This is a genomic window from Pseudomonas sp. MS19, from assembly GCF_013277615.1.
Lineage (GTDB): Bacteria > Pseudomonadota > Gammaproteobacteria > Pseudomonadales > Pseudomonadaceae > Aquipseudomonas > Aquipseudomonas marincola.
The window spans coordinates 401608-458746 of sequence record NZ_VBTO01000013.1 but is presented as its reverse complement, the minus strand read 5'-3'; the positions used below and the strand labels follow the sequence as shown (position 1 = coordinate 458746).

The 57139-nt window shown below is 56.1% G+C and carries 54 protein-coding genes, 1 tRNA gene and 1 pseudogene (2 of these 56 running past the window's edge); 23 read left to right on the top strand and 33 right to left on the bottom strand.

Going from position 1 to position 57139, the window contains the following annotated elements; genetic code table 11:
- The 6 genes from lepA to rpoE form a co-directional block, all read right to left on the bottom strand.
- On the bottom strand, window positions 1–1491 hold the 5' portion of the coding sequence (gene lepA / locus FEZ62_RS15390; RefSeq protein WP_069899402.1) for a translation elongation factor 4. The gene continues 309 nt to the left of window position 1, outside the view; 1491 of the gene's 1800 nt are visible here — the first part of the coding sequence; it begins with the start codon at window positions 1489–1491; its stop codon lies beyond the left edge, outside the window.
- A 271-nt stretch (window positions 1492–1762) separates the two neighbouring features.
- On the bottom strand, window positions 1763–3190 hold the full coding sequence (locus FEZ62_RS15385; protein WP_172928809.1) for a DegQ family serine endoprotease: 1428 nt from the start codon (window positions 3188–3190) through the stop codon (window positions 1763–1765).
- Window positions 3191–3231: 41 nt separating this feature from the next.
- Window positions 3232–3684, bottom strand: a complete 453-nt coding sequence (locus tag FEZ62_RS15380; RefSeq protein WP_069899403.1) for a SoxR reducing system RseC family protein — start codon at window positions 3682–3684, stop codon at window positions 3232–3234.
- Window positions 3681–4634 (bottom strand): MucB/RseB C-terminal domain-containing protein, encoded by a 954-nt coding sequence (locus FEZ62_RS15375; protein ID WP_069899404.1) that lies wholly within the window; start codon window positions 4632–4634, stop codon window positions 3681–3683. Before FEZ62_RS15375 ends, FEZ62_RS15380 begins: the two co-directional genes overlap by 4 nt.
- An 8-nt stretch (window positions 4635–4642) precedes the next feature.
- Entirely contained in the window at window positions 4643–5248 is a 606-nt protein-coding gene (locus tag FEZ62_RS15370; protein WP_172928692.1) for an RseA family anti-sigma factor, read from the bottom strand.
- Between the two features lie 170 nt (window positions 5249–5418).
- Window positions 5419–6000 (bottom strand): RNA polymerase sigma factor RpoE, encoded by a 582-nt coding sequence (gene rpoE / locus FEZ62_RS15365; protein ID WP_069899406.1) that lies wholly within the window; start codon window positions 5998–6000, stop codon window positions 5419–5421.
- Window positions 6001–6377: 377 nt separating this feature from the next.
- On the opposite strand from rpoE, the gene nadB reads away from it, so the two are divergent.
- The gene (gene nadB, locus FEZ62_RS15360) at window positions 6378–7994 is read left to right on the top strand and encodes an L-aspartate oxidase (protein WP_172928690.1); all 1617 of its coding nucleotides are present in this window, start codon (window positions 6378–6380) and stop codon (window positions 7992–7994) included.
- Here nadB and FEZ62_RS15355 read toward each other — a convergent pair.
- On the bottom strand, window positions 7963–8415 hold the full coding sequence (locus FEZ62_RS15355) for a protein YgfX (protein ID WP_172928688.1): 453 nt from the start codon (window positions 8413–8415) through the stop codon (window positions 7963–7965). The genes nadB and FEZ62_RS15355 overlap by 32 nt on opposite strands.
- The gene (locus FEZ62_RS15350) at window positions 8399–8653 is read right to left on the bottom strand and encodes a succinate dehydrogenase assembly factor 2 (RefSeq protein WP_069899409.1); all 255 of its coding nucleotides are present in this window, start codon (window positions 8651–8653) and stop codon (window positions 8399–8401) included. The genes FEZ62_RS15355 and FEZ62_RS15350 overlap by 17 nt, the downstream gene beginning before the upstream one ends.
- Before the next feature lie 188 nt (window positions 8654–8841).
- Between FEZ62_RS15350 and FEZ62_RS15345 the strand changes: the two genes are divergently transcribed.
- Both FEZ62_RS15345 and FEZ62_RS15340 read left to right on the top strand, forming a co-directional pair.
- Window positions 8842–9783: a folate-binding protein YgfZ gene (locus tag FEZ62_RS15345; protein ID WP_172928686.1), complete on the top strand. Its 942-nt coding sequence runs from the start codon at window positions 8842–8844 to the stop codon at window positions 9781–9783.
- Between the two features lie 105 nt (window positions 9784–9888).
- Window positions 9889–10728, top strand: coding sequence for an HDOD domain-containing protein (locus FEZ62_RS15340; protein ID WP_069899411.1), 840 nt, complete (start codon window positions 9889–9891; stop codon window positions 10726–10728).
- A gap of 33 nt (window positions 10729–10761) precedes the next feature.
- On the opposite strand, the gene FEZ62_RS15335 is transcribed toward FEZ62_RS15340, so the two are convergent.
- Both FEZ62_RS15335 and FEZ62_RS15330 read right to left on the bottom strand, forming a co-directional pair.
- The gene (locus tag FEZ62_RS15335) at window positions 10762–12165 is read right to left on the bottom strand and encodes a sensor histidine kinase (protein ID WP_090508788.1); all 1404 of its coding nucleotides are present in this window, start codon (window positions 12163–12165) and stop codon (window positions 10762–10764) included.
- On the bottom strand, window positions 12158–12829 hold the full coding sequence (locus tag FEZ62_RS15330) for a response regulator (protein WP_069899413.1): 672 nt from the start codon (window positions 12827–12829) through the stop codon (window positions 12158–12160). Before FEZ62_RS15330 ends, FEZ62_RS15335 begins: the two co-directional genes overlap by 8 nt.
- 236 nt (window positions 12830–13065) lie before the next feature.
- On the opposite strand from FEZ62_RS15330, the gene FEZ62_RS15325 reads away from it, so the two are divergent.
- From FEZ62_RS15325 to FEZ62_RS15305, 5 genes are all read left to right on the top strand, one after another.
- Window positions 13066–14331, top strand: a complete 1266-nt coding sequence (locus FEZ62_RS15325) for an OprD family porin (RefSeq protein WP_172928684.1) — start codon at window positions 13066–13068, stop codon at window positions 14329–14331.
- Window positions 14332–14361: 30 nt separating this feature from the next.
- A complete protein-coding gene (locus FEZ62_RS15320) occupies window positions 14362–15339 on the top strand; it encodes a tripartite tricarboxylate transporter substrate binding protein (protein WP_069899415.1) in 978 nt (325 codons plus the stop codon).
- Between the two features lie 79 nt (window positions 15340–15418).
- Window positions 15419–15862 (top strand): tripartite tricarboxylate transporter TctB family protein, encoded by a 444-nt coding sequence (locus FEZ62_RS15315; protein WP_069899416.1) that lies wholly within the window; start codon window positions 15419–15421, stop codon window positions 15860–15862.
- A gap of 1 nt (window position 15863) precedes the next feature.
- Entirely contained in the window at window positions 15864–17372 is a 1509-nt protein-coding gene (locus FEZ62_RS15310; RefSeq protein WP_172928682.1) for a tripartite tricarboxylate transporter permease, read from the top strand.
- Window positions 17365–18399 carry an AbrB family transcriptional regulator gene (locus FEZ62_RS15305; protein WP_172928680.1) on the top strand — a complete coding sequence of 345 codons (1035 nt, stop codon included), beginning with the start codon at window positions 17365–17367 and terminating at the stop codon, window positions 18397–18399. The genes FEZ62_RS15310 and FEZ62_RS15305 overlap by 8 nt, the downstream gene beginning before the upstream one ends.
- A gap of 94 nt (window positions 18400–18493) precedes the next feature.
- Here the strand turns inward: FEZ62_RS15305 and FEZ62_RS15300 are convergent, their stop codons facing one another.
- The 7 genes and pseudogenes from FEZ62_RS15300 to tssI all read right to left on the bottom strand — a co-directional run bounded on the left by FEZ62_RS15300 (window position 18494) and on the right by tssI (window position 26746).
- On the bottom strand, window positions 18494–20683 hold the full coding sequence (locus FEZ62_RS15300; protein ID WP_172928678.1) for a lipase family protein: 2190 nt from the start codon (window positions 20681–20683) through the stop codon (window positions 18494–18496).
- 12 nt (window positions 20684–20695) lie between these two features.
- Complete coding sequence (locus tag FEZ62_RS15295) at window positions 20696–21469, bottom strand: hypothetical protein (protein ID WP_172928676.1); 774 nt, start codon at window positions 21467–21469, stop codon at window positions 20696–20698.
- Window positions 21470–21481: 12 nt separating this feature from the next.
- The gene (locus FEZ62_RS15290) at window positions 21482–22255 is read right to left on the bottom strand and encodes a hypothetical protein (protein WP_172928675.1); all 774 of its coding nucleotides are present in this window, start codon (window positions 22253–22255) and stop codon (window positions 21482–21484) included.
- Between the two features lie 12 nt (window positions 22256–22267).
- Complete coding sequence (locus FEZ62_RS15285) at window positions 22268–23041, bottom strand: hypothetical protein (RefSeq protein WP_172928673.1); 774 nt, start codon at window positions 23039–23041, stop codon at window positions 22268–22270.
- A gap of 12 nt (window positions 23042–23053) precedes the next feature.
- On the bottom strand, window positions 23054–23827 hold the full coding sequence (locus FEZ62_RS15280) for a hypothetical protein (RefSeq protein WP_172928671.1): 774 nt from the start codon (window positions 23825–23827) through the stop codon (window positions 23054–23056).
- On the bottom strand, window positions 23824–24687 hold the full coding sequence (locus FEZ62_RS15275) for a DUF4123 domain-containing protein (protein ID WP_242454960.1): 864 nt from the start codon (window positions 24685–24687) through the stop codon (window positions 23824–23826). The genes FEZ62_RS15280 and FEZ62_RS15275 overlap by 4 nt, the downstream gene beginning before the upstream one ends.
- A pseudogene (gene tssI, locus FEZ62_RS15270) lies at window positions 24684–26746 on the bottom strand (type VI secretion system tip protein TssI/VgrG). Before tssI ends, FEZ62_RS15275 begins: the two are co-directional and overlap by 4 nt.
- Window positions 26747–26999: 253 nt before the next feature.
- Here tssI and FEZ62_RS15265 point away from each other — a divergent pair.
- Entirely contained in the window at window positions 27000–27875 is an 876-nt protein-coding gene (locus FEZ62_RS15265; protein ID WP_172928669.1) for a DUF6279 family lipoprotein, read from the top strand.
- Here the strand turns inward: FEZ62_RS15265 and ung are convergent.
- Window positions 27872–28567, bottom strand: coding sequence for a uracil-DNA glycosylase (gene ung / locus FEZ62_RS15260; protein ID WP_069899425.1), 696 nt, complete (start codon window positions 28565–28567; stop codon window positions 27872–27874). The genes FEZ62_RS15265 and ung overlap by 4 nt on opposite strands.
- 158 nt (window positions 28568–28725) lie before the next feature.
- Here ung and FEZ62_RS15255 point away from each other — a divergent pair, with 158 nt between their 5' ends.
- The 4 genes from FEZ62_RS15255 (at window position 28726) to FEZ62_RS15240 (ending at window position 32139) form a co-directional block, all read left to right on the top strand.
- Complete coding sequence (locus FEZ62_RS15255; protein ID WP_172928666.1) at window positions 28726–29139, top strand: PaaI family thioesterase; 414 nt, start codon at window positions 28726–28728, stop codon at window positions 29137–29139.
- A gap of 215 nt (window positions 29140–29354) precedes the next feature.
- Window positions 29355–30173 carry an enoyl-CoA hydratase gene (locus FEZ62_RS15250; protein ID WP_172928664.1) on the top strand — a complete coding sequence of 273 codons (819 nt, stop codon included), beginning with the start codon at window positions 29355–29357 and terminating at the stop codon, window positions 30171–30173.
- 114 nt (window positions 30174–30287) lie between these two features.
- Window positions 30288–31391: an enoyl-CoA hydratase/isomerase family protein gene (locus FEZ62_RS15245; RefSeq protein ID WP_172928662.1), complete on the top strand. Its 1104-nt coding sequence runs from the start codon at window positions 30288–30290 to the stop codon at window positions 31389–31391.
- Between the two features lie 109 nt (window positions 31392–31500).
- Complete coding sequence (locus FEZ62_RS15240; RefSeq protein WP_172928660.1) at window positions 31501–32139, top strand: ion channel; 639 nt, start codon at window positions 31501–31503, stop codon at window positions 32137–32139.
- Here the strand turns inward: FEZ62_RS15240 and FEZ62_RS15235 are convergent.
- Window positions 32136–32396, bottom strand: a complete 261-nt coding sequence (locus FEZ62_RS15235) for a DUF1145 domain-containing protein (protein ID WP_090508796.1) — start codon at window positions 32394–32396, stop codon at window positions 32136–32138. The genes FEZ62_RS15240 and FEZ62_RS15235 overlap by 4 nt on opposite strands.
- Before the next feature lie 75 nt (window positions 32397–32471).
- Window positions 32472–32948 carry a hypothetical protein gene (locus FEZ62_RS15230; protein ID WP_172928659.1) on the bottom strand — a complete coding sequence of 159 codons (477 nt, stop codon included), beginning with the start codon at window positions 32946–32948 and terminating at the stop codon, window positions 32472–32474.
- 243 nt (window positions 32949–33191) lie between these two features.
- On the opposite strand from FEZ62_RS15230, the gene FEZ62_RS15225 reads away from it, so the two are divergent.
- From FEZ62_RS15225 to FEZ62_RS15210, 4 genes are all read left to right on the top strand, one after another.
- Entirely contained in the window at window positions 33192–33416 is a 225-nt protein-coding gene (locus tag FEZ62_RS15225; protein ID WP_172928657.1) for a cysteine-rich CWC family protein, read from the top strand.
- A gap of 2 nt (window positions 33417–33418) precedes the next feature.
- Entirely contained in the window at window positions 33419–34132 is a 714-nt protein-coding gene (locus tag FEZ62_RS15220) for a pseudouridine synthase (RefSeq protein ID WP_172928655.1), read from the top strand.
- Window positions 34133–34503: 371 nt separating this feature from the next.
- The gene (locus tag FEZ62_RS15215) at window positions 34504–35391 is read left to right on the top strand and encodes an alpha/beta hydrolase (RefSeq protein WP_069899434.1); all 888 of its coding nucleotides are present in this window, start codon (window positions 34504–34506) and stop codon (window positions 35389–35391) included.
- Window positions 35392–35491: 100 nt separating this feature from the next.
- Window positions 35492–35565, top strand: a tRNA-Gly gene (locus FEZ62_RS15210).
- 103 nt (window positions 35566–35668) lie between these two features.
- Here the strand turns inward: FEZ62_RS15210 and FEZ62_RS15205 are convergent.
- From FEZ62_RS15205 to FEZ62_RS15165, 9 genes are all read right to left on the bottom strand, one after another.
- Entirely contained in the window at window positions 35669–36487 is an 819-nt protein-coding gene (locus FEZ62_RS15205; protein WP_172928652.1) for an amidohydrolase family protein, read from the bottom strand.
- Window positions 36480–37508 carry an NAD(P)-dependent oxidoreductase gene (locus FEZ62_RS15200; RefSeq protein ID WP_172928650.1) on the bottom strand — a complete coding sequence of 343 codons (1029 nt, stop codon included), beginning with the start codon at window positions 37506–37508 and terminating at the stop codon, window positions 36480–36482. Before FEZ62_RS15200 ends, FEZ62_RS15205 begins: the two co-directional genes overlap by 8 nt.
- 17 nt (window positions 37509–37525) lie before the next feature.
- A complete protein-coding gene (locus FEZ62_RS15195; protein WP_172928648.1) occupies window positions 37526–38569 on the bottom strand; it encodes a substrate-binding domain-containing protein in 1044 nt (347 codons plus the stop codon).
- Between the two features lie 2 nt (window positions 38570–38571).
- A complete protein-coding gene (locus FEZ62_RS15190) occupies window positions 38572–40515 on the bottom strand; it encodes a TRAP transporter large permease subunit (protein WP_201970348.1) in 1944 nt (647 codons plus the stop codon).
- Window positions 40516–40580: 65 nt separating this feature from the next.
- Window positions 40581–41597, bottom strand: a complete 1017-nt coding sequence (locus tag FEZ62_RS15185; protein WP_172928646.1) for a TRAP transporter substrate-binding protein — start codon at window positions 41595–41597, stop codon at window positions 40581–40583.
- A gap of 314 nt (window positions 41598–41911) precedes the next feature.
- Window positions 41912–42613, bottom strand: a complete 702-nt coding sequence (locus FEZ62_RS15180; RefSeq protein ID WP_172928644.1) for a FadR/GntR family transcriptional regulator — start codon at window positions 42611–42613, stop codon at window positions 41912–41914.
- Between the two features lie 221 nt (window positions 42614–42834).
- Window positions 42835–44289 carry a tripartite tricarboxylate transporter permease gene (locus FEZ62_RS15175; RefSeq protein WP_274600694.1) on the bottom strand — a complete coding sequence of 485 codons (1455 nt, stop codon included), beginning with the start codon at window positions 44287–44289 and terminating at the stop codon, window positions 42835–42837.
- A 47-nt stretch (window positions 44290–44336) separates the two neighbouring features.
- A complete protein-coding gene (locus FEZ62_RS20760) occupies window positions 44337–44807 on the bottom strand; it encodes a tripartite tricarboxylate transporter TctB family protein (protein ID WP_172928642.1) in 471 nt (156 codons plus the stop codon).
- A 26-nt stretch (window positions 44808–44833) separates the two neighbouring features.
- A complete protein-coding gene (locus tag FEZ62_RS15165) occupies window positions 44834–45802 on the bottom strand; it encodes a tripartite tricarboxylate transporter substrate binding protein (RefSeq protein ID WP_172928640.1) in 969 nt (322 codons plus the stop codon).
- A 549-nt stretch (window positions 45803–46351) separates the two neighbouring features.
- Here FEZ62_RS15165 and FEZ62_RS15160 point away from each other — a divergent pair.
- From FEZ62_RS15160 to FEZ62_RS15135, 6 genes are all read left to right on the top strand, one after another.
- Window positions 46352–47128 carry an SDR family NAD(P)-dependent oxidoreductase gene (locus FEZ62_RS15160; protein ID WP_090508849.1) on the top strand — a complete coding sequence of 259 codons (777 nt, stop codon included), beginning with the start codon at window positions 46352–46354 and terminating at the stop codon, window positions 47126–47128.
- Between the two features lie 84 nt (window positions 47129–47212).
- Window positions 47213–48793, top strand: a complete 1581-nt coding sequence (locus FEZ62_RS15155) for an aldehyde dehydrogenase (NADP(+)) (RefSeq protein WP_172928638.1) — start codon at window positions 47213–47215, stop codon at window positions 48791–48793.
- Window positions 48794–48923: 130 nt separating this feature from the next.
- Window positions 48924–49853, top strand: a complete 930-nt coding sequence (locus FEZ62_RS15150; protein ID WP_172928636.1) for a sugar phosphate isomerase/epimerase — start codon at window positions 48924–48926, stop codon at window positions 49851–49853.
- A 42-nt stretch (window positions 49854–49895) separates the two neighbouring features.
- Window positions 49896–50921: a sugar kinase gene (locus FEZ62_RS15145; RefSeq protein WP_172928634.1), complete on the top strand. Its 1026-nt coding sequence runs from the start codon at window positions 49896–49898 to the stop codon at window positions 50919–50921.
- Between the two features lie 281 nt (window positions 50922–51202).
- Complete coding sequence (locus tag FEZ62_RS15140) at window positions 51203–51937, top strand: ribonuclease activity regulator RraA (RefSeq protein WP_090508853.1); 735 nt, start codon at window positions 51203–51205, stop codon at window positions 51935–51937.
- A gap of 460 nt (window positions 51938–52397) precedes the next feature.
- Entirely contained in the window at window positions 52398–53642 is a 1245-nt protein-coding gene (locus FEZ62_RS15135) for an OprD family porin (protein ID WP_172928632.1), read from the top strand.
- A gap of 166 nt (window positions 53643–53808) precedes the next feature.
- Here the strand turns inward: FEZ62_RS15135 and FEZ62_RS15130 are convergent, their stop codons facing one another.
- The 4 genes from FEZ62_RS15130 to FEZ62_RS15115 all read right to left on the bottom strand — a co-directional run.
- Window positions 53809–54711: a LysR family transcriptional regulator gene (locus FEZ62_RS15130; protein ID WP_172928630.1), complete on the bottom strand. Its 903-nt coding sequence runs from the start codon at window positions 54709–54711 to the stop codon at window positions 53809–53811.
- 85 nt (window positions 54712–54796) lie between these two features.
- The gene (gene ycaC / locus FEZ62_RS15125) at window positions 54797–55423 is read right to left on the bottom strand and encodes an isochorismate family cysteine hydrolase YcaC (RefSeq protein ID WP_090508856.1); all 627 of its coding nucleotides are present in this window, start codon (window positions 55421–55423) and stop codon (window positions 54797–54799) included.
- Window positions 55424–55512: 89 nt separating this feature from the next.
- Window positions 55513–57093 (bottom strand): MFS transporter, encoded by a 1581-nt coding sequence (locus FEZ62_RS15120; protein ID WP_172928628.1) that lies wholly within the window; start codon window positions 57091–57093, stop codon window positions 55513–55515.
- Between the two features lie 10 nt (window positions 57094–57103).
- Window positions 57104–57139, bottom strand: partial view of an amidohydrolase gene (locus FEZ62_RS15115; protein WP_172928626.1) — the final stretch only. 1803 nt of this gene lie beyond the right edge of the window; the window shows 36 of its 1839 coding nt (coding positions 1804–1839); the start codon falls outside the window, past its right edge; the stop codon is at window positions 57104–57106.

Sequence of the window (57139 nt, the reverse complement as noted above, 5' to 3'; positions counted from 1 at the left end):
AGCATCAACCTTCTCACCGTTGATCAGCACATCCAGCTTGACCAGATTGGCCGACTGGAAGCGATCGAAACTGTAATCCAGCGAGGCATAACCACGGCTTACGGACTTCAAGCGGTCGAAGAAGTCGAGTACCACTTCGTTCATCGGCAAGTCATAAGAGACCTGCACCTGACTGCTCAGGTATTGCATGTCACGCTGCACTCCGCGCTTCTCGATACACAGGGTAATGACGTTACCCAGGTGTTCTTGCGGCACCAGAATGTTGGCACGCACGATGGGTTCGCGCATGTCTTCGATGGTCGAGATGTCCGGCAATTTGGATGGGTTATCGACGTAAATCGTCTCACCGGTCTTCAACACAACCTCAAACACTACAGTTGGCGCTGTGGTGATCAGGTCGAGATCGTATTCACGCTCCAGACGCTCCTGAATGATCTCCATGTGGAGCATGCCGAGGAAGCCGATGCGGAAGCCAAAACCCAGTGCATCCGAGCTTTCCGGCTCGTATTGCAGGGCGGCATCGTTCAATGTCAGCTTTTGCAGGGCTTCACGGAAGTCTTCGAAGTCGTCCGAACTCACCGGGAACAGGCCAGCATAAACCTGAGGTTTAACGCGCTGGAAACCTGGCAGCATGTCTACGTCCGGCGTGGTCGACAGGGTCAGGGTGTCGCCCACTGGCGCGCCGTGAATGTCTTTGATGCCGGCGATGATAAAGCCCACTTCACCGGCTTTAAGATCAGCGGTGGCTGTGTGCTTTGGATTGAACACGCCCACGCTATCGACCTGGTGCATCTTGCCGGTCGATTTAACCAGGACCTTGTCGCCCTTCTTGATGCGGCCGTGACGTACGCGCACCAGGGACACTACGCCCAAGTAGTTATCAAACCAGGAGTCGATAATCAGCGCCTGCAACGGCGCGTCGATATCACCGGTCGGCGCCGGAATGGTCGCCACCAGGCGCTCAAGCACCTCGTCAACGCCCATGCCGCTCTTGGCACTACAGGCCACAGCGTCGGTGGCATCGATACCAATGATGTGTTCGATCTCTTCTTTAACCCGCTCAGGCTCAGCCTGCGGCAGGTCCATCTTGTTCAGCACCGGCATGACCTCAAGGCCCTGCTCGATCGCCGTGTAGCAGTTGGCTACCGACTGCGCTTCCACGCCCTGACCGGCGTCAACCACCAGCAATGCACCTTCACAGGCCGCCAGCGAACGGCTGACTTCGTAGGTGAAGTCAACGTGGCCTGGCGTATCAATGAAGTTCAATTGATAGGTTTTGCCATCGCGCGCGGTGTAATACAAGGTAACGCTGTGCGCCTTGATGGTGATCCCACGCTCACGCTCCAGATCCATGGAGTCCAGTACCTGGGCCTCCATTTCACGCTCAGTCAACCCGCCGCACATTTGAATGAAGCGGTCGGCGAGCGTGGACTTGCCGTGGTCAATATGGGCAATAATGCTGAAATTACGTATGTGGCTCAGGTCACTCACAAGACAACACTCAAAAAAGTTCGCAGGCGACTGCCCGCCGAAAATAGCCGCGGAGTGTACTCGATTTTGCCCCGCCAAGTCATCAATAGCGCCACAAGCTGTGATCTAAGGTCCCTCAATCGTAGCTCGGGCGCAGGCAGCGGGCCGATACTCAGGCCAATAAAGCGCTCTGCGGTCATCTAAGCGCATTGCAGCCACCTTCAGTTATAGCGATGCAGACAGCAGGCACAAAAAAGGGGCGATCAAATCGCCCCTTTTCTTGCTGCCGAAATTACTCGGAAAGCTTGAAGGTAATGAAGCTTGCGCGGCCTTTACGCAGCACTCGCATCGATATCGAACGATCTTTTGGCAGCGCCTTGGCGACCTTCTCGAAAGTCGAGGCTGTCAGAATCGGCTCATTGTTCAGGTGTGTAATCACATCACCCGGACGCAGACCAATCAAAGCTGCCGGACCGTCAAGGACTTCGCTGATGACAACGCCACCTTTGAGATCCAGGCCTTTCTTCTGCTCTGCGCTAAGCTCGACCACTTTCACCCCAAGGCGATTGCTGTGGCTTTCAGCAGACTGGCCAGTGGCACTCGCCAGCGCTTCAGAATCTTCCGGGAGCGATCCAATAGTCAGCGTCAGCTTCTTGTGATCGCCTTCGCGCACCACATCCATCTCAGCTTTTTCGCCGGGCTTCAGCGCGCCAACCAGATGCGGCAGGTCTGCCGACATATCAATCGGCTTGCCATTGAGCGAGAGAATCACATCGCCGACTTGCAGACCGCCTTTGGCAGCCGGGCCGTCGTCAAGAATCTGCGCGACCAGAGCGCCCGCTGGCTTCTCCAGACCAAACGATTCAGCCAGATCCTTATTGACCTCCTGAATCACCACGCCAAGCCAGCCGCGACTGACTTTGCCGCTGTTCTTCAACTGGTCAGCCACATCCATCGCAACACTCATCGGAATGGCGAAAGACAGCCCCATGAAACCGCCGGAACGGGTGAAAATCTGTGAGTTGATACCCACAACCTCGCCCTGCAGGTTGAACAACGGGCCGCCGGAGTTACCCGGGTTGATCGCCACGTCGGTCTGAATGAACGGCACATAGCTCTCATTTGGCAGGCTACGACCCTTGGCGCTGACGATACCGGCAGTTACCGAGTGATCGAAGCCAAATGGCGAACCGATGGCCAACACCCACTCACCCACCTGCAAGTCTTCCGACTTGCCCAGACGCACTGTCGGCAGGTCTTTGGCATCGACCTTGAGCAGCGCTACGTCGCTACGCGGATCGGCGCCCACCACCTTGGCTTCCAACTCACTGCGATCAGACAGGCGCACGACAACTTCGTCGGCATCCGCGATCACGTGATTGTTGGTCATGATGTAGCCATCGGAGGAAATGATGAAACCGGAGCCAAGCGACTGAGCCTCACGCTGATGACCTTTAGGCGCACTCGGTTGACGCGGAATGCTGCGCTCAAAGAACTCGCGGAACATGGGCGGCAGCCCTTCCAGATCCGGCACAGACATGCCACCCGAGTTGGCGGCGACATTGTCCGGTATTTTTTGTCGGGTACTGATATTGACCACAGCGGGCGAAGCTTCCTTGACCAGCTCGGTGAAGTCAGGCAGTTCCGCATGCGCGGTAACCGCTTGCCCCAGGAGCAGCACTGACAACAGTGCAGACCAACATAGCTTCAGGCTAGGCATCGACATACAACTCTCCCATCCAGAAATACTAAAGACACGGCTTAAACCCCCGCAGCACCTACCAACAAGGCACGCAATACTACGGGCTGCAACGCAGGATCATCAGACACACGCCTACTGCGCCAGCGCACCCCGAACCAGGATGCCACCAACCCGAATAGACCCGAAAGAATGACCAGCGATTCACTCAAGGACATTGCATCAGCCAACAGCGCGGCCGCAAACAATCCTAATAATGGGATCAGGTAAACCAGTAGCGAGCCGCGAACAAGTAAGTCTTCGCGCACCCCGATTACTACCGAGTCTCCAACATTCAACTGCAGATCGCTTAGCGCGCGCACCAAACCGCGGCGGCTGTCGACACCAAGCTTGTCCATCAAACCCTGGCCACAACCGGCTTGGGCAGAGCAACTGGAGCAGGTACTTTTTCGCAGTGTTTCAACCCAGACAGCGCCGGATTCAACTGCAATCACCCGCCCCGTCTCTTCAATCATTGAACAGCTTTCTCCGCGCCGGGACGCACCGACAAGGCGACCCGCTCTGCTGTACCGAGGGGTATTTCACCGACCACGGTGACCATCATGCCGCCATCGCTGGTGACCAGCTTGCGCGACACCGCAACGGTTGGCCCAAGCTGGCTGCGGGCATCTTCGACCGTCGCACCATGCAAGGCCTCAAGAAAGACCGAGAAGCGCGCCAGTCCGTCGTCATACACCAGACATTCGACCGTATCATCGGATACAGGACTGCGCCGGCGCGTAACGCTGGTGAGGTTAAAACCTGTAGGAAGCCAATCCGAATGCCAGGACTGCGTGACAACTTTATCGCTTTCAAGCGCGTCGACAGGCTTGCAGTTGTCACTCGGCGCAAGGCCTGCAGTGACAGCAGCGGCATCGGTGGTGAAATCAGTGAACTGGAAGCGTTCGAGCATTTGCCCGCGGTCATTGACCAAGAGGGACTTCAACGGGATCGCCGTTTCGCTATCAAGATGCAACTCAACCCCGAAACGGTGCTGATCGCGCGGTGCAAGGCCAAGAATGACTGCACTGCGCCCCGCCACGCGGGATTCACCCATCAGCCGCAGCTCGTAGGATTTAGCCAGTTGCTCGGGATTCAGCCCACGCTCGGACCACGCCTGACCTGCAACCACCGGGTCTGCCAACTCGCCACTGGCGCAGCGAGTGACGCCATTACTGCGGACGACTTCCTGAGCGTCGCCGTCGAGCTGCAACAAGCGCTCTTGAACAGCACCCTCCGCCGCTACCTGATGCCAGATGCTATGCGTAGAAAAGCTACCGTTACGCTCGTAAACGAAGCGACCACGGTAGCTTTGCGTGTGTTCAGCACTTGCCAAACGATCCAGCCAAGCCTTTGCATCTGCAGCAAAGGCAGGCAGAACAGTAAAGCTGCCCAGCAATAGGACAGCAACAGGAATAAAGCGCATGCGCCTCCTTAACGGCTTTCCAGACTTGCTGCGCGTGCATAAGGCAACGCACTTTCGGTCACGCTCATAGCGGCTTGCTGAGCATGCTGACGCAAGTAGGAAGGCAGACGCTGTTCATGCCAGCCATGCTGAACTTTGCTCGGGTCAATCTCGACACTGGCCGGATCATCACTCGACAGGTTGAAGCCTGCCAGCATTGCCGGGCCGTGCGACTGTGGCATCACCAGCGAAGGCTGGTTGCTCTGCTGCGCCAACTGAGTGCTCAGCGCATCATTCTGGTTGTACATGCGCACACCTACCAGAACGGCTGCGGTTACCGATGCTGCCACGGCGATTCGACCGACCGTGCGCCAAGGGCCTTTGACCACTTTGTCGGAAACGACAACCGGCTGCGGTTCATCCGCCAGAGCAGCAGAAACTGCTGAGGCAATATCCAGATTCAGACGCGGTTCAATGAACTCCTTGTGCATGGCTGCACGCGCAATCTGATAACGCGACCAGGTAGCTCGCAAATCAGCATCGCCGCTTGCACCCAGTACGCGTCTAAGCTCCATTTCATCCGCTTCGTTATCCATCACCGCGGACAGCGATTCCTGCAGGGCTTCACGACTCATGACGGTTCCTCTCTTGGCTGTCGCCGCTGTCTTGTGGGGTCTTTGAAAAGTACTGCGCGGGTATGGCAAGACTTGAAAGCAGCTCAATCTGCACACTTACGACCTGTAAGCTGTACGGCTCGAACTTTTGCGCTTTGTAGCTTGATACTCGCACCCTTCTCTAAGACTCCTTAGCTATCCTGCAGCAACGGCTGCAGGATCTTGTCAATTGCTTCACGCGCCCGGAATATCCGCGAGCGCACCGTTCCCACCGGACACTGCATGACGCTGGCAATGTCTTCATAACTGAGACCATCAAATTCACGCAATGTTAGGGCGGTGCGTAAATCTTCTGGTAATTGCTGAATGCACTTGTGCACGGTGTTTTCAATTTCGTCGCGCAGTAATGAGCGTTCTGGCGACTCGATATCCTTGAGGGCGTGATCGCCATCGTAGAACTCGGCATCTTCAGCACTTACATCACTGTCCGGCGGCCTTCTACCGCGTGACACCAGGTGATTTTTTGCGGTGTTGATCGCGATTCGATACAACCATGTGTAGAACGCGCTCTCACCCCTGAAATTACCTAAAGCCCGGTAGGCCTTAACAAAAGCTTCCTGGGCCACATCCTGTGCTTCATGGGTGTCGTGCACAAAACGCACGATCAACCCGAGAATCTTGTGCTGATACTTCAGCACCAACAGATCAAAAGCTCGCTTATCGCCACGCTGCACGCGCTCGACCAGCTGCTGATCCTCTTCCTGGGTTAGCATGAACACTCCTCGTTAACTTTTGAGGAGCCTTGCGCTAGCCAAATAACCGACCTGCAAAAATAGACTCGAACATTGCGCAAAAGTTCTCCCCTCCAACCAAGCTTCCTGCAAAACAATTTTGAATTTTGCACGGAACAACACAGCAACCCGTAGCCCTTGCTGTGCAATTAAGTCTTTAATCATCTGTAGAACCGCATCAAACCAGCAGCATGTTTGATAGACGATCACGTTTCACAGACATTGTCCCTCTTCGGGTGACTAGTTATGGAACACAATCTGCTAAGAAAGTTCCCAAACACCATAGCCAGTCATAAGCCTGCTATTGTGCCGCCCCACCCCTCTATATACTAGGGGCAGGATTCACGCGGATTCAGCTAATGAGCCAGCATTATCAACACGATGTACTAGTAATAGGCAGCGGTGCTGCGGGCCTGACCCTTGCACTGACGCTGCCAGAGCACCTGAGAATAGGCGTATTGAGCAAGGGCAACCTCGCAAACGGCTCAACTTTTTGGGCGCAAGGCGGTGTAGCAGCAGTGCTCGATGACACCGACACGGTGGAATCTCACGTCGAAGACACGCTCAACTCAGGCGCCGGACTGTGCCGCGAAGATGCCGTGCGCTTCACGGTCGAGCACAGCCGCGAGGCCATTCAGTGGCTGATCGAACAAGGCGTGCCGTTTACCCGGGACGATGAAACCGCTCGCGAAGACGGCGGCTTCGAGTTTCATCTGACGCGTGAAGGTGGCCACAGTCATCGGCGCATTATTCATGCTGCTGATGCAACCGGCGCGGCTATATTCAAGGCGCTGCTGGATCAAGCCAGAGCGCGGCACAATATTGAATTACTCGAACAGCGCGTTGCGGTTGATCTGATTACCGAACGCAAGCTTGGGCAGTCCGGTCAGCGCTGCCTCGGCGCTTACGTACTGAACCGCAACACCGGTGAAGTCGACACCTACGCCGCCCGCTTCGTGATTTTGGCGACCGGCGGTGCGGCCAAAGTTTATCTGTACACCAGCAATCCGGACGGCGCCTGCGGCGATGGCATTGCCATGGCCTGGCGCGCGGGTTGTCGGGTCGGCAATCTGGAATTCAACCAGTTCCACCCAACCTGCCTTTATCACCCGAAGGCGAAAAGCTTTCTGGTCACTGAAGCGCTGCGTGGCGAAGGCGCGTTACTGCGCCTGCCCAATGGCGATCGTTTCATGCAACGCTTCGACGCCCGCGCAGAACTGGCACCGCGCGATATCGTCGCCCGCGCCATCGACCACGAAATGAAGCGCCTTGGGGTTGATTGCGTTTATCTCGACATCAGCCATAAAGACGCCAACTTCATCAAAACCCACTTCCCGACCGTTTATGAGCGTTGCCTTGAGTTCGGCATCGACATAACCCGCGAGCCGATTCCAGTGGTACCGGCTGCGCACTACACCTGCGGCGGAGTCGTGGTTGATCAACACGGTCATACCGATGTGCCGGGCCTGTACGCCATTGGCGAAACCAGCTTTACCGGCCTGCATGGCGCCAACCGCATGGCCAGTAACTCGCTGCTTGAGTGCTTCGTCTATGCACGCTCGGCGGCAGCAGACATCACCGCGCAACTCGAACAGATCAGCATGCCCGGCCGCTTGCCAACATGGGATGCCAGCCAGGTAACTGACTCGGATGAAGACGTCATCATCGCCCACAACTGGGACGAGCTGCGCCGATTCATGTGGGACTACGTGGGCATCGTGCGCACCAACAAACGTCTGCAGCGCGCGCAACACCGCGTACGCCTGCTACTCGACGAAATCGACGAGTTCTACAGTAATTATCGGGTCAGCCGGGATTTGATTGAGTTACGTAACCTGGCGCAAGTGGCTGAGCTGATGATTATCTCGGCCATGCAGCGCAAGGAATCTCGCGGCCTGCACTACACACTGGACTATCCGGAGCAACTCGCCGAGGCAAAGGACACTATCCTGCAGCCGCGCTTGGGTGCCAACTGAACTTCAGGCGCACGCGCAAACGCCGATGATCGGTAAACGACAGGGAGTCGTGAACAATGCACAGGCCGCTGACCCACCAGCGGCCCGGCAACCGATAACGCAAAATCACGCAATAAGGCAGCGCCAGGCAATCACGACGCAACTCGATTGGCTGCCAGCCAGTTGCCCGCGAGTGCAGATACCAGCCATCGGAGTCAGCGCGCAAACGGCTGACGGCATGTTCCGAGCTAAGCAGTATCGAGCGCGGCAGCGTCCACAGCGCATGCGCCAGGCACAACCCGCAGCCCGCGAGTCGCAACCAGAGCGCAAGGTCGAGCCTTAACAGGACCACGACCGTCACCAGCAGCAAAGTCAGGTACGCCACCAGCAAACGCCGCGAAGGCTGCCAGTGGCATTCGAAGCGATTACTTCGGTTGGACACGGTCCAGAATCATCCGCACCATGCGCTGAATATCCGGATCATCGGATTCGCCGCGCTGCATGAACCAGCCGAACATATCCTGATCTTCGCACTCAAGCAGCCTGCGATAACGCGCCTGATCGTCCGCATCGAGCGAGGAGTAAACCTCTTTGACGAAAGGCACCAGCAGTACATCCAGTTCCAGCATGCCGCGACGGCTGTGCCAAAACAGGCGATTGAGTTCAGTCGAGTCGACCATCTGATGAATCCTTGATAAAGCAGACATTGATTAAGCCGGCCAGTATAACGGCGAAATGGCCCGCTGTTGACCCGCGCAGACGACGAGCAGAATTTAGCAGCGCCGCGATCGACATCCGCACTGACAATTACCCTGTCGGCGCACTATCATTACGCCCTCTCTTTTCATTCAGTGATAAGCAGTTTCCCATGGCCGATACCGCGTTTTTTTGCACCCTCAGCCACGAAGGCGTCATGTCCGTTCGCGGCGCCGATGCCAATAAATTCCTGCAGGGCCAGATCACCTGCAACCTCAATTACTTGAACCCGTCGGTTTCCAGCGTTGGCGCGCGATGCAACCCCAAAGGGCGCATGCTCTCAAGCTTTCGCGTGCTGGCGGTAGACGATGGCTATCTGCTGGCAATGGCCAGTGAATTGCTCGAAAAGCAACTGGCGGATCTCAAGAAATACGCCGTCTTCTCCAAGTCGAAGCTGCTCGACGAAAGCGCCGAATGGACCCGTTTTGGTCTGTACAAAGGTGACGGCGCCCTGCTCGCGCTGGGCTTTGAGCTAAACCCGACGCCGGGCAGCGTGAGCAGCGCACACAACTTAATGGCCGTGCACCTGGGCAATGAACGTGTCGAGCTCTGGGTTCCGGCAAGCGAAGCCGAAGAAATAAAGCTGCGCCTAAGCGCTCAATTGCCAGAAGCCCCCATTAATGACTGGTTACTGGGGCAGATTCGCGCCGGTATCGGCCAGGTCTTTGGACCCGCGTTCGAGCTGTTTATCCCGCAGATGATCAACTTGCAGGCCGTCGGCGGCGTCAGTTTCAAAAAGGGCTGCTACACCGGTCAGGAAATCGTGGCGCGCATGCAGTATCTGGGCAAACTCAAACGCCGCATGTATCGCCTGAGCGTTGCGGCGAGTGAACTACCAGAACCAGCAACGGCACTGTTCTCTCCTGAGCGAACTTCGGCCGTGGGCGAAGTGGTCATGGCAGCACGCAGCGAGACAGCCATCGAATTGCTCGCCGTGGTACAGGAAGACGCCATCAGCGATGGCCGCATTCTGCTTGGCGCACCGGACGGCGAGGCGCTGACACTGCTTGACCTGCCTTACACGCTGAATTCGGACCTGGAAATCCAGCGCTAGAAAAAGCCATTGCTGATCACTGGCTCACAAAACCAGCCATCTAAATGTTTGAATTTGGCAGAATTAATTACACTGCGGCTGGCTGAAGCCCTATAGAGAATCGTCATGAGCAGTACCCTCGCAGAAAAAGTCCAAGCGCAATTGATTCAAGCCATCGACAATGATGCGCTGACCCTGCCGACACTGCCAGAAGTCGCATTGCGCGTGCGCGAAGCGGCTGAAGATCCGGATGTTGGTGCGGCTGACATCGCCAAGGTGCTGGCAAACGACGCGGCCATCAGCGCACGTTTGATCAAGGTGGTGAATAGCCCGCTGCTGCGCGCCGCCGGGGTCATCACCGACCTGCAAATGGCCGTCTCGCGTTTAGGCATTAACTACACCTGCAATCTGGCGACAGGCTTGGCAATGGAGCAGATGTTTCAGGCCACCACCGACATCATCGACCAGAAAATGCGCGAAGTCTGGAACAAGAGCACTGAAATTGCCGGTATCAGCCACGTTCTGTGCCGTCATTACACGCGCCTGATGCCAGATCAGGCGACTCTGGCGGGCTTGGTCCATCAAATTGGTATTCTGCCTATTCTGACCTTCGCAGAAGAACACGAAGAATTACTGGCCGACCCGCAAACGCTTGACGCCGTAATCAATGCGATTCACCCGGTGTTGGGCGAGAAGATTTTGCGCGCCTGGCAATTCCCCGAACAAATCGCCACTGTGCCAGGTCAGTTACTCAACTTCTCACGCAACAGCGCGAAGACCGACTACACCGACATCGTCCAGGTCGCCATGCTACAAAGCTACATCGGCACCGATCATCCATTTGCCCAAATGGACTGGTCAGACATCAGCTCATTCCACAAGCTCGGGCTGGACCCGCAAGTGGACATGCAAGATGACGAAGACCTCAGCGCATCGATGGAAGCTGCCATGAGCATGCTTCAGTAATATCGGATAAACGGGCCATGACGCGAACCTGCATCATGGCCCGTGTTCTGGCGCCAACTGACTAAACTCAACGCGCACCAACAAGCCGTGCGGCACGACCTGCTGCAGGCTGATTCGCGCCTGATGCGCCGAACATATCTCGCCGACGATGGCCAAGCCCAAACCGGCGCCCAAGCCTTCGTTACGGCTGCGATAAAAGCGCTTGAACACCTGCTCGCGCTCGGCTTCGGGAATCCCCGGGCCATCATCCTCGACCTCAAGCACGCCATCAGATTTGACCCGCAAGATAACCGTGCTGCCAGGCGGCGAGTGGGCAATGGCGTTATCCACCAGATTGCTCAGCAACTCGTTAAGCAGAGTCGGCTCACCGCGCAGCCACACCGGAGCATCGGCCTCCAGCGCCAACGCCACGCCACGGGCATGGGCAAGCGGCGCCAGTGCCATGCCCAGTTCACGCGCTAACTGACTGAGGTCCAGGCGCAAAGCACCGCCTTCGGTCAGCGCTCGCGCGCCACTTTCGATCCGCGCCAGCGACAGTAACTGATTGGCCAGATGGGTGAGTTTTTCGGCGCTCTGCGCAGCCTGCGCCAATGTCGAGCGCCAGGTTTCAGGGTCTTGCGCACGCAGGCCCAACTCGACCCGAGCTTTAAGCGCCGCCAGCGGCGTGCGCAACTCATGCGAGGCATCGGCAATAAACTGCGACTGACGCTCGAACAAACCGCGCAGGCGATCATTGAACTGATTGATCGCTCCCACCAAAGGTTTCAACTCCAGCGGCAGCTCGGTATCGGGCAACGGTTTCAGATCATCACTGGCCCGCGCAGCAACCGCCTGGCGCAGGCTGTTAAGCGGACGCAAGGTTGCACTCACGGCCAGCCAGACCAGCCCGAGCGCAATCAACGACATCAGCCCGATGCGTAACAGAGTGCCGAGCAACAAATCACGCGCCATGCGTTCACGCGCGCCCTGAGTCTCAGCCACGCGAATTTCCGCAATACCATTAACCTGCGGCTCACTCACCGGCTGCCACAAGCTCACCACGCGCACGCCCTGCCCGCGATATTGCGCATCGTAAAAATGCGCCAACGCCGGATAGTCATCGGTCCGTTTGGTGCCTTTGGGGGCGGCGGGTAAATCTTCGTAACCCGAGACCAGGCTGCCATCGAGGTCGATCACCTGATAATAAATGCGCCCCGCGCTGTCATAGGCAAAGGTGTCGAGCGCCACATACGGCACATTTGAAAGCAGGCGGCCTTCTTTAGTGTAAAGACCTGCGGCAATCGCCCGCGCCGAGGCCAGCAAAGTGCGGTCGTAAGCCGTATCGGCAGCGCGCCGCGCACTGAAATAGGCGCTGAAACTGCTTACCAGTACGACAATCGCCAGCAACAAGGCCAGCCGGGTCAATAACCGCCCGCGCAGGCTGCCGCGACTATTCACTCACCTCCTCCAGCAAGTAGCCCAAGCCGCGGAAGGTGACGATTCGCACCCCGCGATTTTCCAGTTTCTTGCGCAGCCGATGCACATAAATCTCGATGGCGTCGGCGCTGGCCTCCTCGTCCAGCCCAAACACGTGCGAAGCCAACTGCTCCTTGCTCATCACCCGTCCCGGCCGCGCAATCATGGCTTCGAGCACGGCCTGCTCGCGTGAAGTCAATGTGAGCGCGTTGCCTTGCAAGATGAAGCGCCGGGTTGCCAGTTCATAAACCAACTCGCCGCAACGCTGCTGCTTCTCGCCGCCCAGCACGGAGCGGCGCAGCAGGGCTTTAACCCGCGCTTCAAGTTCGGTCAGTTCAAAGGGTTTGGCCAGATAGTCGTCGGCGCCCAGATTCAAGCCATGCACGCGATCCTTGACCTCGCTGCGGGCAGTCAGCATCAGCACCGGTGTGGTGTTGGCGCGATCCCGCAGGCGCGCCAATACCTCGAAACCATCGAGGCGCGGCAGGCCCACATCAAGAATCGCCAAAGCGTATTCCTCGGTGCTCAGCGCCAGATCAGCGGCAACTCCATCGTGCAAAACATCCACGCTCCAGCCCGCGCCTTTAAGCGCTTGGGCGATGCTTTCAGCGAGTTGCAGATGGTCTTCCACCAACAGAATTCGCACTCGAACCTCCGACTCTGGCCAAGGCTTATGCCCTGAATATTAGCCGCGCAGTTTAGCGCGCAGCGCCTTGCAGTAAATCGCAGATTGCACCGAAACGTATCCGCATAAATATTTCTGCAATGAAAGGTTGGTGAAAGCTTGGGCTTTTAGCATCGCTGTAAGTGGCTCGATCCACTGACTAAAACGACCGCACAGTGGCGTGCGGCCGTTACAAAAACAACAATGGAGACCACACGATGCCTTCAGCATCTCGTCAGGCGATTTTGCCTGCACACCTGCTTAGCCTAGCTGTTAGCGCAGCAGTTCTGTCACCTGCCGCTCATGCCGAGTTCATCAAAGACAGCTCGGGAACCCTGACAGCCAACAACATCTACCTCAACCGCGATTTCCGTGAAGGCACTGGCCAGAACAAGCGTGAGGAATGGGCACAAGGCTTCATCTTCGATATTCAATCCGGCTACACCGAAGGCACCGTAGGCTTTGGTGTTGATGCCTTGGGCTTGCTGGGTATCAAACTCGACTCCAGCCCGGATCGTACCGGTACCGGCTTGCTGCCAACCCACGATGACGGCCGCGCCGCCGATGAATATTCGCATCTGGGCATCACCGGCAAAATGAAAATCTCCGCCAGCGAGCTGAAAATCGGCACGCTGATGCCGGAACTGCCAACGCTTAAAAGCAACGACAGCCGCATCCTGCCGCAAACCTTTGAAGGCGGTTTGCTGACCTCGAAGGAAATCAGCAACCTGACCCTGCTCGGTGGCCGCATTGAGGAAACCAAGCAGCGCGACTCCAGCGACAACGAAGACCTGGCGATCAATAACAAGAATCGCCGCTTCGCCAGCGCCGCCACAGCCGATCACATCGATCTTGCCGGTGCCGACTATAAATTTACCGATCGCATCACTGGCCGCTATCACTACGCCAAACTGCAGGACATCTACAGCCAGCACTTTTTTGGCCTTGCCGCCAGCCAGCCGCTGGGCGCCGGTGTGTTTGCCGCCGACATGCGCCTTTCTGTGAGCAACGACGAAGGCTCAGCCAACGCCGGCAATGTCGATAACCAGGCGCTGAACGGCCTGTTCAGCTACGCCCTGAGCGGCCACAAGGTCAGCCTCGCTTATCAGCGTATGTATGGCGACACCGGCTTTGCCTATGTCGACGGCACCGACCCGTTTTTGGTCAACTTCGTGCAGATCAATGATTTCGCCAACGCCGAAGAGCGCTCATGGCAAGCACGCTACGATTATGACTTCAGCAAGGTTGGTGTACCCGGCTTGAGCTTCCTGACCCGCTACATCAGCGGCAGCGATGCGCAGATCACCGGATCAACCGAAACTGGCGATGAGTGGGAGCGCGATATCGAACTGAAATATGTGGTCCAGAGTGGTCCGATGAAAGACCTTTACGTACGCCTGCGTAATGCCTCGTTCCGTTCTGACTTTGCCCGCAATGCCGACGAAAACCGCATCGTGATCGGCTATTCATTAGCCATCTGGTAAGCACAATAAAAAACCTGTGAGGATTCAATTATGAAATCTGCTTTCACTCGTATCGCCCTGGCAACAGCTTGCCTGGCATTCGCGGGTCAACTGCTCGCGGCTGATCCCAAGCGCCCTGAATGTATCGCTCCGGCCAAGCCAGGCGGCGGTTTCGACCTGACCTGCAAACTGGCGCAAAGCGGCCTGAAAGATGGCGGCCTGCTGAAAAAACCAATGCGCGTGACCTACATGCCAGGCGGCGTGGGCGCCGTGGCGTATAACGCTGTCGTGGCGCAGCGCGCAGATGATCCGGGCACCATCGTCGCGTTCTCCAGCGGCTCTTTGCTGAACCTGGCCCAAGGTAAATTCGGCCGCTACGACGAACACGCCGTGCGCTGGCTGGCAGCGGTAGGCACCGACTACGGCGCCATCACCGTGCGCGAAGACTCGCCTTACCACACGCTCAACGACCTGATCGACGCACTGAAAAAAGACCCGTCGAGCATTGTCTTCGGTGCGGGCGCCACCATCGGCGGTCAGGACTGGATGCAAACTGCACTGATCGCCCGTGCAGCCGGCATCGACCCGAAAAACCTGCGCTACGTAGCATTTGAAGGCGGCGGCGAAACCGTAACCGCCATGCTCGGTGGCCACGTGCAAGTGACCAGCAGCGGTTTGGGTGAAGTTACGCCGCAAATTGCAGCGAAGAAAATCCGCATCCTCGCGGTACTCTCGGACGAGCGTCTGCCAGGCAAACTGGCTGATATTCCGACGGCCAAAGAGCAAGGCTTCGACATCACCTGGCCGGTTATCCGTGGCTTCTACGTGGGCCCGAAAGTCTCGGATGAGCAGTACAACTGGTGGAAGCAACAGTTCGACACCATGCTCGCGAGCGAAGACTTCGCCAAGCTGCGTGAACAGCGCGACTTGCTGCCACTGTCGATGACCGGCGACGAGTTGAATGCCTTCGTCATGAAACAGGTCAACGAGTACAAGACTCTGGCGGGTGAATTTGGCCTGATCCAGTAAGTCACTCCGTCCGGTGCCGCCCTCTAGCGGCGGCACCGAACGCATTCACGTCCACCTTTGTTTTCAAGAGAAATCTGCCATGTATGTTCGCCTGTTCTCCGCGATCTGGCTGTTGCTGTGTGTCTGGCTCGCATTCGTTGCGTGGGGCTTTGAAGCTCCCTTCGCCTATGACCCGGTCGGCCCGCGCGCCTATCCCCTGTTACTGCTTGCGTTGATGGGAGCCGGCTCGCTCTGGTTGATATTCAAACCGGGATTGATGGAGCAGCAGCTGCACATACCGACCGTTAAACGCTCGGTGCTGTGTGTCGTAGCGTTGCTGGCCTACGCCGTAACGTTCGAACCACTGGGCTTCATTTTGAGCACGGCACTCGCGGTATTTGCGCTGGGCCTGCTGTTCACTGGCCGACTCGTGCCTTGCATCATCAGCGCCGTGCTGATGGGCGTGCTGTTATTCGTGCTGTTTGATTATCTGCTGGACGTGCCTTTGCCGCTCGGCGTCTTAGAAGCGTTCGTGGAGAGCTGATATGGATACGCTGAATTATTTGATGCAGGGCTTCGACGTTGCCACGCGTCCCGTCAACCTGCTGGTTGCCCTGTTTGGTGCGTTTGTCGGCACCGTCGTCGGCTTGCTGCCGGGCCTGGGCCCGATCAATGGCGTGGCGCTGTTGCTGCCACTGGCTTTCGCCCTGGGTCTGCCGCCAGAAACGGCGCTGATCTTGCTGGCGGCGGTGTATCTGGGCTGTGAATACGGCGGCCGTATTTCCGCCATTCTGCTCAACGTGCCAGGCGACGCTGCTGCGGTGATGACCACTCTGGACGGCTATCCTCTGGCGCGTCAGGGCAAGGCCGGTATCGCCCTGTCGCTGTCGGCTGTCAGCTCGTTCGTCGGCAGCATTATCGCCACCTGCGGTGTGGTGCTGTTCGCGCCGATCCTGGCCAAGTGGGCTGTAGCCTTTGGCCCGGCCGAATACTTTGTGCTGATGATTTTTGCCATCGCCTGCCTCGGCGGAATGGTCGGCGACAAGCCGGTTAAAACCCTGATGGCCGCACTGATTGGCTTGGCACTTGCCACCGTCGGTGTCGACTCGACCACCGGGGTTTATCGCTTCACCTTTGGCAGCGTCAGCCTGTCTGACGGCATTCAATTCGTCATCGTGGTTATCGGTTTCTTCAGCGTCAGTGAAGTACTGCTGATGCTGGAAAAAACCCACAGCGGCCAAAAAGCGGTGAAGGCCAGCGGCCGTTTGCTGTTCAACTTCAAAGAGTTCTGCGAAACCTTCTGGACCATGATTCGCAGCTCGGTTGCAGGCTTTGTCATCGGTACATTGCCAGGTGCCGGCGCGACCATTGCCAGCGCCATGACCTACATGACCGAAAAGCGCATGGCCGGCCCGAAGGGCAAATTCGGTGAAGGTGACCTGCGTGGTTTGGCAGCTCCAGAAGCCGCTAACAACGCTTCGGCGTGCGGCTCGCTGATTCCGATGCTGACACTCGGCGTACCGGGTTCGGGCACCACGGCGGTAATGATCGGCGCCCTCACCCTCTACAACATCACGCCCGGCCCGTTGCTGTTCGAACAGCAGCCGGATGTGGTCTGGGGTCTGATCGCTTCGCTGTTCATCGGTAACGTGATTTTGCTGGTGATGAACATTCCGCTGGTTGGCCTGTTCTCGCGCATGCTCAGCGTACCCAACTGGGTTCTGGTTCCGGCCATTACCGTAATCAGCATGGTCGGCGTGTACGCGGTTCACAGCACCACATTCGATCTGGTACTGATGATCGTGCTCGGCGTGTTCGGCTACATCCTGCGCAAGCTCGACTTCCCCCTCTCGGCGGTGATTCTCGGCTTCGTGTTGGGCGAGTTGATGGAAGACAACCTGCGCCGCGCACTGTCGATCTCGGCGGGCGACCTCAACATTCTGTGGTCGAGCCCGATCACACTGGCGTTGTGGGCACTGGTGGTACTGATGCTGGCGCTGCCGGGCATCCGCTGGTGGCGCGCGCGCAACAAGACCCAAGTGGCCAATGCCTGACAACCACTGGCGTTTCTGGTGGGCAACCCCGCTGATCGGACTGATCGGCGGGTATCTGGCCAGCCTCATCGGCTGGCCTTTACCGTGGATTATTGGCCCGCTGCTGGCGGTGATTCTGGTGCGCTGCAGCGGCTGGCACATTCGCGAAGTGCCGGGCGGCCGTAAAACCGGCCAATGGATTGTCGCCAGCGCCATCGGCCTGCACTTCACCAGTGAAGTCATGAGCCAACTGCTGGCTCACTTCCCTATCATCCTCGCCGGTGCAATCGGCACCCTGCTCCTCAGCCTGATCGGCATCGCGGTACTGATGCGCAGCGGCGTAGATCGCGCCACTGCCTTCTTCGCCAGCATGCCGGGCGGCGCCAGCGAAATGGTTAATCTGGCGCAGCGTCACAACGCCGAAATCGCCCGTGTGGCGGCGGCACATAGCCTGCGCCTGCTAATGGTCGTGCTGATCGTTCCCGCCCTGTTTACCTGGAGCTTGCCGGATACACCGCGCCCGCCACCTGCACCGGCAGACGCTTTCTGGCTGGCCATCCTGCTACCCGCAGGAGCGGCACTGGCTTGGGTGTGGGGCAAGCTGAAGCAGCCCAATCCGTGGATGCTCGGCCCGCTAACCGTGTGCGCTGTCGCCAGCGTCAGCTTCGACTTGCACATCGGCTTGCCACATGGTCTTGGTCAGGTTGGCCAATGGCTGATCGGCTGCGCATTGGGTTGTCACTTCGACCGCGCGTTCTTTCGCAGCGCCCCGGCGTTTCTCGCCCGCATTATCCTCTTCACCGTGCTGGCGATGCTCACCGCCGCCGGGCTTGCCACAGGCTTGGGCTGGATTGCCGGACAGGACTCTGTCTCGCTGATGCTGGGCATGATGCCGGGCGGCATTACCGAACTCTGCCTCACCGCCGAAGCGCTGCAACTGTCGGTCGCACTGGTCACCGCCCTGCAAGTGTTGCGCTTGTTTCTGGTGATGTTCCTGGCCGAACCGCTGTTTCGGGTTTGGCAAAAGCGCTCAGCGTCCAGTAGTTGATTACCAAGCGCCACTGAACAAAAAACGCAGGCACTTATCTGGCACGCTCAAGCCGTCCGATAAGTGCCTGCATTATTACCCGGTCTTCACGCGGTTAAATAATCGAGTCGATATCCAGTATATAGGGATCGCCGATGCGACGGTCTGAAAGAAGTGATACGTACTCACGACTATCAGCAGGCGCCGGGGCCATGGCCAATTGTTCGGCCACCAGGTTCTCTGCATGGCTGTTCCATCGTGCAAGGCTGTTTGCCAGCGGCTCCGGCTGAGTAGACATCGCGCCATAAACATCCGCCGGACTCACACGCTTTGCGTGCAAGGTTGTCAGCCGTTCGCGGCTGACTTTGATCAGGTCAATCTCGTGGCTCAGCGCCTGCTGACGGGGATCATTGGGCTGCATCGACATATCGGGCCGCATGATCATTTCCTTGCGAGCCTCACGCAATTGCAGGGTGATATTGACCAGCGCGTTATCAACCCACTCAAGCTCGCGATCTGTAACCAGAGAGCGCCCAAAGGTTTGCGCCTCTTGCCAGCGGCGTAGTGAAGCCCAGCAGTTGGGAATATAACTGCCGACCATTGAATGATCGGCAGCGCTGAATAGTTGCCGAGCGAAGCCGGGCCGATCTGGCAAACCATTCTTCTGCTGCAACGCCACGCTGCACGCCGCATGCTGGGCTATCGTGTCACAGCCCGGCGTCCATAAAATCGACGACTTTTCATTGGCCGAAAACTGCACCGGCATAAAGTGGCGCAATTGACCGTGATGGTCATAGGCAGCGCCACTCAAATTGCTGACACCCAGTGCCAGCACGGTCAGCCCAGCGGGAACATTGATGAAGGTGATAATTCCACCCACAACAATAACGCTTGTTTTAGTGTCCATCCAGGGCGCGGGGACACTTGGCACGGGGTCGTTGTGATTGACCATCCGGTAGTGAACCAACTCAGCAGCTCCTGCCACGAAATCGGAGTCTGCAGCTCGTGGGGCTCCGTAGGTGTAGAGTTGGATGTCGTAGGTAAAGCCTTGTCGACGCCTGAGCATTTCAGCCAATAGCAACGCATTGGCGCCACCGAGGCTATGACCACAGATCAACAGTTTCTGGCCAGCGAAGAACTTATCGAGGTAAGCAATGACAAAAACAGCGGCTTTTTGCGCGGCCTCATAAAACCCGCGGTGAGCCTGACCCACGCCTTCAGCAAAGGGAACCTGATAGGCATCCGCATCACGCAACGCATCGTCGGGAAAGTCGCTGGTACCCCGAATGGCGATAAGGATTATTTCATCATTGTGGGTGATAAATGCCTGGGTATCGGTGCTTTCTTCCGACAATTTGGTGTCATCCAGGAAGTGAATGTTCGCCGGGTTTTCCTGATCTTCGCCCAGCGCCGGATCATTGTCGGCGTAAAGCACAGGGTCAAACGGTACTATTTCCAAGCGCTGTGAATATGCTACTTGTTCATATAGTGGAAAATAGGCATCAGCTTGATTGGCATCCACCCGCCAAATTTCCTTGTGCTTAGCCAGTTCGTCACCAAACCAGTTGCCCATACTCGGCTGATCCGGATAAGACACAGCAGGCGTAGTCACTGGCTGTTCGTCCGGATCCTGACCAAACGGGCAATAGCTTAGCGTGGCCATCAGGGCCATCTGATACAGATTAAGCGCGCAAAACTCGGGGCTGCTTGAGAGCAAAGGCCGCAACGCCCGCAGTGGCCGAACCTCCAGCACACTGCTCTGATCAGATAACAGGCACACCCCACGTTTACCGTGCTCGCGCATCAGTCGGGCTGCGCCAACGCTAGGCGGATAATTGCCCTCGACCTCGGGTGGCAGATGCGACACATGCTCGACGAGGTGTCGAACCTCTACCTGATAAAACGCATCGGCACTGGCCTGAGCCGGATTGCTGCTTGTACGCGAGCCATCGTCATTGACATAGCGCGTTTGCTCCGCGCGAACCTGCAGCTCGGTAATCTTTAAAGGGTAATGCAGTCGCGTTTGTATAGTGGAATACGTCGAGTCACTACCTCGATAGTCATCGGCAAGAATAAGCGCAATTGGACCTGCACAATGATTAACAATCTTACCCTTGCCAGTAGCATCCAACTTACCGGTGTAACTTATTCCCTGAGTATCAATCACTTCATAGGCAAGCCCGGCGTATGGCTCGCCGGAACCGATTTCATCGACTAACTGAAAGCTTGTCCATTTGCCCAGTGCCGGGCACGCCAGAACACGATTGTTAAGTGGAGACGTTAATTCTTCTTCAATAGTTTTCATGTCGAAATATCCTTATTCCGTACAGCCTGGGTAAATGGTGCACTTCTGCCCGTCTGGCATCTGAAAACCACTGAAGTCCTTGTAGTTCCCATAACAGAAGGCATGCTGATCTTCAAAATTCTTACCCATACAGCGCTTCCAGCCGTTGGGCACTTTTACCCACCGATCCTTGAATGCGGGCAGCTCTTCTGCTGCCAGCTTGATTTGCATCTTCACGGTTTTGCCCGGCAACTGATCGAGCGTATAAGCGGCCGAAGGCTGATAGCGCTCTAACTTCCCTTGTTCGTCGGTGTCCTTACACATGAGTAGTTTCACGATGCGACGATTTAAACCTACCGTTCGAAAACGCCATTGGCACTGCCCATAGAAGGTGCTCACACCGGCGGAATCGAAACGCTCGATAAAGCGATCTTCCAGTTCGGAACGAATCAGTACGCTGGCGTTATCACTGCTGATATCTCCCCAGTCCTTGCCATAGGCAGAGCTGATTTCAATCCTGACTTTACGAACAACCAAAGGACAGCCACTCACCGTGCGGTGCAGGGCTATTTTCGAATCAGGCTCGTACTCAGTGCGCCAATGAAGGTTGTATGGAACCTGTGTATTTTTACCGCCGGGCACCGTGCACGTTTCGCCATCCGCCGGTACGTAAATCGCAATGGCCTTATAAGCAAAATCAGGTGGTAAATCGGCGGTGAAGGTAAACGTGTCGGAACTATCCGCGGAACAAGCCACAGTCAAGGTAATGCAAGTCGCTAATGCCATACGCGATGCGATGCGTGTCATGTCGAAATATCCTTATTCCGTACAACCTGGGTAAATAGTGCATTTCTGTCCGTCTGGCATTTGAAAACCACTAAAATCCTTGTGATTCCCGAAGCAATAAGCATCCTGGTCTTCGAATCCTTCTCCCATGCAGCGCTTCCAACCGTTGGGCACCTTGACCCACGTGTCTCCAATCGCGGGCAGCTCTTCTGCCGCCAGCTTGATTTGCATCTTCACGGTTTTGCCCGGCAATTGATCGAGCGTATAGGCTGCCGAAGGCTGATAGCGCTCCAAATTCCCTTGCGCATCGGTGTCCTTACACATGAGTAGTTTTACGATACGACGATTTAAACCTACCGTTCGAAAACGCCACTGGCACTGCCCATAGAAGGTGCTCACACCGGCGGAATCGAAACGCTCGATAAAGCGATCTTCCAGTTCAGAACGAATCAGTACGCTGGCGTTATCACTGCTGATATCTCCCCAGTCCTTACCATAGGCAACTTTGATCTCAAGCTTGATCTTACTCACCACCAAAGGGCAGCCATCGCGCGTGCGATGAATGGCAATTTTTGCATCAGGCTCGTACTCGGTGCGCCAATGATTATTGAAGACCGGAGCCAAGTTATCCTTGGTCGCAACACGACAGGTCTCGCCCTTGGCGGGAACGTAGTAAACCGCTGCCACATACCTGAAGTCGGGCGGTAAATCGGCGGTAAAGGTAAACGTGTCGGAACTATCCGCGGAACAAGCCGCCGTTAAGGCAATGCAAGTTGCTAATGCCATACGCGATGCGATGCGTGTCATGTCGAAATATCCTTATTCCGTACAACCTGGGTAAATAGTGCATTTCTGTCCGTCCGGCATTTGAAAACCACTGAAGTCCTTGTGATTCCCGAAGCAATAAGCATCCTGGTCTTCGAATCCTTCGCCCATGCAGCGCTTCCAGCCGTTGGGCACCTTAACCCACGTGTCTCCAATCGCGGGCAGCTCTTCTGCCGCCAGCTTGATTTGCACCTTCACGGTTTTGCCCGGTAACTGATCGAGCGTATAGGCTGCCGAAGGCTGATAGCGCTCCAGCTTCCCTTGTGCATCGGTGTCTTTACACATGAGTAGTTTGCGAAGTATTCGAGGCTTCCCAGCTGTTCGAAAACGCCACTGGCACTGCCCATAAAAAGTACTCACACCGGCAGAATCGAAACGCTCGATAAAGCGGTCTTCCAACTCCGAACGAATCAGTACGCTGGCGTTATCGCTGCCAAAATCGCCACGGTCTTCACCGTAGCGTGACAAGATTTCGATCCTGACTTTGCGAACAACCAAAGGACAGCCACTCACCGTGCGGTGCAGGGCTATTTTTGAGTCGGGTTTGTACTCAGTGCGCCAATGATAGTTATGGGGCACTTGGGTATTTTTACCGCCAGGCACCGTACAGGTTTCGCCATCAGCCGGTACGTAAATCGCAATGGCTTTATAAGCGAACTCAGGTGGCAAATCGGCGGTGAAGGTAAACGTGTCGGAACTATCCGCGGAACAAGCCGCCGTTAGGGCAATGCAAGTTGCAAATGCCATCCGTAATGCGGTGCGTGTCATGTCGAAATATCCTTATTCCGTACAACCTGGGTAAATGGAGCACTTCTGTCCGCCTGGCATTTGAAAACCACTGAAATCCTTGTGATTGCCAAAACAAAATGCGTACTGATCCTCGAAACTCTTGCCCATGCAACGCTTCCAACCGTTGGGCACCTTGACCCAGGTGTCTCCAATCGCGGGCAGCTCTTCTGCTGCCAGCTTGATTTGCATCTTCACGGTTTTGCCCGGTAACTGATCGAGCGTATAAGCGGCCGAAGGCTGATAGCGCTCTAACTTTCCTTTGGCATCGGTGTCTTTACACATGAGTAGTTTTACGATGCGACGATTTAAACCTACCGTTCGAAAACGCCACTGGCACTGCCCATAAAAGGTGCTTACACCGGCAGAGTCGAAACGCTCGACAAAGCGATCTTCCAGCTCGGAACGGATCAGTACGCTGGCGTTATCACTGCTGATATCTCCCCAGTCCTTACCATAGGCAACTTTGATCTCAAGCTTGATCTTGCTCACAACCAAAGGGCAGCCATTGCGCGTGCGATGAATGGCAATTTTTGCATCAGGCTCGTACTCGGTGCGCCAATGGTTATTGAATACCGGAGCCAAGTTATCCTTGGTCGCAACCCGACAGGTTTCGCCCTTGGCGGGAACGTAGTAAACCGCTGCCACATACCTGAAGTCAGGCGGCAAATCGGCGGTGAAGGTAAACGTGTCTGAACTATCCGCGGAACAAGCAGCACTTAGCGCGATGTATGCGAATACGGCAGCACTACTTAAATAGTTGTTCATACAGGTAAATCTGACTGCCAGAACTGCCAGGTCTGGTAGACACGCTCAAAATGATTCTCAGGGCTCTCACCTGGTTTGGCTGCCCAGTTAGCCATTTCTCCGAGTGCAGGCAGACTCAATGCCCGGGTCAGCAAAAATTCGAGTTGCTCGGCGCTCTGCCACCCCCAGCGTTCAGCAGTACTCAACTGAGTACGCAACCAAACTTGTGGGTCTTGCTGCTCTGCGAGCTCAACGTAGCGTACAAGGTGCTCTGCCAGCAGATACTGGTGAGCGTTAAGCTCACGTATTTGCTGGCTGTTATGCGGGCTGCCAAGGTTCAGCCAAGAAGGCTCCTTGGGCAGTTTATAGGCACCCGGCGCTGGGTTATCAAAGGTGGCCCAGTCATTGCCTTGCCAATAACAAACACTCGCCGCCTCGCCCAAATAAGCCGGGCACTCAGACAACGGAATCTGGCCCAGGGCGCGACCGAGCACGCGATTATCATGCATACGGTAAAGCGCCTGAGCTGGCCGGCTGCCAACCAGCAAACGCGCACGCAGATGCGCTGCAAAGCGATCCAGTTGAGTTGGCTCGATGCTCGCTAACCACCCCCAATTGCGCTGCGGATTGTCCAGCAGATCTTCGATCAGGCCATCGTCTTCATTCACGATCAAAAACAAGTACGGGCCACTGCTGGCTAATCCCTCAGCCGCCGTTTCCCGGTAAAGTCTGCAGTATTGTGTAGGTACACTTTTCATCAACAGGGACTGCAGCGTCGTGGGCTCATCAACTGGATCAAGAATGAGGTGAACATTACTGCCTTGCTGGCGCTGCTGCTTCATCCATGCGCGTGGATTGAGGCCTGGCATTGCGGCGCTCATGCCGGTTCACACAGGCCATTTTTACAGGCCTCACATAACGGGCAAAAATCCGCTGCCTGAGCTTTTGCCGTGGCCATTAACGCGCCCTGGGTCGGCGCAATGAGCGGCGGGAGTTCTTCGGGCTCGACCAGTGTTTGTAACGCACCCGGCAATAATGGATTAGCCGCAGCTCCGCCGATGGGAGCGCCGCCCAGTTGAATTTCAGTGCTACTAAAAATCCCCCCAGGCCCGATAACAATGTGCTGCCCGCCAGCCTTCAAGGTAATACTGGCACCCGCATCGAGAATAATATTGGCACCTGCCTTCAGGTGAACTTCTTGTCCAGCTTCGGCCACGAGCGTTTGCCCAACCCGGGTGTGGCTGCTACTCGCTACATTTAGGTGATCACCCGCTTGCAGCTGAACCTTGCGGTCTCCCGTGACTGTGCGCTGCTCTTGCGCTTGCAACACTGAAATGCTGTGTCCTTTGATAATTTCATGACGTTCGTTGCCGACCTCAAGCCGGCTGTCGTTCTCGATGTTCTGTTCCATATCGCGCTGGGCGCGGAGATAGATCAGCTCCTGACCGGTGCGGTCTTCAAGGTGCAGTTCATTGAAGCCACGACTGGCCGGGGAACTGCGACTGCGAAAGACACTTCGGGTTTTATTGGCAGGCAGCGGGTACGGAACGGGGTTAGCGCTGTTGGCAAGGCACCCACTAATCACGGTTGGTCCGGGTCTCCCTCAAGAAACGTGACCAACACCTCCATGCCGACTCGGGGAATAACCACACTGCCCTGCGCACTGCCGGCCCAGCCAGAAGCAACGCGCAGCCAGTAACTAGCCTGATCATCACCCTGACCGTCGCGGTCCCAGTGAAACTGCACCTTGACCCGACCATACTGATCACAATGAATCTCCTCACCGGCAGGGCCTGTGACCCGTGCGGTCTGGCTGCCTAACAGCCGAGGTTTGGGATGCCGTGCAGGTGGGCGATAAATAACATGCCAGGGAGTGGCATAGAACTGATTGCGGTAGCCTTGGTTGAAGTCGTCAATATTCTCACTGGTATCGCTGGTCACGCCCTCCTCAAGCACCTGCGGCTGCTTGCCTTCATGACGAATGCCGGTCAGCAACCAAAGATCATTCCACTCTTCCTGAGGGTGATTGACCAGGCTGAGAAAATGCCCCGAAACCAGCGCTGCCTCATCACCCAATCCTTCGGCTAACCGATAGTCGGCAATGTGGCTTTCATGCGCACGCTGACTGATTTGAGTGCCACGCCGGCGCAATTTGAAGTGGCCCGGATAGGCATAATCCTCAAGGTAAGGCTGATCCACAACTCCCGGAGCACGGTAGTCACTCAGCAGGTTGAGGCTGGGTTTCTCAAAATCATAATCATTGCGGGTCGTATGGTTTGAGCGTGCCTGCAAGCGCATGCCAAATCGCTTGATCACCGGTACATCGGCGACCATGCCATTGCTCTGCACATAGGCTGAAGGTTTGCCCAACTTGGGAAAGCTGGTCTGATCGTCACCAAAAACCAGCAAATGCGCGCTCTGTGAGTGCTGAAAATGGTAATGCAGCCCTTCTTCCTCACACAGACGCTGAATAAAGTGCAGATCAGACTCGTTGTACTGCACGCAATACTCACGCGCCGGGCATTCAGTGCCTAAGTGAAATTGATAGGCGTCGCTCTGAATCCCATGTTCCTGAAGAATCCGGGCAATAATTTCCGGTGCAGCCAGTTGTTGAAAAATACGCTGGTTACGTCGCAGCTCCAGATACGTCAACTGCGGAACAAGCGTGATGCTATATCGCGTCAGCCGCTTGCCGGGATCGGCTTGGGCAACACGATAAATTTGCCCGTGGACTCCCGCGCCCAGTTCATCGAACGCCAGAAACGCCTGTTTGTGCAGCAGGCTTTCAAGATCCAGATTCGGGGTCTCGCTGACGAGCTCAACCTCAAATGCATAAGGCGTACTGATCGCCTCGTCCCCCGTGAATGCGAGAACCTGCAGGTCATGCGACAGCGTCGGTATTGTCAGGCTAAAACTGGACTGTTTGGTCGAGTTGAACATCCGATGTTCCTTCATCCACGAGGTGGTCCCGCGCGCTAAATGCAGAGGCGCGGATGAGCCGTGAAATCTACTGAACTAATGCCTTGCTGAATGTAGGCCGTTACTTATTGTGTGCAACGAAGCGGGCTGGAGCGCTTGCGAGCCGGTCTGAAAGGCGGTTGGGCAGAAATATGGTTAATCAATATTTCCAGCTAGCCCACTGCCTGCTTTATCTGTCTTATGCTTTGTACTCAAACACGTCGAGGCAAAATGGATGAAGCCGCTACGCCTGTTAAACCTCAAGAGCATGCTCATACTCACCGCCTTCTGTATTGTGCTGGGCGGATGCAGCGCTGTGGGTTTTACCTACGGCAAACTGGACTGGCTGATCAGCTGGCGCCTCAATGGCCTGCTTGATCTCAACGCGCACCAGCAGCAATGGCTGGAGCCACGCATTGAGGACAATCTCAACTGGCACTGCAGCACTGAGATACCGCGCTATCTCGACTGGCTGCAGCACACGCAGAGTTTGGTCAATGAACCCAACCCGAGCCCGCGCAAGCTCACCGCGCAATTTGTCATGGTTGGTGATGCGATTAAGCGGATCGGCAAGCAGATCACGCCAACCTCTGTCGACCTGCTAAAAACGCTGACCGACGAGCAAGTAGCGCATCTCTCCGAAGAACTGACGGAGAAAAATAACGATTACCGGAAGAAGTTCGTCGATCCAAGCCTGGCCGTGCAGATAGAAGAGCGTGCCGAGCGCATGGCAGACCGGCTGGAAACGTGGCTCGGCTCGGTCAATGAAACCCAGCTACAGCGCGTTAATCGCTGGTCCGCAGCGCTGGGCGAGCAAAACAGCTTGTGGATGAATAACCGCTTGCTCTGGCAGGCGCAAATGGAGCAGAGCCTGGCGATGCGTCATACCGCAGAGTTTACCCCGCGCATAACGCACCTGCTGCAAGCCCCCGAAGACTTCTACGATGCTGAATACCGCAAGGCGTATCCTGAGGCGCAACAGGCATTCGCCGAGTTGATCAGCGATGTGCTGCTCAGTGCCGACGCACAACAGAAGCAGCGTTTTACCGAGCGCCTGCGCGATTTACGGCACGAGTTGGCGCAGCTTGTATGCGCCAGAGTCGTCAGCTAGACCGCGCTGGGTAATTTCCAGTCGATTGGCTCGCGCCCCAGGCTGATCAGTTCTTTATTGGTGCGGCTGAAATGGCCGTTACCAATAAAGCCGCGGTACGCCGAGAGCGGCGATGGGTGAACGGACTTCAGGACCAGGTGGCGGGTGGGATCAATCAGGCTTTCCTTGCTTTGTGCATGCGCGCCCCAGAGTAGAAACACCACCGGGGTCGGTTGTTCGCTGACCACACTGATGATTTTATCGGTGAAGTGCTGCCAGCCCTTTTTCGCATGCGAGCCGGCAATACCGCGCTCTACAGTCAGCGAGGTGTTTAGCAGCAACACGCCTTGCTCGGCCCAATGCTGCAAGTAGCCATGCGTGGCAAGGTCGATATTGAGGTCACGCTTGAGCTCCTTGTAGATATTCAACAAGGACGGCGGCACGGCAACACCCGGCTGCACCGAGAAGCACATGCCGTGTGCCTGACCCGGCCCGTGATACGGGTCCTGACCGATGATCACCACTTTGACCGACGCCAGCGGTGTGCTGTTCAGCGCACTGAAGATCAGCTCGCGTGGCGGATAAATCTCTTTGCCTGCCGCCTTCTCTGCCCGCAAAAACTCGCTCAATTGCTGCATATAAGGCTTGGCGAATTCTTCACGCAGCGCGGCCTTCCAGCCAGCTTCAAGGGAAATGCGGTCGTTATCAGTCATGCAGGTATCTCGGGGCGCTAAACAGAGCAGGCACGCTAGTGAAGCGGCCGCTGCAAGTCAAGGCAGCAACTGATGAGCGACTATCAACTGGCGCCATAGTAGTTGCCGGACAACCACGCTGGGCGAACACTCGAATGACACCACCCGGAGTCATCGCCATGAACTCGCCAACCTCGCTGACCCGCGAACAACTTGAGCAAGCCCTGCAGATTTCACCGTTCGCGCAACTGATCGGCTTCAACCTGACTCACTTCGCCCCCGGCCAGATCGAGATGCAAGTGGCCATCCGTCCGGACCTGACTCAGCACCACGGCTTTGCCCACGGCGCGGTTGTCGGTTTCATGATCGACAGCGCCTGCGCATGGGCAGCGGCGTCGGTGGTCGGCGATGTCGTCACCAGCGAATACAAGGTCAACTTCCTCGCGCCGGCCATCGGTGAAACACTCATCTGCCGCAGTGATGTCATCAAGGCCGGCCAACGTCAGGTGGTCACTCGTGCCGATGTGTTCGCGCTGCACAACGGCCAGGAGAAAATAGTCGCCACCGGTCTGGCCACCATCGCCCGTATCTAGGGGCCTGCGCCACTTGCTTGCAGCCAATTGCCATACCGGACTGCAACTGCAACGACTCTGGGGTTATCTTATAGGTTGAAACGCCAGCGTTCGGCGCTGCCGCGACCGGGTTGATTTGGCTGCCGGATGACCGGCCCAGCTCCCCGTCGGATCAAGGAAGGCTGCGCCAAGCCGTCAATGGCTGGCGCGGCTAACACGCAAAAGTGAGGATGCATATGACGACTGCAGTAGAACCTTACAACCCTGGGGTTTTCGACCTGACCCACAAACTCACTGTAGAGAAGCACGGCCACACGGCCCTGATCACCATCAATCATCCGCCTGCCAACACCTGGGATCATGATTCGCTGATCGGTCTGAAACAAATCATCGAACACCTCAATCGCGACGATGATGTGTATGCGCTGGTGATCACCGGGCAAGGTGGCAAGTTCTTCTCGGCCGGAGCCGACCTCAACTTGTTTGCCGACGGCGACCGCGCCAGAGCCCGCGAGATGGCCAGCCGTTTTGGCGACGCCTTCGAGGCCCTGCGCGACTTCCGCGGAGTTTCGATTGCAGCCATCAACGGTTTCGCCATGGGCGGCGGGCTTGAATGTGCACTGGCCTGCGATATTCGCATTGCCGAGCGGCAGGCAGTAATGGCACTCCCTGAAGCCGCAGTGGGCCTGCTGCCTTGTGCTGGCGGTACCCAGGCGTTGTCCTGGCTGGTCGGAGAAGGCTGGGCAAAGCGCATGATTCTTTGCGGCGAGCGTCTGGATGCCGATACCGCGTTACGCATCGGATTGGTCGAGCAAGTAGTCGACACGGGCGAGGCTCGCGGCCATGCGTTGCTGCTGGCGGCCAAAGTGGCCCGGCAAAGTCCGGTGGCTGTGCGCACCATTAAACCGCTGATTCAGGGCGCGCGCGATCGTGCACCCAATAGCTGGTTGCCGGCTGAGCGCGAGCGTTTTGTCAGCCTGTTCGATGCCGACGACACCCGCGAAGGGGTTAATGCATTCCTGGAGAAACGCGAGCCCAAATGGCGTAATCGCTAAGCCGTCAACGCCCGCACGGATCACCGACAATTTAATCAAGACCGGATCAGCCAACGCGCAGCAGCCCGAATGCTATGGGCGCTGCGCAACGGTTCTCCGTTGAACGAGAGACTTATGAACGTAACCTTCGAACAACGCCCGAGCCTGCATGGTTTTCAAATTGGCATCGCCAGCCTGGACGCCGAGAAGAGCCTCAACGCGCTGAGCCTGCCGATGATCGAGGCGCTGGATGCGCAACTCAAGGCTTGGGCGGATGATCCGCAAATTGCCTGTGTGGTGCTGCGCGGGAACGGACCAAAAGCCTTCTGCGCCGGCGGCGATGTGGTGCAACTGGTTAAAAACTGCCTGGAACATCCCGGCGAAGTTCCGCCCCTGGCGCGGCGCTTTTTCGCTGACGAATACCGCCTCGACCACCGCATTCATACTTACCCGAAACCTTTTATTTGCTGGGCTCACGGCCATGTGCTGGGCGGCGGTATGGGCCTGATGCAAGGTGCAGCCATTCGTATCGTCACGCCATCGAGCCGCCTCGGCATGCCAGAGATCAATATCGGCCTGTACCCGGATGTCGGTGGCAGCTGGTTCTTGTCGCGGTTACCGGGCAAATTGGGGTTGTTTCTCGGTATGACCGCCAGCGGAATCAACGCCCGCGACGCGCTCGATCTGGGCCTTGCGGATCGCTGCCTGCTGGACAGCCAGCAAAGCGAATTGCTCGAAGGCCTGGTGCAGATCAACTGGCAGGAACACGCCCCCGCGCAACTCAACAGCTTGCTCAAGTCGCTGGAAAACCAAGCGCAGAGTGAACAACCGCAAGCCCAATGGTTACCACGCCGCGCCCGGATAGACGCCGTGCTCGATCAGGCTGACTTGCCCGCCGCATGGCAGGCATTAAGCGCCCTGCAGGATGACAGCGACCCGCTGCTGGCAAAGGCAGCGAAAACACTCACGGCTGGCTGCCCGCTGACTGCGCATTTGGTCTGGCAGCAAATCGAGCGGGCGCGTTCGATGTCAATTGCCGACGTGTTTCGCATGGAGTACGCCATGAGCCTTAACTGCTGCAAATACCCGGAGTTTGCCGAAGGCGTTCGCGCCCGGCTGATCGACAAGGACCAGTCGCCCAACTGGCACTGGAAGGATGTATCCGCTATTTCCACGGACATCGTGGAGGCGCACCTTGCACCCGCTTGGGACGGCCCTCACCCGCTGGCTGATCTTTAATCCGACTGTTCTAAAACCAAAAACGGGCGTCAGCGATTGCGACGTTTTGCAGGATCGACAGCGGCAAGTCATGGCTGCCAAACTGGAGTTTTTGCCCAGGGAATTGGCCGTGACCTCCGCTTACTTGCTGCGCTATCGCTTTCGTTTGTTGTTTGCCAGTTGCGTACTGTTGACCATCGTCTTTGGCTGGCCGCACCCGCCTCTCTGGCTGCAATGGACCGCGCTGGCGTTTTTGATCGTCGCCTCCATGAACACCCTGCGCCACAAAGGCGTGATGCTCAGCATTGCGGTCATGCTGGGCATCGCCAATATGGGCCTGGTGCTTCTGGAGAAACTAATCGATCTGCCCGCCCCGCTCAGTGACGGCTTCGGCCTGATCGCCTTTTTCCTGCTGGTGGTTTACGCCCTGTTCAACCGGGTGATTCACGAACGCCCGGTTACCAGCGAACTGCTCTACGGTTTACTCGCCCTGTATCTGGCGCTGGCCCTCGCATTTGCAGCGGCCTTTCATGTCATCAACGGGATATTTAGCAATGCCTTCGCCAGCGCACATGGCCCGCTGCAACTGCACGATTTCGTCTACTACAGCCTGGTCACGCTAACCACAGTGGGTTACGGCGACATACAGGCACTCGCCCCTGCCGCCCGTTTGCTTGCGGGCGCGGAAGCTGTAGTCGGGGTTATGTTTATCGCCGTGGCGGTCGCCCGCAGCCTGATGCTGATGAGCGACGTCGAACCGCTCGACTAAAGCGGCTTGAGTTTGGGTTGCGACTGAATATGCAGCACGCCAAACAGCAAAACCTGAATACGCCCGAGCCACGGCTTCGGGCGAGCCATGATCTGTTTATGAAACAGCGCCACCTCAGCCAGATGCGCCAGCAGCAAAATCAACGCCAGCCAGTTACACCAGCGCCCCAAAGGCTCGGCAAAGGGATACAGCACGTTGAGCAGCGCCACTAACCAGAACATGGCAAGTGCGCCTTTACAGAAAGACAGTAAATGCATGGCGATTCCTTATTGTTTTTAAGCAATTTAAATCGCCAGTAGAACTCTGACAAGCTGCGAAGCCCGCCAGCCCAATCAGCGTCTGCTGCGCGCCCGATTGGCGCTGCCATTGGACTGGATCAACTGTTGCTGCATACGCTGGCGCGAGCCCTGACTGGCCGAGCGCGACGGCTGATGCTGTTGACGGCTCTGCCGATACTCACGCTTGCCTTTGTCGCGACCGCCCTGCTGATGCCCCTGATGATTGCCACCTTGATGATTGCCACCCTGATGGTTGCCGCCTTGGTGATGGCCATCATCATGATGCGAGCCGTGATGTGAGCCAACGTTGTAGTGACCACCGTGATGCGGCGGGCGCGGATGGTTCGGGTACCTGTAGTAGCGGTAATCGTTATAGTAATAGCCGCGCGGCTGCACATAGACCGGATAACCGGGGCCCGAGTAATAGCGCTCAGAATAATAGGCGTCGTCGAAGTAATAACCTTGGTCGTAAATGGCGCAGCCACTCATAGACAATCCCAACAACGCAATAAGCATGGATTTGTAAGACATAAGCGCCTCGACGCACAACAAACCAGCGAAGGCTGGCGATAGCATATTGACTCTCACGCCGGGTAAAGGTGCCCTGTGCAGCCGCCACCCACATGCACACCGTCGGAAAGCCAATTTCCGGTAGCAATGCTTCAGCCAGCGCATGACTCGTTCAGGCCCCTCGCTGCAGAGAGTCACCCAGGCAAATCCCGAACCGCTTTATACTGCTGCAATACCGGCAACCGAACGCCAGACATTGCAGCCATGACCAACGCCCAAAACATCTGCCCGCTCTGCGGCCAGCTCAACCAATGCGCGCAAGCGGAATCCACCGTCGCGGTAGAGTCATGCTGGTGTTTTGCCAGGAGGATCGACCCGCGCATTCTCGAGCAGATTCCTGCCGGCATCGACCGCAGCTGCATTTGCCCACGCTGCGCCATGGCCTTGCCGATCGAGCCTGAACCGGCTACGTCCGAGCCAAAGCGCTAGCCATGCGTCTCGACCGAATCCTCAGCAATCTAGCGCACTTGAATCGCCAGACCGTTCGCCAAATGATCGCCGGTGGTCGCGTGCGTGTTGATGGCAACTGCTGCCGCGACGGACGCTCTGAGGTGAGAATATTCAACCGCGTCGAACTGGATGATGTGCTCGTGCAAGCAGGCAAACCTGCACGTTACTTCATGCTGCACAAACCCGTTGGCGTTGTCAGCGCCACCCATCATGAAGCGCATCGCACCGTGATCGACCTGCTTGATGAACCGGCGAAGGATGAGTTGCACCTTGCCGGACGGCTCGACCTCAACACCAGCGGCCTGCTGCTGATTACCAACGATGGACAATGGTCGCGGCACGTCACCAACCCGGGCAGCCGCAAGGCTAAGGTCTACCTGGTTGAAACCGAAAACGACATTGAGCCCGAATACATCGAGACCTTTGCCCGCGGCCTGTACTTCGCGTTCGAGGACCTCACCACGCTTCCGGCCAAGCTGGAAATACTCGCCCCGCGTCGCGCCCGACTGAGCCTGCATGAAGGCCGTTATCATCAGGTCAAGCGCATGTTCGGCCACTTCCAGAACAAGGTCATCGGCCTGCATCGCACGCACATCGGCAGCGTCGAACTCGATCCCAACCTGGCGCCTGGGCAGTATCGCCAATTGTCCGCTGCTGAGGTTGCAAGCTTTGCCGAACCGGAGATTCAGGGCTAGACGCTCATCCACCGATAAACGGCAACATCGCAGCTAAATTAGCGCTTGCGCCATAACGGTCGTGCTGCTTAAATCGAATCATAAGGTCTCGATGTGACTAACCAGTCACGAAGACCATCTAAGCGTTCTCTTGGTTGCTAGCGCTCTGCGCTAAATGTGGTTCCTGCCCGGTTCAAGACGTCACTCCAGCCATATTACAGGCGTGGAGGGATTGCTCTTTTTCGACCCTAACTGATTGAAAAATAAATAATTATAAAATCATCAGCCTGACATTCGTTTGTCATGTCCAGGCGCTTTCCTAACTGTCCTACTTTGCCCGGTTTATCGGCCTTGCCGTAGACCTTGCCTAAATTGCGCCAGGAGGAAACGACATGAAGCCAGCCATCGCTGTCGTCGACGTAAATGGGATCTACAAAGTCCACACGGAGTTTTATGCCAGCCCCCTAGCCCGCAAGACCATCATCCTGGTCAATGGGTCTATGGCTACCACGGCCTCATTCGCGCAAACGGTAAAAACCCTGCAACCACAATTCAACGTTGTGCTGTTCGACCTGCCCTACGCCGGCCGCTCGCGCCAGCACAACGACTACGACCACCTGATCAGCAAGGATGATGAAGCCAACATCCTGCTCGAACTGATTGAGCACTTTAAGGCCAACTTCCTGATGTCGTTCTCGTGGGGCAGCGTTGCGGCTTTGCTGGCACTGGCCAAACGCCCTGCACGTATTGAACAAGCGGTGATCAGTTCTTTCTCGCCCGTTCTCAACGAGCCCATGCTCGACTACATGAACCGTGGCCTGACTTTCCTCGAAGCGACAGACCGCGAAAACATTGGCGAGCTGGTCAACAGCACCATCGGAAAATTCCTGCCATCGCTGTTCAAACGCTATAACTATCGCCACGTCAGCAGCCTGCATGAACACGAATACCGGCAAATGCACGCGCACATCAAACAAGTGATGCGCATGGAATCCAATTGCCAGATGCCTTACCTGGCCCGTATCGACATCCCGCTGCTGTTCATCAATGGCGAGAATGACGAATACACCACCGCGCATGACGCACGCCTGTTTGGCGAATACCTGCCGGACTGCCGCTTTGCCACCATCGAAAATGCCGGACACTTCCTCGACATGGAACACAAAAGCGCTTGCGAGCAAACCCGTGATGCCATATTCGGATTCCTGCAAAGCACCCGCCCCGTCGAGCGCCTGCACTACCCGCAAATGGACATGCAACACGCCGCAATGGCTGTATAACCCATGCCAAAACGATCACCCCGCATCCGGTAAATCATATTTACTCGAGGTGCGGGCTTCTTTTCGCGGCCGAGTTCTGGTACAAAGACTCCCGCAAAAAGCGGGCGTCGTATAATGGCATTACTCCAGCTTCCCAAGCTGATAACGAGGGTTCGATTCCCTTCGCCCGCTCCAGATTTTTCAAAACAAAGCCTCGTCATCGACGAGGCTTTGTTGTTTCTGGGCTAGTTATAACCTTTCGCCCTATCCCTAAATACCGCTTGGCCTGGCTGTTTCACTAGAACCCATAAAGCTTTAGCGGATTGCTCACCAATATCTGCTCCCTGACACTTTTGCTGGGCGCCCAATAGCTTAGCAACTCCAGCAACTTTTGGTCTTGAGGCGCGGGTGATTGGCCTGGGTGGGGCCAGTTGCTCGCCCATAAGCAGCGCTCGGTGTAGTGCTCCACCAATGTACTGGCAAGAATGCTGACGTCAGGGTACAGCGGGCCGCCCTGCTTCGAGGTTTCATAAGGGGCTGAAACCTTGACCCAGGTGTTACCGGTATCCATCAAACGCCGCAAGCTTTTGAATGCACTTGAGTCGAGTGCAACGGGCTCAAGAAATTTTCCGGTGTGATCAATGCTCAGCCTGCTTGGCAAAGCTGAAAGTCGTGACTCAAACGCTGGCAGCTCACGACCATCCAACTGCAAGTTAATGACCCAGCCAAGCTCAGCAATCCGCGCCGAGAGCGTTTCTAAATCCTCCCAGCCCAACACGCCTTCTGAGCCTGGAACCATCATCAATCGCACCCCGCGGACACCATGCAAATGCAGGTCTGCCAATAGCTCATCAGAACTGTCAGCTGCAATCACGGCAATGCCTCTGGCGTGCTCGCCTGCTTGTTGTAATCCATCAAGCAGGCAGCTGTTGTCAAACCGATAGGCCAACGGCTGAACCAGAACTGTGTGCTGTATGCCCAGCGCCTGATGCATGGATTGCAAATCGCTCCAGGTCGCCGAAGGGACAACAGCCGCTACCGGGAATCGCACCGGATCATAGAGGTGCACATGACAGTCACAGGCATTGGCCGGAAGAGTGTTTGCTTTTTCAGTCATTGTTCAGCGCCTTCTCCGGTAGTGCCTGCAGGCCAAAAGCAGCTACAGCACGGCTTGCACAAGCAGGGTTTACAGCGCCTTCGGGCATGACTCCAGCCAGTATTGCGCGCACTTGCCGCACGGTATCCATGGCTTGGTGTTCACTGGCGGGCGGGGTTAAACCGCCGACATGTGGAGTTGCGATGACCCGGGGATGGGCAGCCAATTGCGGGCTTGGCATTTGCACCGAGGCCAGCCCGACATCCAATCCGCAGCCTGCGATTTGTGCATTATTGAGCGCGCCAAGCAGCGCCTCTTCATCGACCAACTCACCACGCGCAGCATTGATGAAGAAGGCATGTGGCTGCATCGCTGCAAAAGCACGCGCATTGAAAAGATTGTGGGTTTGCGCCAACGCCGGGGCCAGACATGCAACGTAATCAGACGCGCTGAGAAGCTGCTCGAAAGACACCTGCTTTATGTTTACGTCTCCCACGTCAACGTGCGGGTCATTGACCAGCACGCGCATGCCCAGCGCCTTGGCCACAGCGGCCAATTTGCGGCCGATACAGCCATAGCCGACGATACCCAACACTGATCCGCGCAACTCACGTCCCATCAGGGCTTCGGGCGACTGACCTTGCCAGAAAGCAGCAGCGGCGCGGGTAATCCCCCGGCTTAGGTCGATCATTACGCCGATGATCCACTCACTGACAGAGGTATCAAAACCCGGCGTTGCGCGGGTAACCAACACGCCATGCCGACTCGCCGCCTCGACATCAATCGAACGGATATCGACCGCAACACGGCAGACCGCAAGCAACTCAGGGAGCTGCTCGAATAACGCCGCAGGTGCAGGCGCTTCACGGCTGGAAACTATGATCTGGCAGCCTTGCGCCAACTCGGCGAGTTGCTCCAGCGACAAGACTTCATCATGTGGATTGAGTACGACCTCACCCATTTGCTGGAGTTCTTTAAGCGCTCGGTCTCCGTAAAAATTAGCCCGATTTACCGGGGAGTGACTCAACAATATCTTTGTCATAATGATACTCAAGACCTTTATTTACGGGCAGGCGCGGCCACGGAGTGACGCTCCACCAAAGCGGGTTGAAAGATGAAACTGCCGGGTACCATTTCTGGTTGAGAGACCCTGCCGATCGCTCGCTGGACCATGGCGTCAGCCATTGCTGCCAATGGCATTGCGACGGTGGTCAATCCTGGCTTGGTGAAAGCGGCTATAGACAAGTCATCCATGCCTACAACGGAGATGTCTTCAGGAACGCGCAGGCCCAGCCGATGCAGCCCGGACAAAAGCCCAATTGCCAGCATGTCATTGACGGTGACAACGGCTGTTGGCATGGGCTGCATCTGCGCAATCTGTGTAGCCATTGCCGCGCCCAGCTCTGCCAGCTCCGAGTCACCGAACGACTCCGCAACAGAGCCTTCGATAACCTCGGCAGTCGCACAACCCGTGCTGTCTTGAATACGCCGCAAGAAGCCATTGATCTTGTCGGCTCGACTCACCGTTCTGCCGCGTGGCACCAGAAACACCAGATGGCTGTGGCCATAAGACAGCAAGTGATCAGCCGCCAAATAACCTGCACGAAAGTTGTCGGGGGCAATGTGATCGATCAGCGAACCCGACTCAGCTGGCGTGGTGCGGTCAAAGCTGACCACGCTCAAACCGTTCAATGCAGCCTCCTCCATATGCGCCTCATCGGCCATGGAAGAGACCACGATTACCGAACGTATGCCAAAGGCGAGCAGGTCCTGAAACATCCCCGCTTCTTCGCTCGGGTTACGGTGGGTGTTCCCCAGCAGCAAGCGATAACCGAATAGCTTTTGCGCCGACTTTTCAATTTCCAGCGCTATTTGACCGTACATGGGGTTGGCCGTAGAGGGCACCAGTAAACCCAGCATCGGTGTATGCCCGGTTTTAAGCTGGCGAGCGATGCGGTTGGGCCGGTAACCCAGCTGGTTGATCGCCTGCTCCACCCGCGCAAAGGTTTTTGCGCTGAGCTTTGAGGTCCGCTTGTTCATAACATTCGACACAGAGCTGACCGATACTCCAGCCAGCGCCGCGACATCATGAATAGTCGCCATGCTCATCCCGCCATATCAAACAGGCGTGGCAACCACAAAGAAATGGTTGGCACGCATACAATCATCACCAGCATTAGCAACAGCAATAGCAGGTATTTCAGCAAGCGCCGCGATACATCCTCGACCCGTGTCCCCGTAATGGCGCAGGTTGCGAAAAGCCCCAAACCGAAAGGCGGAGAGAACAAACCGAGGCCCATCGCAATCACCGCAACCGTGCCGAAATGTAAAGGATTGATGCCCACTTGCACCGCGATGGGCGCCAACAACGGGCCAAAGATAATCAGTGCAGGAGCGCCTTCCAACACAGCGCCAAACACCACCATGATGAGTACCGACACCAGCATGAATGCCAGCGCACCGTGATCATGCGCCAGGCTCAGCATGGCATCAGAAATCATGGCCGGAATCTGCAGAATAGTCAGCGAGAACGCCACACTGGATGCGGCGGCGATAATGAACAAAATCCCCGCAGCCATTGCCGCCGCACGCATGAACAGCTTGCCCATGGCCGACCAGGTCAACTCTCGAAAGGCGATCCCCCCAACTATCAATGCATACACAACAGCAAAGGCTGAGACCTCGGTGGATGTTGCCACGCCTGACGTTACGCCCTTACCGATCATGGCAACCATGATCAACGCGACAAGCGCACCGCCAATCAGACGCAGCATCGGACGGCGGTTGGGAAACGCAACATTGGGGTCGACTTTCTTACCGACAATCACGGCCAAGGTTGCCAATCCCAGCGCCATGAAAATCGCCGGCACGATACCCGCTAAAAACAGGCCGCCAATAGAAATATTGGCAACGAAACCCATGATGATCATATTGATACAAGGCGGGATTGTTTCCGCCATTACCCCGGACGCCGCCAGTACCGCAGCGGTTTCATTCGGGTCTTGGCGGGTACGGCGCACGGCAGGGACGACGATCCCACCCACCGCCGCGATGTCTGCCAACTTCGAGCCAGAGACGCCAGAAAAGAATGCAGTGGCAAGAATCGCGATCAAATTCATCGAGCCCCGTACACGCCCGAAAATACGCACCAGCATCTCGATTAGCCGCGTCGACATGCCGTTTACTTCCATGATCAGGCCGGCCAGCACAAAGAATGGAATCGCCAGCAGTACAAAGTGGTCCATACCCGCCATCACTTGCTGCGAATAGATAATCAGCGGCAAGGACGGGTCGACAAGAAAGTACACCAGTGCGCAAAAGGCCAGGACAAACGCGATGGGCACGCCGCTCAGCAAGCCAATCACAAACCCGGCGAGCATCAAGTGCCAAGGCTGCAATGCATAGGCTTCAAAATAGCTATTCCAGCCCCACACCGCCATGCTGACCAGCACACAACCCAACAACGTCAGCCAGGTCACACGCGTGCTGCCGTTAACCGCATTGGCGATGCCAACAACACTCATCAACAGCGAACCGGCAAACACGGGCAGCACATTCATCGACTGCGGCAATCCCATCGGCGTCGTGACATTGGCAGCGTCCTGCAATAACTGCCATGAAGAAATGGCCAGCCCGATAGAAGTCCCAGCGACGATCCAACCCCCTACCTGCATAGAGACTTGCTGCCACGACTTGGGCAGCAACGTGCGGAAGAAATCGACATGAATATGTTGTTTGTGAGCGAGCACCGTTGCACCGCCGAGAAACACCAACAACACCATCAAGCCCCGCGCGACTTCCTCAGCCCACTCCACAGGATGGTGCACGAAATAGCGCAACACCACGGAGATGAAAACCACGCCAACATCAATTGCCAGGACCAATGCACACAAGCGCTCAATCCAAGTACATAGGCCTGCGAGCAATCGCCCCGCGCCGGCTTCAGTGGTGAAGCCCCAGGCAGGGCTGACAACAGGTGCAGGGGCAGCAATCTGCTCTTCGCAGAAACCAGGGGGCGCCATGGGAACGGCACTGGGTGATGAGCTCATGGGTAGGATTCTCTTATAGTTGTAATGGTGCGCAATCAAAGGCCGGGCGCGCCCGGCCTTGACAGTCAAGCGCGGGCGGCTTCGATTGCGCTGAGAGCCGGAGCGATTGCAGGGTTTTCACTGGCAAATGGCAGCCACAGTTTTTCGCGCATGGCGGCACGCACGGTTTCACGTTCGGACAGCGCCATCGGGAAGAATTTAATGCCCGCTGTTTTCAGCGCATTAATGGCATCAGTGCCCTTGGTCGCCGCAATTGCCCGCTGCTGTACGCTGGCGTCCCGTGCGGCCTGAAGAAACAGCGGCTGCAAGTCTTTGGGAATCTTCGCCAACGTGCGCTTGCCCATCACCGCGATGCACGGGCTGAACAGGTGATCGGTTTGCCAACTGTTGCTCACTGTCTCGTTGAGCTTATTGGCCAGGATCGTGCCGGCGTCCAACTCGAAGCCTTCAACCACACCTGTTTGCACGGCGGTGTAGATCTCGTTGAACGGAATAGGTGTAGGGATCGCGCCCATTACTTTGAATGTTTCGATAAACGCAGGCGTCGGCAGCACACGAAGCTTCACATTCTTCATCGAGGCCATGTCTTTGACTTCAGGCTTGGTGTACACACTGCGTGCAGTGAAGTGCGATCCCCAGCCGACAATCGAACAACCCGACCGTGCTTCCAGCATCTTGTTGTAGATATCACCGACGCCATTGTCGATCGACTTGCTGACGTGATCGTAGCTGTCGAACAGAAAACCCAGGTCGAGCAGGGTCAATTCTGGAAGCGCAGTCGCCCAAATTGAGCTGCCTGAAACCATCATATCGATAGAACCCAGGCGCACTTGCTGCACCACATCAGCCTCTTTACCCAACTGACCATTGGGGAAGAAGTCGATGCGAACCTGGTCGCCGAGCAGTTTTTTAAGGTTGTCGCGGAACAGGGTATAAAACAAATAATGCGCAGAGTTGTCATCTGCTGACAACGTCGATGACAGGCGAATGACTGGGGTAGCGGCATAACTGAATTTAGGGAGAGTAAGCGCTGCAGCCCCAATAGCGGCGGTCTGCACGAAACGACGGCGAGTCAGATTCATGGGTGATCCTTTTTTATTATTAAGTTATTTTTGGTAAAACGTTTTACTAAATCGCAAACAAATACTAATATATAATTACAAATTATCAATCTTGATTTTGGATATTTTCAGCGCGACTTTTGGCTAATAATTCCCGCCGGGAAGAAGACTCAAGTACTGCAACAGAAGCCGTCAGGCAGCGTTGAGCCCTGCCCTGCCAGGGACAGAAAAATCGAGGGAGTAGATAGGTATGGGCCGGACCATGGTTGTCATGGCTGGGCCGAGATACAGAAACTGGGCTGAGCACCCAGTCAGAGGCAGAGCAACACGCTCAGTTAGTTCGATGTTCCTTCGAACATACGGCGGCGGGCGTTCTCCAGATGAATGCGCATGCTCTCAGCAGCTTTGTGCTGATCTTTCTCAACAATCGCTGTGACCACCGCCAAATGTTCATCCTGAACAATTTTGAGCCGCTCCTCCGACGCCAGTAACGACAGGCCCCGGGTAAGGTTCATGCCCTCTTTGATGCTTTTGTTCAACGACTTGAGAACGGTCGCATAATAATGGTTGCTGGAGGCCTCGGTGATTGCCAGGTGGAACTCAAAGTCCTCGTTGGTCGCGCGGTCATGCTTGATATTGGCCTGATGAATCGCCTCATACCGTGCCCAGATCGTATCCAACTGCTCAGAGGTACGCCGGATAGCAGCGAGGCCGGCGGCACTGGACTCAATATTGGTGCGAAATTCAAAGCAGCGCTGGATATCGGCAATGCTGGAGATCTGGGCGAACTCAAGCACTGCGCTGTCCGGACGATTAATCACATAGCTGCCCGATCCCCGGCGAGACACCACCAGATTATCTTCACGCAGGCGAGCCAACGCATCCCTGAGCACCGGGCGCGAAACGCTGTAGCGCTCACACAGGTCTGCCTCAGTCGGTAACTTCTGATTCACCGAGAAGTCACCGCTGATAATCGAAGACAAAATCTTCTCATAAACGACCGATGATAAAGAGTGCTTTTCAGCTTGAGCTTTCATTGAATACTTGTCCTAAACCACAGCAGATAAAACACTCACGCACGGCCAATCACATGTAGCCCCAGACACTCGAGACTCTAAATAGTAATCAACTGAGATTGGCAGCTACCCGGGGCGGGCTTCCCCAACGCATGGCGTCGCAACGATCTTACTCAACTCGCGACTCACAACGCAAAAAAATCCCCGCCACAACAGTGACGGGAATTAATTCGCCGGGTTGATTAACTGAATGAGAGGTTGGTTTTACGCCGCCCTGCGGCAATGCCATTGACCACAATCATCCCCCAGATCAGCACCGCAGCCACTGCGAGCACGGTCGCGATTGGTCGATCGACAAACGAGCTCAGATCGCCATTCGACTTGATAATAGAGCGCATGAAGTTACTTTCAATTATCGGCCCCAAAATGACCGCCAGAATCAAAGGCCCAATCGGGAAGTCGTTCTCGGCCATCACGAAGCCAAGAAGCCCGAAAGCCAGCATGATCCAGATATCAAACATCGAGTTGTTAGCGGCAAACGAGCCAACCATGCAGAAAACCAGAATGAGAGGGAATAAAACCCCCGATGGAATCGACAGGATATGACGCGCCCCTTTAATCGCCATGAAACCAAGCGGTAAAAGCAACAGGTTCGCCACGACAAACACCATGAATATAGCGTTGACCAACGGGCCTTCATTAACAAATACGTCTGGGCCTGGCGTGATGCCCTTGGTCATCAACACGCCAATGATAATCGCCGTGACAGTGTCCCCAGGAATGCCAAAAACCAATGCCGGAATATAGGCACCCGACAACGATGCATTATTGGCAGAGCTTGCGGATATCAGCCCTTCAGGATGGCCAGTGCCGAACTTTTCCGGTGTGCGAGAGAACTTGCGGGCAATGGCATAACTGATCCACGAAGCGATGTCGGCACCGGCGCCCGGTAACGCACCGATCAACGTGCCCAGCACCCCGCCTCTGGCAACGCCGAACTTGTACTTCCAGAGCAATGAACCAACACCTGCGAACGGGCTTTTAACGTCAGTTTGCATGGGCGGTGCGGGGGTCTTGCTTTCAGGCATGCGCCGGATCAGTTCCGAGATCGCAAACAAGCCGATCAAGACTGGCAGAATCGATATACCCGCCAACAGATCGTAGCTGCCTAATGTGAAGCGAACCTGCCCTGACACGCTGTCCATGCCAACCATCGAAATGGCCAAGCCCACCAGCATCGAAATAGCCCCTTTTAAAGGGTCACCACCCGAAACCAATATCGCGCACGACAACCCCAACAGCGCCAGCCAGAAGTATTCATCGCTGGTGAACTGAATGGCGAAATTGGCAATCAGCGGAGCAAAGGACGCCAGGCACAAAACACCAATCAACCCACCGAACATTGAGCAGACCACATTCAGACCCAACGCGACGCCAACCTTGCCCTGCTTACCCATCAGGTACGCCTCATCGGTATAAACCGCTGAGGCAGGCGTACCGGGAATTCGCAACAATGCCCCCGGTATATCCCCGGCCACAATTGCCATCGCAGTAGCAGACACAATGGCTGCAATTGCCGGCAATGGTTCCATGAAGAATGTGACGGGCACCAACAGTGCCGTTGCCATGGTTGCCGTAAGCCCCGGAATAGCGCCCATAAACAGCCCAAACACGGAGGCGGCAAGGATGATAAACATGACATCCCAGGTAAAAACGAGGGATGTTGCAGCGATAAAACTGTCCATCAGTAGATCACCTTTTCCAAGATACCCAGCTCGAGCGGTACCTGTAAAAGGCGACCGAAAACACCCCAGATGACAGCAGTAGAAATGACTGCAATCGAAACGGCTATCAACCAACTCGGCCGATAAAAGCAATACAGCAGCACACTCAACAGTGCCGACGCGACCACTGGAAAGCCCAGAATTGGCGTTAGCACTATATAAGCTACGATCACTGCGACGATGCCTAGCAGGGTCAGGTAGAACTGTTTAATCGGCACTGCATTGGCCCAGACCATCCAGCGGGTATTGCTGCGCAAACCGCGCAGCACCAACAACCCGCCGAAAGCCATCAAAAGCCCTCCGATCACAGCCGGAAATGTGCCGGCGCCATACGCCTGGTGCGGCAGATTGGCCAGCCCCCGGGAATTGGCAATCACCAATATCCCAAAAATTAGCGTCACTGCCCCTGTGACCTTGTCATTGGTACGCATACTGCTGTCCTCTGGGTCACGCAGGCTTAGTTAGCCAGCCCAAGCTTTTTGATCGTTACGGCGTTCTTTTCATCCTGCTCTTTCATGTACGCCTCAAACCCTGCGGCATCTGCCCAGACAGGGCCGAACCCACGACTGTTCATGAAGGTTTGAAATGACTCGGAGTTGAAGACTTTCTCTGCCGCTACAGACAAGCGCTTGCTGACATCTTCTGGCAAGTTGGCAGGCCCGACAAAACCGCGCCATGAGCCTTGAGTCCAGTCTTTACCAGTAACTTCTTTAGCCGCCGGGATGTCTGGAAAAGCACTCAAACGGTCATTGGACAGAACAGCGAGTGTGCGCACGCGACCTGACTGACGCATAGACTCGGTTTCAGGGAGCGATGAGAAAACAATATTCACACCATTTGCAGCCAGCTCTTGCAGGCCTGGGGCTGCCCCTTCACTTGGCACCAGATTGATGCTTTGCGGGTCAATGCCCTGCTGATCGATGAAGCCGGCAAACGACAAGTGATAGGCTGCGCCCGGCGCTGAACCCGAAACCACGTAGGTATTGGGCTTAGCTTTAAGGTCGGCCAATGCATCGCCAAGGGTTTTCCAGGGAGAATCCGCATTCACGGTGAACGCGGCGTAATCCACGTTAAGCAGAGCAATCGGGGTGAAATCGGTGTATGAGATGTTGGCCGTGCCGATGTGCTTATAGGTGGCGATTTCGGCAGTACCCAATCCCAGGGTGTAGCCATCTGGCTTAGCCATTTTCATCGCCATGTGGCCGACAACGCCCGCGCCACCGGTCTTGTTCACAACATTCACCGGCTGGCCAAGTTCCTCTTGAAGGCCCATTGCCAACTGACGACCGACAGCGTCAGAGCCGCCACCAGCAGACCACGGCACAATCAAGGTGATCGGCTTGGATGGATAGTTAGCAGCACCGAAAGCAGCGCTGGCAGAAAGAGTCATAACAGTGGCGCATAGAACTGTGGATAGCTTACGCATTACAAACCTCATTATTTTTAGATGGTTTCGCGTGTCTTCAGGTCGTACATACAGCTAGCGAGCCACACTGAACAGCGCACTTAAGCGCGCTGTCACTGCATGAGGGGTCACCTGACATAGGCAAATGGCAGATGCACGTCCTGATAGCCCGATTCGCTGCGAGCAGTTTCAACTCAGACGAAAAACTTTGCAAGTATTTACAACTCTAGTTTTTTGAGCCGCAATCCGAACACAGGCCTACCGTGCACTACTGATAGATGTCTATTGGAAGCCAATTCACCACCTCTACAGAGAGACAAAAAATCACACAAATAGTTGATTTTTAGGCTGTTTAAATAGAATAACTATGTCTGCCTGCAGTTTTCAGGCTGTCGAAAAATGGCCGATACCCCCTCATCACAGATGAGAATACACACCAACCAGTTGTAATTATTTGTTTGATTAGACTCTTTCTCTGCGCTATCTTGTGACCGACCTGCCCTGCAATCGAGACACATTTGCAGCGCTCAATCTTTGCGTTATGCACTTTCAAACACTCAGGAAACCGGCATGTTTAACGATCTGAAAAATAAGAAAGTCCTGGTCACTGGCTCCACCAAAGGTATTGGCCTGGCGGCAGCATTAGAATTTGCCAAACAAGGCGCTATCGTCGGCATTAACAGCCACCAGATGGACGCGGATGCAGAACAAGCGATTTCCCAATTTGAACACCTGGGCGCAACTTTTGCCTACTTCCAGCACGACCTGAGCCGCAGCGACGAATGCGCCGCACTGGTAAGTGCGTTTGTTGAAAAATTTGGCGCTCTGGACGTGCTGGTTAATAACGCTGGCGGCCTCGGGATTCGCGCCGGTCTGGAAAGTCTGGATGATGCAGCTTATGACCTGGTCTTTGATCTGAACATCCGCTCGGTAGTCATGACGACTAAATACGCGATCCCTCACCTTAAAGCCTCTGCTGCCTCGAGTGGCACAACCGCAGCGGTTATCAGCACCGGCTCCATTGCCGGCCGCGAAGGAGGTGGTCTGGGCGCTTGCCTTTACGGCGGCTCGAAAGCTGTGATCCATAACCTGCACCGCAACTGGGTGAAAGAATTCACTAGCAGCAATATCCGTTTCAACGTTGTCGCCCCGGGCACGATCGACACCGCGTTCCATGACGATAAAAGCCCTGAGCTTAAGGAAAAGATCCGCAATTCGATTCCAATGGCGCGCTTTGGCACCTCAGAAGAATGTGCCCCCACGTATCTGTTCCTGGCTTCACATCAGGCCAGCGGCTACATCACGGGGCAAGTGATTGACGTTAACGGCGGGCAGATGTGTCCGTAATCGCTCGAAGCTCACAGAGCCAATAAGCGCTGTCACGCCCCGGACACTCGCCGGGGCGCCTCACTTCATTATCAGGACATTCATATGCATCTCCAAGGGCATCAGCTCATCGGCCAGCAGTCCATTGCTGCGTCTGGTAAACCGATTCACGCAGTGAACCCTGCCACTGGTCAACGCCTGGAACCCGGCTACGCCAGTGGCGCCGCTCACGAAGTAGACCAAGCCTGTCAGTTGGCCTGGTCAGCGTTTGATGCATATCGCGAGACAACGCTGAGTGCACGCGCTGATTTCCTTGAAACCATTGCGCAACAGATCGAAGCCATTGGCGACTCACTGATCGAACGCGCCATGCTAGAGACAGGCCTGCCACGCGCCCGACTGGAAGGTGAGCGGGGTCGCACGTGTGGCCAACTGCGCTTGTTTGCCAGTGTTGTCCGCGCAGGCGAATGGCTTGATATACGAATTGACCCGGCAAAACCGGAACGCAGCCCTCTGCCACGGGCAGACTTGCGCCAGCGCCAAATTGCACTCGGCCCAGTCGCTGTTTTCGGCGCCAGCAACTTTCCATTAGCCTTCTCGGTGGCCGGTGGAGATACCGCATCAGCACTGGCTGCTGGCTGCCCGGTCATTGTCAAAGCCCACTCCGCTCACCCCGGAACCTCGGAGCTGGTTGGCCGCGCTGTGCAACGTGCAGTTGCCCTGTGCGAACTGCCGGAGGGCGTGTTCTCACTGCTGTTTGGTGCCGGAAACGACCTTGGCCAAGCATTGATCACTGATCCGCGCATTCAAGCCGTGGGCTTTACCGGCTCACGCAGTGGCGGGACCGCGCTGATGCAAACGGCCAATAACCGCCCACAACCCATCCCGGTTTATGCCGAGATGAGCAGTATCAATCCCGTGGTACTCATGCCATCGGCATTGGAAGGTCGTGCAGAAGCACTGGGGCAAGCGTTTGTAGCCTCGCTGAATATGGGCGCAGGCCAGTTCTGCACCAACCCGGGCCTGGTGCTTGCCGTAAAGAGTGAGCCTCTCGAAAGGTTTATCGCATCGGCAGCCAGCGTAGTGAAAGACAGCGCACCGCAAACCATGCTGACCCCGGGCATCTGCCAGGCCTACAGCAACGGACTTAAGCAACTGCAAGAAAGCGGCAAGGTCAGCGAGATCGCCTCAAGCAAGCTGCCGACACACTCTGCAAGCCCATGCCATACCACGCTGTTTCGAGCGAGCGCTGCCGACTTCATCAGCCATGAATGCCTGCAAGCTGAGGTATTCGGTTCGTGCTCGCTGATCATCGAATGCGCCGACATGGCCCAATTACAGACCGTACTCGAGCACCTTGAAGGCCAGCTGACGGCCAATCTGCATATGGACGAAGCCGACCACAGCGCGGTGCGCGCATTGCTGCCAACGCTTGAGCGAAAGGCCGGAAGAATTCTCGCTAACGCCTGGCCTACCGGGGTTGAGGTGTGTCAGGCGATGGTTCACGGCGGCCCTTGGCCCGCCACCTCCGACAGCCGGAGTACATCTGTGGGCAGCGCGGCTATCTATCGATTCCTGCGTCCTGTTTGCTATCAGGACTTGCCGCAAGCACTCCTGCCAGAAGCCCTCAGAGACGACAACCCACTGTCCATCTCTCGCTTGCTCGATGGCGCGCGACAGCAGTAAGCACAGGTCTTGGCGCAGCCGTTCACGTGCACTGTCGCTGCATGTGAACGGCTGCGTTAAGGATTCAGACACCTGAGAAACCCGAGCCCTCATAGACTCCCCATCCGCAGAATCAAGCAGGGGCGCGGTCATGACAATCGCTGGACGTCGTATGTCACATGCACAGCCCACATTGGATGCCTTCGCAGCAAGCAGCAACGGGCTCAGCCTTGAGCCGCATAGTGCATACCAAGGCACATCCATCGCCTTCTGCACTTCAGCCTTAGGCACCCTGCCCCGCTCGCAGCAGATTCAACTCGCGTTGCTGCAACAATTGAAAGCGGCCGGCGTAGAAACTGTTGAAATAAGCCGAAAGTCATTACCGCAGACATTCAGGGAGTTTAAGGGGCTGGGCCGGGCGTGCAGGATCACAGGGCTGCAGGTTATCTATCACGCGGACGACACCCTGTGGAATGCTGGCTTTATCTCAGCAAGCCTTAACACACGCCTGGCTGAAGCCGCTGCACTGGGCGCACAGGCAATCAAACTTTCACTCGGGCACTACCCGGGAAAACTGGCCGCAGGCTGGCCCCAACTGATCAAACAGTTCAACCGCCCTGCTCAGCCTCTGGTATGGCTAGAGAACGATCAAACGCTGGGTGGCGGCAGCCTCAACCCGCTGCAAAACTGCCTGAATGACGCCGCCTCTATGGGTTTTACCCTCGGCATGGCCTTTAACATGGCCAACTGGCACTGGTGTGGTGTAGACCCACTGCTTGCCGCGAAGCGACTGGCCAGATATGTCCGCCAGTTAGCCTGTCTAAATCTGGAGCACACCTGCACAGCCCTGAGCAGCGAAACAGCCAGTGTGGCGTGCTGCCAGCTGCACCAGCTCTTGCCTGAGCTAAGCCATGTTTCAACGCTAACGATTGAGCAACCACTCAATGCCTCAGCCCAGCACAATGATCAACTCAGGTGTACAAACCCACTGAGTGATTGCATGACTGAGCAGATTGAATACTTTCGTGCTCTGACTCACAGGGCTGAGCTAACGAGCCTTCGCTGTGCAAAAGCTCAATAACCCAATAGAAAAACAAGAACCTGTTGAAGGACGAAATTGAGCATGCACGACTCCGCGCTCTCGATAACCAGAAAAAAACCTAACGCCCCCGAAATCATCACCTTTGGCGAGGCCATGGCCTTGTTGATTGCACAGTCGACGGGCGATCTTGCAGAAGTCGAGCATTTCGAACGCCGAATTGCAGGCGCCGACACCAACGTGGCCATCGGCCTGGCAAGACTTGGCTTTCACGTGGGCTGGCTGAGCCGGGTGGGCAGCGACAGCTTGGGCCGCTATATCCGCAAGACCCTTGAGGACGAAGGCTTGGATTGCCAACACATGCGCACGGACCCAAACCTGGCGACCGGGATAATGTTCAAGTCCCGAGCCGAGGGAGCGGCAGACCCCAGCGTTGAATACTTCCGCAAAGGCAGCGCTGCCAGCGCGCTCTCCCCTGACGATGCCCGGGATCTGGACTTTACGTCACTTCGCCACCTGCACGTTACGGGCATCCCCCCTGCGCTTTCCGACTCATGCTTGGCCCTCACTCAACACATGCAGGAAAACGCACGACGGGCAGGTGCGAGCATATCCTTCGACCCTAATTTACGCCCAAGCCTGTGGCGCGATGAGGCGCATATGCGCACCACGCTAAACGCAATCGCCAGCAACGCGGATTGGGTGCTGCCCGGCTTGGCAGAGGGCCAATTATTAAGCGGCTACGAAAAACCAGAAGACATTGCCAACTTCTACCTGGACCGCGGCTGCAAAGCCGTGATCATCAAGCTGGGGAGTGAAGGCAGTTTTTACCGCGGCGTACTTGAAGGCGCACTGACAGACACGGTCATGGCAGGCATCGAAGTCGACACCGTGGTCGACACTGTCGGCGCTGGAGATGGCTTTGCCGTGGGCGTGATAAGCGCGCTGCTAGATGGATTGTCGCCTGCGAGAGCCCTACTGCGCGGCAACTTGATTGGCGCTCAGGCCGTTCAGGTGTCCGGCGACATGGAAGGTTTACCAACCCGCCAGCTACTGCAAACGCTGGAACATACAGCCAATGCACAGCAAAGAGACAGAGCTAAATGCTAAAGCGAGAGCGCTAATAAGCAATAATAATTACAAATAAACTCAAATCTTCTGCTGATGCATGCAGACAGCACCTTGCACCCCGAATTCACGATCAAACACACACAGCGGCTGTACGCGAAAACCCAGATAAATCAGGCCTCTCCTTCGGCTAGAACACTTCAACAGCGAAATGTTGGCGTCATAATCGAGCCCACTGAAAAGATGTAAATATTTGTTTGATTTGTTAAAAATTCGCACTTATAGTTTGTCCAGTACACCCACTGCCTCCAATGGAAACCGATATGAGTGCAACTGATCACACCCCAAGCAAAACCTTATCCAGTTCAGCCAAAGCAGGCTTGATGCGCGCGTCCACTGCGTCGCTGCACACCATCCTGTTCAAGCGTGGCCTGCGAAACACCTTCATTCAGGGCGTAAGCAAAATTAACCAGGGCGCTGTGAAAATGGTCGGCCAGGCATTCACCCTGCGTTACATTCCGGCCCGCGAAGACATCGATACAGTTGCAGCCTTCAAAGACCCTAAACACCCACAGCGAGTCGCTGTAGAAACAGTTCCCGAAGGGATGATCTTGGTCAATGACTGCCGTCAGGATGCAACAGCAGCCAGTGCAGGCAGCATTTTGCTGACGCGCCTTGATTATCGTAAGTGCGCGGGCTTCGTGTCCGATGCCGGCATCCGCGATTCAGAGCACGCGGCAACCATGAGCATGCCGATTTTTTGCGCCAAGGCCAGCGCTCCAACCAACCTGACCAAGCACCATGGTGTGGATATTCAGGTGCCAATCGGTTGCGGCGGTGTTGCCGTTTTCCCCGGTGACGTGTTGGTAGGCGACCATGACGGAGTCATTGTTATTCCGCTGGAAATTGCAGAAGACGTCGCCGAAGAAGCCATGAGAATGGAAGCGTTCGAAGATTACGTTCTTGAAAAAGTACGCACCGGCACTCCGGTTATAGGGCTGTATCCACCAAGCGAAGAAGCCCAGGCGGAATACAAGCGTTATGTAGAGAGCCGCTAATCACAAGCTGAATCAGCACCCGAAAACACATAATAAAAATACAGGTGAACCTCACCATGACACTGTTTACCGCAACGCCTTTGTCACGTCATGCCAGACGTCTACCCAGCGCTAAACCTAAACATACATCAGCCCCCATCGGGGACATGAAGTGTCCTGTCGTTCACCGTATTTCTATTCAACGCTCATCTCGTTTCAGCCTCAGCCCGCTGCACAGAATGGAGATGCTCAGCCGCAGAAATGTGGTCAGCACTTTACTTTATCAAACGTGCCTGTACTCACTTGAGCCAAACGGCTCAGGGTTACCCATTCAGCTAGCACCGGGTTAAGTCGCGCTAAACACTTGTCGGATACCCGACATGTCTGCCGCCCTATAAGGGCAACCCCAACGCACTCCCTATTCATCTTGCCAAATATGGCGAGACGGGGGCGCCTGTTTATAAAACGGAGCAATACAATAATGACAAAAACAACATCCCGCTCACTGGCGGTTCTGGCCGCAAGCAGCCTGGCATTAACGATGCCGCTTGCCAGCCAGGCTGAAGGTTTTACAGATGATGCAAAGGTAACCGTGGGCCTGCGTAACTACTACATCAACCGCAACTTCACTAATCCGGCCTACCCGCAGTCGCAAGCCGAGGAGTGGACGCAAAGTTTAATTATTGATGCCCGCTCAGGCTTCACTCAGGGCACCGTAGGTTTCGGTGTTGATGTGCTGGGCCTCGGCGCGATCAAGCTTGATGGCGGTCGCGGCTCGCGCGGCACACAACTATTGCCCGTACACGATGATGGCAGACCAGCCGACAGCTTCGGCCGCCTTGGGGTTGCGGGTAAGGCACGCCTCTCCAAAACTGAATTGAAGGTGGGCGAATGGATGCCTGTGTTGCCGATCCTGCGCTCGGATGACGGCCGCTCCCTGCCGCAAACATTCCAGGGCGGCCAACTTACATCAGCTGAGATCACAGACCTGACGCTTTACGGCGGCCAATTTCGCGCTAACAGCCCCCGAAATGATGCCAGCATGGAAGACATGAGCTACAAGAACGGCAGCTCAGATCGATTCAATTTTGCAGGTGGTGAATACTCATTCAACGACAAGCGCACGCTGGTGGGCGCCTGGTACGCCCAACTGGAAGATGTCTACAACCAACAGTATTACAACCTGGTTCACAGCGAACCTGTTGGCGATTGGGTGCTTGGCGCCAACCTCGGCTACTTCAACGGCGAAGACGATAGCAGTGCACTGGCTGGTGCGCTGGACAACCAAACCTACTCCGGCCTGCTCTCTGCCAAAACTGGCAACCATGCGTTCTTTATTGGCTTGCAAGAAGTCAGCGGTGACAGCGGTTGGATGCGCGTGAACGGAACCAGTGGCGGCACCCTCGCGAACGACAGCTTCAACAACAGCTATGACAACGCTGGTGAACGCTCATGGCAAGTACGCTATGACTTCAACTTTGCCGGCGTGGGCGTTCCCGGCCTGATACTGATGAACCGTTATATCAGCGGTGACAATATCGAAGTAGGCGCAATCAACGACGGTAAAGAGTGGGGCCGCGAAAGCGAACTGGCCTACACCGTTCAAAACGGCCCACTGAAGAACCTCAACATGAAATGGCGTAACAGCACATTGCGTCGCGACTTCAGCACCAGCGAATTTGATGAGAACCGAATCATCATCAATTACCCACTGTCACTGCTGTAACCCAGAATCGCATGAGGCTGAGACACCACGTTCAGCCTCATGCCCCTGGGTCAATTGGTTAAAATGGCCACTGCTACGGCCACAGCACCTGAGCGTTCAAGCCCACTGATTACTTAGCGATTAATGGGTTGACTCAGATGCTGAAAATAATTGGCTTCAGTCAGCATCACTCACCCATAAATTCAACGATTTTTGCCCGCAGCCAACGTTCGGCGCAGTCATTATCCTGAGCGCTGCTCCAGGCCATCGACAGCTTTGACTGGGCAATTTCAAATGGCGGCGGCTCAGCACGTAAACCGCCGCCTGCAACCAGTTCGGCAGCGGCATAGTCAGGCACAGTCGCGAGCAGTTCGGAACCGGCGAGCAACGAGCGCAAGCCATTAAACTGTGGCACTGCCAGCACCACATTACGGGCCCGGCCGATGCGCGCGAAGTCGCGGTCGATATTGCCGCACAAGTCGCCAGAAAACGACACAAGTGCATGCGGCCTGCAGCAGTATTCCTCTAATGTCAGCGGGCCTGGCCGGTCATCTGCACGCAGGACCATGGTGTTGATTGACCGCAATGTTCGGCATTTTGCGTTAGCCGGCAGGTTCATCACGTAGCTGACCCCCACTGAAATCTCACCCGACTCTAATTGTCCGGGCATCAACAAAAAGTTTGTCCGCCGAATGACCACAACAAGGTTGGGCGCTTCCTGCCGAAGGTTGTTGAGTAGCGGCGGCAACAGCCCACATTCAACGTCGTCCGAAAGGCCAATGCGCAAAGTCAGCTTGCTGCTGGCTGGGTCGAATTCCTGCGCATAACTCAGCGCGTTAGACATCGAGTCCAGAGCGGGACGCAATTGCTCAAATATTTCCAGCGCACGCTTGGTCGGCTCCATTGTGCGGCCGGTACGGATAAGTAATTGATCATTGAAGAAATCCCTGAGACGGAGCAATGCATTACTTATTGCCGGCTGTCCGAGAAACAGCTTTTCGGCCGTGCGGGTCAGATTGCGCTCAAGCATCAGCACTTCAAAGATGATTAACAGGTGAAGATCCACCTTGTGCATGTCATTGCGATTCATCGCATAAATCTCCGCAACCGAAAAAACTGCAACCGTGGATACAGCTAAACGACATGGCGCCGACCAGAAGGCCGGCGCCGCTATTTCAGCGCGTTAACGCCGCATAGCTATTCATCAGGTTGCGGTAGTTGGGGATACGCTCAGACAGCAAATTGCCCAAGCCTTCGATGTCGTTGCGCCAGTCACGGTGAAGCTCGCAGGCCACGGCAAACCAGTTCATCATTTGCGCACCTGCCACAGTCATGCGGTTCCAGGCGGCTTGCTGAACGGTTTCATTGAATGTGCCGGAAGCATCGGTCACCACAAACACTTCAAAGCCTTCAGCCAATGCCGACAACGTAGGAAACGCGACACAAACGTCGGTGACCACCCCGGCAATAATCAATTGTTTGCGGCCCGTGGCCTTGATGGCCTTAACAAAGTCTTCGTTATCCCACGCATTGATCTGCCCCGGGCGAGCGATATAAGGCGCGTCCGGAAACATGGCTTTGAGCTCGGGAACAATCGGCCCGTTCGGCCCTTGCTCAAAGCTTGTAGTGAGAATGGTCGGCAACTCGAAGAACTTGGCCAGATCGGCAAGCGCCAGCACATTGTTCTTGAACTCGTTGGGCGTGAAATCCTGAACCAGAGAAATCAAGCCGGTCTGGTGGTCGACCAACAGCACAACAGCATCATCTTTATTCAGACGCGAATAGGTCTTTACAGTACTCATAGGTGACTCCTTGGTGGCTGGATGTGATTGAATCTACTGGCGCTCGTTCCAGCTCGGTAGAAAGCAGCCAGTTACGCAAAACCTCAGGTTTATAACGTCTGCCCTGCCAGCAAGTGGCGGACTTGCACGGGAACACCAGCGATCTGCAATCGCCTGGCCTGAGCCTCTATTCTCTGCTCGGCCCGTGTCACCCGGTTGTGGTGGCGCAAGTGCTCAAGCCACGACTCGTCATAGAAGACTTCCAGCCAGCGCTGCCTGTTCTCGGTGTCTTGCACCAGCCCCCACGAGAAGGCGCCATTGCGCCGACGCATTCGCCGAACCTCGTTCATGGCCTGCTGAAATGTAGGCCAGTCATCGGCTGCGATCTGGTATTCAACTGTGACCATGACCGGCCCCTGATCCGGGCTTTGTCCGTCCAGCAGAACGGGCACCGGCCAATGCAACGAGGGCGCTAAGTCTTCCGCTTCGGTGACTGGCAGCTTGAAATAGGCCGTCATGCAAATCCCCAACAGCAATGCAATGGCGGCAAAACAGAGGGCATAAACAATCGAGCTTTGACTGACGACATAACCCCACAACAAGCCTCCGCTGGCCATGCTGCCGAAGAACACCAGGATATAAACGGATAAGGCGCGGGCGCGTACCCAGCTCGGAACCGCCGTTTGCGCCGCCACCTGCAAAGACGACAGCACGGCTATCCAAGCGGTTCCACTGATAAACATAACGGGCAGCAGCAACCGAAAATCGCGCACAAAAGCCAGGGCAAGAATTACCAGCGCATAGAGCACACTGGCGCCCACAACCAGCCAGTCGGCGCTTACCTTCTCGCGCACCTTCGGCAAAAGTGTTGCGCCTGTAACAGCCCCCACGCCAACACTGCCAAGCAGCAGGCCGAAATCTGCGGCGCTGCCATGCAATTCCTGGCGCACGATCAGCGGGAGCAACGACATACCGCCGCTGGCCCCCAGAAAGAACGCAAAGGCGCGTACCAGAACTGCCTGCAACGACTTCGAAGCCCGGCTGTAGCGCCAACCCGCACGGATTGCGCCCCATAGCCGTTCTGCCGGAAGTACCGCGGGTGTCACCTCGCGGCGCCAGAACAGCAGCACGGCAATGACCGCGAAGAATGACAACGAATTGAGCGCAAATGTTGCCCACGGCCCGCTCATGCTTACCAGCACACCTGCGATGGCAGGGCCAATTGCCCTGGCGACATTGACCCCGACACTCGACAAGGCAATCGCCGCGGGCAAATCAGCTTTATCGACCAACTCCGGTGTCAGAGCCGACCATGCTGGCATCATCAACGCGGTGCCGATGCCCATGCACAATGTCAGCACCAGCAGCAGCGTGACGGTCATCTGGCCACTCAAGGTCAGCAACGCCAAAGCCATTGCAACCCCGGCCATCCACACCTGCACCGTCAGCAAGTAACGGCGTCGGTCAACAATGTCGGCCATGGCACCCGCCGGCAGCGCCAGGAAGAACATCGGGGCGCTGCCTGCAACCTGCACCAGCGCCACATTCAGCGGGCTGGCTGATAGCGAGGTCATCAACCAGCCCGCCCCAACCTCATGCATCCAGGTGCCAATATTGGAGGCGATGCTGGCCAGCCACAGCCAGCGAAAGGTTTTGTATCCGAGCGGGCTCCAAGCCGATGACTGCGCCATGCTACGCACCTCAGAAGGCAAAGCAGGAGCAGCCGAATGCACCCCA

What these genes read in the sequence shown, in the direction of transcription:
- nadB (WP_172928690.1), top strand. Translation starts at nt 6,378, where the DNA reads ATGAGCCAGCATTATCAACACGATGTACTAGTAATAGGCAGCGGTGCT.
- FEZ62_RS15140 (WP_090508853.1), top strand. Translation starts at nt 51,203, where the DNA reads ATGAGTGCAACTGATCACACCCCAAGCAAAACCTTATCCAGTTCAGCC.
- FEZ62_RS15280 (WP_172928671.1), bottom strand. Translation starts at nt 23,827, where the DNA reads ATGAACAACTATTTAAGTAGTGCTGCCGTATTCGCATACATCGCGCTA.
- FEZ62_RS15340 (WP_069899411.1), top strand. Translation starts at nt 9,889, where the DNA reads ATGAGCAGTACCCTCGCAGAAAAAGTCCAAGCGCAATTGATTCAAGCC.
- FEZ62_RS15160 (WP_090508849.1), top strand. Translation starts at nt 46,352, where the DNA reads ATGTTTAACGATCTGAAAAATAAGAAAGTCCTGGTCACTGGCTCCACC.
- FEZ62_RS15165 (WP_172928640.1), bottom strand. Translation starts at nt 45,802, where the DNA reads ATGCGTAAGCTATCCACAGTTCTATGCGCCACTGTTATGACTCTTTCT.
- FEZ62_RS15290 (WP_172928675.1), bottom strand. Translation starts at nt 22,255, where the DNA reads ATGACACGCATCGCATCGCGTATGGCATTAGCAACTTGCATTGCCTTA.
- FEZ62_RS15350 (WP_069899409.1), bottom strand. Translation starts at nt 8,653, where the DNA reads ATGGTCGACTCGACTGAACTCAATCGCCTGTTTTGGCACAGCCGTCGC.
- rpoE (WP_069899406.1), bottom strand. Translation starts at nt 6,000, where the DNA reads ATGCTAACCCAGGAAGAGGATCAGCAGCTGGTCGAGCGCGTGCAGCGT.
- FEZ62_RS15325 (WP_172928684.1), top strand. Translation starts at nt 13,066, where the DNA reads ATGCCTTCAGCATCTCGTCAGGCGATTTTGCCTGCACACCTGCTTAGC.
- FEZ62_RS15220 (WP_172928655.1), top strand. Translation starts at nt 33,419, where the DNA reads ATGCGTCTCGACCGAATCCTCAGCAATCTAGCGCACTTGAATCGCCAG.
- FEZ62_RS15135 (WP_172928632.1), top strand. Translation starts at nt 52,398, where the DNA reads ATGACAAAAACAACATCCCGCTCACTGGCGGTTCTGGCCGCAAGCAGC.
- FEZ62_RS15205 (WP_172928652.1), bottom strand. Translation starts at nt 36,487, where the DNA reads ATGACTGAAAAAGCAAACACTCTTCCGGCCAATGCCTGTGACTGTCAT.
- FEZ62_RS15180 (WP_172928644.1), bottom strand. Translation starts at nt 42,613, where the DNA reads ATGAAAGCTCAAGCTGAAAAGCACTCTTTATCATCGGTCGTTTATGAG.
- FEZ62_RS15285 (WP_172928673.1), bottom strand. Translation starts at nt 23,041, where the DNA reads ATGACACGCACCGCATTACGGATGGCATTTGCAACTTGCATTGCCCTA.
- FEZ62_RS15200 (WP_172928650.1), bottom strand. Translation starts at nt 37,508, where the DNA reads ATGACAAAGATATTGTTGAGTCACTCCCCGGTAAATCGGGCTAATTTT.
- FEZ62_RS15300 (WP_172928678.1), bottom strand. Translation starts at nt 20,683, where the DNA reads ATGAAAACTATTGAAGAAGAATTAACGTCTCCACTTAACAATCGTGTT.
- FEZ62_RS15190 (WP_201970348.1), bottom strand. Translation starts at nt 40,515, where the DNA reads ATGAGCTCATCACCCAGTGCCGTTCCCATGGCGCCCCCTGGTTTCTGC.
- FEZ62_RS15245 (WP_172928662.1), top strand. Translation starts at nt 30,288, where the DNA reads ATGAACGTAACCTTCGAACAACGCCCGAGCCTGCATGGTTTTCAAATT.
- FEZ62_RS15155 (WP_172928638.1), top strand. Translation starts at nt 47,213, where the DNA reads ATGCATCTCCAAGGGCATCAGCTCATCGGCCAGCAGTCCATTGCTGCG.
- FEZ62_RS15195 (WP_172928648.1), bottom strand. Translation starts at nt 38,569, where the DNA reads ATGGCGACTATTCATGATGTCGCGGCGCTGGCTGGAGTATCGGTCAGC.
- FEZ62_RS15385 (WP_172928809.1), bottom strand. Translation starts at nt 3,190, where the DNA reads ATGCCTAGCCTGAAGCTATGTTGGTCTGCACTGTTGTCAGTGCTGCTC.
- ung (WP_069899425.1), bottom strand. Translation starts at nt 28,567, where the DNA reads ATGACTGATAACGACCGCATTTCCCTTGAAGCTGGCTGGAAGGCCGCG.
- FEZ62_RS15225 (WP_172928657.1), top strand. Translation starts at nt 33,192, where the DNA reads ATGACCAACGCCCAAAACATCTGCCCGCTCTGCGGCCAGCTCAACCAA.
- FEZ62_RS15215 (WP_069899434.1), top strand. Translation starts at nt 34,504, where the DNA reads ATGAAGCCAGCCATCGCTGTCGTCGACGTAAATGGGATCTACAAAGTC.
- FEZ62_RS15120 (WP_172928628.1), bottom strand. Translation starts at nt 57,093, where the DNA reads ATGGCGCAGTCATCGGCTTGGAGCCCGCTCGGATACAAAACCTTTCGC.
- FEZ62_RS15345 (WP_172928686.1), top strand. Translation starts at nt 8,842, where the DNA reads ATGGCCGATACCGCGTTTTTTTGCACCCTCAGCCACGAAGGCGTCATG.
- FEZ62_RS15250 (WP_172928664.1), top strand. Translation starts at nt 29,355, where the DNA reads ATGACGACTGCAGTAGAACCTTACAACCCTGGGGTTTTCGACCTGACC.
- FEZ62_RS15310 (WP_172928682.1), top strand. Translation starts at nt 15,864, where the DNA reads ATGGATACGCTGAATTATTTGATGCAGGGCTTCGACGTTGCCACGCGT.
- FEZ62_RS15150 (WP_172928636.1), top strand. Translation starts at nt 48,924, where the DNA reads ATGACAATCGCTGGACGTCGTATGTCACATGCACAGCCCACATTGGAT.
- FEZ62_RS15145 (WP_172928634.1), top strand. Translation starts at nt 49,896, where the DNA reads ATGCACGACTCCGCGCTCTCGATAACCAGAAAAAAACCTAACGCCCCC.
- FEZ62_RS15255 (WP_172928666.1), top strand. Translation starts at nt 28,726, where the DNA reads ATGAACTCGCCAACCTCGCTGACCCGCGAACAACTTGAGCAAGCCCTG.
- FEZ62_RS20760 (WP_172928642.1), bottom strand. Translation starts at nt 44,807, where the DNA reads ATGCGTACCAATGACAAGGTCACAGGGGCAGTGACGCTAATTTTTGGG.
- FEZ62_RS15130 (WP_172928630.1), bottom strand. Translation starts at nt 54,711, where the DNA reads ATGAATCGCAATGACATGCACAAGGTGGATCTTCACCTGTTAATCATC.
- FEZ62_RS15265 (WP_172928669.1), top strand. Translation starts at nt 27,000, where the DNA reads ATGAAGCCGCTACGCCTGTTAAACCTCAAGAGCATGCTCATACTCACC.
- FEZ62_RS15230 (WP_172928659.1), bottom strand. Translation starts at nt 32,948, where the DNA reads ATGTCTTACAAATCCATGCTTATTGCGTTGTTGGGATTGTCTATGAGT.
- FEZ62_RS15295 (WP_172928676.1), bottom strand. Translation starts at nt 21,469, where the DNA reads ATGACACGCATCGCATCGCGTATGGCATTAGCGACTTGCATTACCTTG.
- FEZ62_RS15175 (WP_274600694.1), bottom strand. Translation starts at nt 44,289, where the DNA reads ATGTTTATCATCCTTGCCGCCTCCGTGTTTGGGCTGTTTATGGGCGCT.
- FEZ62_RS15380 (WP_069899403.1), bottom strand. Translation starts at nt 3,684, where the DNA reads ATGATTGAAGAGACGGGGCGGGTGATTGCAGTTGAATCCGGCGCTGTC.
- FEZ62_RS15375 (WP_069899404.1), bottom strand. Translation starts at nt 4,634, where the DNA reads ATGCGCTTTATTCCTGTTGCTGTCCTATTGCTGGGCAGCTTTACTGTT.
- FEZ62_RS15185 (WP_172928646.1), bottom strand. Translation starts at nt 41,597, where the DNA reads ATGAATCTGACTCGCCGTCGTTTCGTGCAGACCGCCGCTATTGGGGCT.
- FEZ62_RS15370 (WP_172928692.1), bottom strand. Translation starts at nt 5,248, where the DNA reads ATGAGTCGTGAAGCCCTGCAGGAATCGCTGTCCGCGGTGATGGATAAC.
- FEZ62_RS15235 (WP_090508796.1), bottom strand. Translation starts at nt 32,396, where the DNA reads ATGCATTTACTGTCTTTCTGTAAAGGCGCACTTGCCATGTTCTGGTTA.
- FEZ62_RS15275 (WP_242454960.1), bottom strand. Translation starts at nt 24,687, where the DNA reads ATGAGCGCCGCAATGCCAGGCCTCAATCCACGCGCATGGATGAAGCAG.
- ycaC (WP_090508856.1), bottom strand. Translation starts at nt 55,423, where the DNA reads ATGAGTACTGTAAAGACCTATTCGCGTCTGAATAAAGATGATGCTGTT.
- FEZ62_RS15315 (WP_069899416.1), top strand. Translation starts at nt 15,419, where the DNA reads ATGTATGTTCGCCTGTTCTCCGCGATCTGGCTGTTGCTGTGTGTCTGG.
- FEZ62_RS15320 (WP_069899415.1), top strand. Translation starts at nt 14,362, where the DNA reads ATGAAATCTGCTTTCACTCGTATCGCCCTGGCAACAGCTTGCCTGGCA.
- FEZ62_RS15305 (WP_172928680.1), top strand. Translation starts at nt 17,365, where the DNA reads ATGCCTGACAACCACTGGCGTTTCTGGTGGGCAACCCCGCTGATCGGA.